Genomic DNA, 57671 nt, shown 5'->3' on the forward strand with positions numbered 1-57671 from the left:
CCCATTGGTAATGCAGGCCTGCTGAATTTCGAATTTGAGACAACTCAGCTGTTGTAGGAGCTCCTTGAGTTTGTAAAGCCGAAGGGAAGACCTCCAACGCTCCTAAATCTCTATCCATAAACCTGGTTTGCTTCACAGCATTACTGGATAACCCTTTAACGTAATTGACAAAGTTTGGAGCAGCAGGATCACCTGTATCAGTTGTATATAGGTAAGAACCTACTTCTGTATCGGTAATCCAGATATGCCAGCTCCAGTAAACAGGATTGTCTATACTGCCATTATGAAGCGTTACTACGGCATTACCACTTTGGCTTGGATTAATGAGAACCTTAATCCTGGAATTTGAAATAGCTGCCAATGATGTAGGAGAAGGGTTAAGCACTGAAATATTTTTAATCAGTTGTGTATTGGTACTCCAATGTACATTAGCTTTTAAGTTGTTATAACTTACAGGATTCAGAATTTCCAGATTGTTCATATATTGATTTTGCATAGCAATTGCCTTTGAAACAGGAATTTCTATGGTAAATTCAGCAGTACTTCTTACTTTTTGGTAGGAATTAGGCTGATTTAATCCTTCAATATAGTTCTTTGTCTCCGTAAAGAATTCTGTCGGGAAATCATATTCATTAGCTTTATATAAAGGGTCTTTTATGCAACGGCACCCAGCAGCATTTGTAGTATGCATCTCGAGCATAGGATTATATGAATATCTGCCAATAACATTAGGCAGGCCTGGGTCTGGCTTATCATTGGTTTCATTTTCAGGGAGAATAAATAAACCTCTAGCTGTATTAGCAGTACTATTGGAACTACCTCCACCAAGTACTGTTCTCGCCATAGTTGCAGTCCATATTCTTGTTTGGTGCATGTCTCCATAGGTATCTTCATTAGGAATTTTCCATAAAATTTTTCCGGTTCCTGGAAACAGTCCTAAATTATCTCCTCCAAAATTAGTCATATCAACCCCTATATTTGAATATACCTTAATATTTTTCAATTGACCAGGGTAGGTAGGGTATCTGCTGTAATCCGGTTTTATAAAACCATAAAAAGGACTGGGTCCGATTTGTAAAGTAGCATTATAATTACCAGGAGTGTTGCTGTTATAAAACTGGCTGGCGATTTCACCATATTTTGGACCGAAAGGAGATCTGTTTAAGGGAATATCATAGCTTGCAAAAGCTGAAAGCATAGAAGGGATTCTCCAGCCATTTGGACAAGGATCATACTTTTCTTTGTTTTTGTAAACATTTTTAACCGTCGATGTGGTTTCCGTTGAATTGTTTATATTTCCCTGTGCATTATCTGACCACAAATTTACCCTTGCATTGTTAGATGGATTTACACTTGTATTATCAATATATCCAAACCAATTATATGTGGAAGATGGAACCGCTGGATAATGAAGTCCGTCCGAATATATCAGACTTAATGGATTCTTTATAGAAAGCGGCAAGTTCTTTGTTATATTTGCATCAGCTTTAGGTACGGTTATCGCTATGTCGGTAAGAATTTTATAAACTGCACCGGTTAGATCCTTTGATGCTTTAAAGTCTCTCACTCTTCCTATTGAACCTGCAACTTCATAGTAAATATTCCCTCTGGTAATAAGTGGAGGAAAAGGGTCCTTTCTTCCCCATTGGTAGAGTAAACCTCCGTTTTTGTCATATTGATCTGTTCCGGTAATGGAAGTTCCTAAAGCCCCTAAGTTTCTATCCATCCAGCCCCAATCTGAATCAGGGATTCTTTCCTGGGTACCATTTCTGAGCAGTCTTGCCTCATTTCCATAACTTCTGTATTTTGAGCCATTTGTAGGGTCGTCAGTTACCCAAATGTGCCAGGACCAATGAACTTCTCCGTTTACCTTAAATGCAATTACGGCGTTCCCCTCCAACGATTTTTTAATAGGAACTTTAATTTTTGCATTTTCAGCTTCTCCTGTTATTTCAAGTGAATAATTTTCTCCTGATTTAATTAAACCGGGGGTGTCTTCCCACAATACATCGGCGGTTATTGTTCCTTGAGGTAATGATGTACTGTTGATGTAGATCACATTATCCTGCCACATCTTATATGCTTTTTTCACCGGAATATAAAGCCCGTCTGCCTCATTTCCATTATCATCTTTTCCTGTAAAGATGTAGGAATTAGGCGCTAGTTTCCAATCTTTAGCAGCCACAACCGTAATTGTTCCCTGCATATTTAAAGGGGCGCATCCTCCTGTAACTGTAACGGTATAATTGTAGATTCCCACCGTTGTAGCTGTTCCGCTGATAGTAACTGCTGTTCCGTTTACTGTACCTATAACACCGGCTGGAAGCCCCGTTACGGTAGCTCCTGTAGCTCCATTAAAGGTATATGTTATCGGAGCGATAGCATTATTTACCTCCACTGTCTGTGTACTATTACCTGATGTCAGTACCAGATTAGCAGGAGAAATCACGGTTACTGTCATCGTGTTTGTAGAAGCACACTGCCCGTCATTGGGTGTAAAGGTATAAGTAGTCGTCGCCTGGTTATTGATGGCAGGAGACCATGTTCCGGTAATGCCATTATCAGATGTCGCGGGCAGGGTAAATGAACCTCCTGAACATATTGATGATACCTGTGTAAAAGTTGGCGTAATAGTAGAAGTACAGCCTGCATTCCCCAGACAAACCTCCTGAACAGGCTGTAAATAAGCATGTACGGATGCGTTAGTTAAGCTGCCCGCTTCAATAATTACATCTGAATTAAGCTGAAAGGTCGTTACGATTTTATAGCATAAAACACCGTTATGAATCTCAGTACTTAAATTAGAAAAATTCTGAGTCGACGAAAGTATTCCGGCAGGAGTATAATATTTAATAGTGACATTACTTCCGTTCCATTGATTTTTTGGAATGAAAATCACGTAATTGTTATTGTTTCTGTTAAAACATATTCCATTGGCTTTATCAATGCATAGTTTTTGCTTCGTATAATCATTCCAGTCGCTTTGGGGAATTGGTGGCAGCGTATTGGATACGGCTGCATTTTTAGGGCTGCTCACTTCATAGGTCAAAGTCTGATTGCTAAAATCTTTTGTTGTTCCTACTTTTATGTAATAATATTCCTGACCATTTTTTGTAACCTTAGTCAAAGCATTCACATTGTAATTATATCCGTTCCAAAGTCCCCCACCGGCAAGATAAATTTTGAAGTTCACAGTGGTATCTCCATTCCATTGATTGACAGGAATTAAAGCTTCGGCCAGACTGTTATGGAGACGGTTGAAGCAGACATTGGCTTTATCAACACATTGTTTTTGCTTCGTATAATCATTCCAGTCGCTTTGCGGAACAGGTGCTATCGTATTTGATACGGCTGCATTTTTAGGACTGCTGACTTCATAGGTCAAAGTCTGATTGCTAAAATCCTGTGATGTGCCTGTTTTCACATAATAATATTCCTGACCGTTTTTTGTAATCTTAGCCAGATCATTAACATTGTAAGTATAGCCATTAAAAAGTCCTCCACCGGCAAGATAAATTTTGAAGTTCACAGTCGTATCTCCATTCCATTGATTGACAGGGATTAAAGCTTCGGCCAGACTGTTATGCAGACGGTTGAAGCAGACATTGGCTTTATCAACACATTGTTTTTGCTTCGTATAATCATTCCAGTCGCTTTGCGGAACAGGTGCTAACGTATTTGATACGGCTGCATTTTTAGGGCTGCTCACTTCATAGGTCAAAGTCTGACTGCTAAAATCCTGTGATGTGCCTACTTTTATGTAATAATATTCCTGGCCATTTTTTGTAACCTTAGTCAAATCATTAACATTGTAAGTATAGCCATTAAAAAGTCCGCCGGTTGCAAGATAAACTTTGACGTTCACAGTGGTATCTCCATTCCATTGATTGACAGGAATTAAAGCTTCGGCCAGACTGTTATGCAGGCGGTTGAAGCAGACATTGGCTTTATCAATACATTGTTTTTGCTTTGTGTAATCATTCCAGTCGCTTGGCGGAATTGCAGCTAAAGTACCGGAGACTGCCGTATCAGAAGGACCGCTTACCTCATAGATTAGAGTCTGGTTGCTAAAATCCTCTGATGTTCCTGCTTTTATGTAATAATACTCCTGCCCGTTTTTTGTAACCTTAGCCAGATCATTGACATTGTAGGTATAGCCATTAAAAAGTCCCCCGGTTGTAAAATAAATTTTAAAGGAAACTGTTGAACTATTCCATTGATTGACAGGAATCAGGGCTTCTGCAAAACTATTGTGCAGACGATTGAAACAGATACTGCTATTTTGGGCTAAAGATGTTAGCCAGAATAAAATTAAAAAAAAGAATGATAATTTTTTTTTCATGGTTAGTTTTTTTTAATATTTCCTACTCGTTGAAGGCTTTTCGGAAACCGCCTTTTTGATATTTAGATACTCTAAGTTACCTGGTAATACAAAATTTAAACAATGTGGAAAAAACTTATAGACTGCTATTGACGTATCGCTAAAAACGAATCCCTAAATGTTCTTTTATGCTTGAGAAAATACAGGGGAACTTTTGTATCAGCTTTTTAGCATTGTAAAAGAACGAGAGTAAATCTACCAATGATTGATAGCATAAATAAATTTTTTCCAGCATTCAATGTTTTAATTTGATAACAAATGTAAGGTAATAATGATTACGCATAAAAATTATTATTTTATGTTAATATATCTCTGGCGAATTATCAAACGAGATTAATTTTTAAGCTATTTATGTTTCTGATAAATAGGAATCTGTTCAAATATTGAATAGTAGTAAGAGTTGTAATTTTAGCTAAACTTTTGTTTTAAATCTCTGAAATGACTTAGCTAATTTCTGTAAATCATAAACCGGCCACAAAGCTGCAAGAATAAAGTTTCTATGCGTTTTCTGTATTTTTTGGAGAGGTAGAAAAGTACTTTAAAACAGGCCGAATAAGAAGGGGGTATAAAAAAATGACACCATTTGGCCTAAATTGTCCTAATGGTGTCATTAAGTGAGCGCGAAAGGATTCGAACCTTTGACCGTCTGCTTAGAAGGCAGATGCTCTATCCAGCTGAGCTACGCACCCTTGTTTTTGAAAATAAGTCGGGGCGGCAGGATTCGAACCTGCGACCTCCTGGTCCCAAACCAGGCGCGATGACCGGACTACGCTACGCCCCGATTGAAGGCCATCTTAAACAAATTTTACTTCGTTTTTGCGAGTGCAAAGATAGAAACTTTTTTTGGATAATAAAAACATTTTATGAAAAAATATTTTTAGCCACAGAATCCCCAAAAAACTATTTTGCTGTTTTTCTGAATGTTGAAAATAAAGCATTTTTTTAAATTGGATGAGATTTGAAAATTATTTCACTGAAATACAGCAGGGTATATGTGAATTGTTGTTTTTTTTCTGTTTTAAAGCAAATATAGGATGTTTTACCACTGAAAACACAGTAATTTTCATAACCTCCGCTAGAGTGGATGGCCTTTGTACAAACTTTATTTATCTTTTTCAATTGATTGGTGAATATCATTTTTTTTGTAATTTGTCTCTGTTAAAAAATGAATAAAATGAAATTCCTGTCAATCCTGCTGATCCCTCTTCTTCTGAGTAGTGTAAACTGTACATCACAGCAGAAAAAGCCGGATGTTGAAAAAACAGAGACGGCCCAGAAAAAAAGCACAGTCAAAAAAGTGGAAATTAGAGAGCGTACAAGAGGAACCAACAGAATCATTACTTTCATACCCGGTTCTAAAATAACCTCCTTAAACGGAAATGTAACAACCTCTGTACTGGCAGCTTCAGACTGGAAAAAAATAGTACAGCAGGCGGGAATGATAGATCTTTCTGCAATAGCTTCATTGCAGGCACCCACAAACGGGAGTGCTACGGACAGGGCGCTGGCTTCTGTCATAACGGTTACAACTGATGACGGCGTTTATAAATCGTCCAGCTTTGATTCCGGTATTCCTCCCAAAGAACTTGAAAATTTATACTGGTCTCTTGTAGACCGAAAACGATCCGGTAGAAATAATTAAGATGCTCATACTAAGACCTGTAATTTAGAATTTTATCTCTGAAACTGATGCGCTGCCTTTAACCGGATAAGCCATTAAAGATAAAGCTGTGGAAACTCCCTGAGGTATCAGACTTCGGGGAGTTTTTGATTGGGAAATTCTTAAAATCAGAAGAATCATATAGTGAGCGGTAAATTTAAAGTAAGTATAAGATAAGGCAATGACACAGGCATTATTCATAGATGTACTTTTAAGGAATATTGTTGCGATAGTGCTGAAATTGGTCAATTTCATTATCAAAATGCGTGTTTTTTAATTTATTTTCAAAAAAATAGTGTTTTTCCCCTTTTTTTTGGAACGGAAGATGAGTAATTTTGTTATAGAAAATTATAAACCACAAGAAATGAAAACTACTTTTTTATCTGGAAATTTAAGTGTGCTTTCCATGCTGCTTATATTGGGTCTTTGTATGACAAGCTGCTCCGGCTGCTCGGAACAACCTCCTGTAAACGACAGTTATAAAAAGAAACTGATCAGCTACGACGAAAGAATGGTGTTGTTTGATGAATACACCAAAACCAACCACATGATCCTTACCAAATACAGAAATGGAGAACCGGACTCAAGGTGGTACTGGTTTTCGCTGGAAGAAATGGAAGGTTACATCCGGTATGTAAAGGAAACGGCGAAAAAACAGGGCAGACAAAATTTAGGTATCAGGATTTACATGGGAAAATATCCGGTAAATCATCCTGAAAGCAAAATGGCAAAACCTGAATATGCAGGCTACCAGACGATATTTCTGGTTCCTACTTCCGGAATGCCTGAAAATGATACAAGGAAAGTAAGGTCGAGAACCACGGCAGATGAAAATACAGACATACAGGATATAGAAGCCATGAATATGACCAATCTGGCACCTCCTCCTAAAACCTCTTCTTTATCGATGCCATAAAACAAGAGTATGAGCTGGAACATAGAAATAGGAAAACAGGTAACTATGGCGGTTTCGGTAGCAGTGATGCTGCTGATGGCAGTAAAATACCGGAAAATAGAAAGAGTGAATTTATTTTTTGTTGCAGGGTATGTACTGTCCTCATGCATAGATATATTCTGCTATTTTTATTTCAGGCTGACGGAAAAACCCACAGACGTATTCTATACGGTCGGATTTTTAATCATTGTTTTTTTTCTGTACCTCTGCTATTATTACCGGCTGCTTTATCTGCCCTTGCTTAAGAAAATACAGATAGGCATCCTGGCTGCTTTTGTACTGAATATTCTGGTCATGTCTTTTGTGGAAGATAACCTGTTGGGATATTTTTCTTTTAATATGTTCTATATCAATATTCTTTTGCTGATGTTTTCCATTATTTTATTCCTGTATCAGACCTTTAATTCTGATAAAATACTGGAGATTAAAAATTATCTGCCATTCTGGATCTCGGTGGCTCTGCTGATCTTTTTTATCGGTTGTATTCCGATTTCTTTTTTCAGAACTACGGTTTCAGAGAATATTTACTTTTTTATCTTATTTATGCTGAATATGATCAGTAACGGAATATTTATACTGGGGCTGCTCTGGAATCAGCAGGACAAACCCAGATCAACATGAATTTGAAATATGGAAGAGAATAATTTAGTAATTTCCTTTACCATTACCCTTCTCATTGTTGTATTGACGATGATATTCATTTACGTGGTTTTCATCAAAAAGAAAACAACCCTTCTGATCAGGCAGAAAGAAAAAGATATGCGGTTTGAAAAAGAACTGGCCACATCACAGGTGGAAATAAAGGAACAGACACTGAATTATATAGGACAGGAGCTGCATGACGATGTGGGGCAGAAACTTTCTGTGGTCAGGTTACGCCAGAACCAGCTTATTGCCAAACTGAAAAACGGGGAAAAAGAAGAATTAAACGAATTAAGTGAGCTGCTTGGAGAATGCATACAGGATATCAGAAATTTATCTAAAACACTGATTACCGAACAGATCATTCATTTCGGACTGACAGAATCCATTGAAAGAGAAGTGGAAAGGATAAAAAAACTGAAATTACTGAAAATTGATTTCATTACCCAGAAACAGGACATTGATATTTCGCCGAAACATGCACTGATCCTTTTCCGGATTATTCAGGAAAGTATCAATAATATCCTGAAACACTCAAGGGCTAAAAATCTGACAATAGAGCTGGAGGATAACGATGAAATCCTGTGCATTAAAATTTCAGACAACGGGAAAGGATTTAATACCCGGAATATACAGGATGGCTCCGGACTGAAAAATATGGAGCTGAGAGCAAAGCTTATTCATGCGGAATTTTCCATATGTTCAGAACTGGATAAAGGAACTAAAACCTCAATAACTTATTACAAATCTTTACCATGAATACCATTCCGATAGCAATTGTTGATGACCATACCTTAATGTCTAAGGCATTGGAGAATATGATCGTGGAAAACCCGCAGTACAGCGTAATTATGAATCATCCCAACGGAGAAGACTTCATCGCTGCGCTGGAAAAGGCTTCCGAACTGCCAGCCGTTGTACTGATGGACATTAATATGCCCTATAAAAACGGAATCGAAACAACCGAATGGCTGAGTGAGCACCGTCCTGATATTAAAGTAATTGCACTTACTATGGAAGATGATGAAAAAGTACTGATCAAAATGCTGAAAGCCGGTGCAAAAGGCTATCTGCTAAAAGATATGCAGCCCTCCATACTCTTCCAGGCCATTGATACGGTATTTGATAAAGGGTGCTTCTATACCGATTTCGTAGCCCAGAAGCTGCTGAAAGTAAAAGCAGAGGATTCTAAAACAGTTTCGCTTCTTTCGGATCTTAAAGACAGGGAAAGAGAATTCATCAAATGGGCATGCAGCGAACTTACCTATAAAGAGATTGCAGACAAAATGTTTCTCAGCCCCAAAACAATTGACGGGTATAGGGATTCTGTTTTTCTGAAACTGGAAATAAAAAGCAGGGTAGGCCTTGTCCTCTTTGCCTTAAAACACGGACTGGAGTAAGCTTATTACCCGTCCGGCAGCTCATCATTCACTATGATTTTCAATCCTGCATAGGCGGGATACTCTTCTCATCCGGCCCGGTCGTCAGATCAGACCGGATTTTATTGTTTTGGAACTTTTTAAAACGTGGAATTAAGAGCAGAAGTTATGGATTGAGCAGAAATTTCAGTTAGCCTGAATATAAAATGTTTTGTCATTTTCATATGGTCATTGATCGGTTTTCTGTAAATTTGAGAAAATCCTGTTTTGGAACATAATACAGTATTTTTTTACCCAAACCCAGACATATGAGCAAATCAGACAACAGAAAACCGGCCAAAACCTGCTATGAGCATATTGGCGGAAAATTAGGACAGCTTCTCTTGGAACAGTTTGTTGAGAAAGGCTGGATTGCAAAGGATAATCCTATCGACCGGCATTATTACATTACCGAAAAGGGACAGAAAGAATTTACAAAATTAGGTGTTGACCTTTCACAAATACAACCGGAATAAAATACAGCTGTATAATTTTTTACATTATACTTGCGGCCGGCTTAAATTGATGAATCTGATTATCCTCAACCCGGAATCATGTTGATTAATAGTACAGCCGGAAAATGAAGGTGAATTATTGAATGACTATCTCCCCACATGTTTCTTTAAAAAGGCAAGACTCCCTTCGGCAAGTTCCTGTGCGTCATAGGGCGACTGCTGCCATAATGAAACTTTTTCCTGCATACCGGGAACTGAAGAACTGAAATTTTCAAGAACAAGATTCCCTTCAAACTTGATTTCTTCCAGCGCAGAGAAAAAAGCTTCCCAGTTAACGGTTCCTTCTCCCAACATACCGCGGTGAGATTCTGTAACATGAATATGCTTCAGCATTTTCCCGGAATTGATGATCGGCTCATAAAAATTGTTTTCCTCAATATTCATATGAAACGTATCAAGGTGAAGAAACAGATTGCTTTTTCCAGCTTTTTTAATAAGTTCCAGAACATTATCTGCCGTATTGCAGACGTAAGATTCATAACGGTTAACAGGTTCTATGGCAATATCTATGCTTCTGGTTTGGGCATAATCTGCCACATTGCACCATACTTCACAGATAATCTCTTTTTCCTTTTCTGTGATAGGTTTTCCGGTAAATACTCCTATTCCGCTATGTAATACCCCGGCCAGCAGTGGAGTTTCCAGTTCATCAGCTTTATCAATTGCTTTTTTAATGAGTTTTTCTGCGGTTTCAGGATAAAAAGCAATATGTGCTTCTTTGGGAAGGTTTAATGAGCATACGGCTTCCAGGCTGTTCTCTCTGAGCTGCTTTTTTACCGTAGCAGCATCAAAGTCCATTGAGTTTGGCAGCAGTATTTCGATAAGATCAAACCCGGCATGTGCGGTTTTTTTAATAGCATATTTTCCGGACTCTGCATTCCATAGCGGAGTGATCCAGGAGAGGAGGGAAGCTCCTAATTTTACATTCATTTTCATTTTTTTATTTTATTTTTAAAAAATCCACCATTCTGTTCGTATTCCGAAATAAGTTCCGAATCTTTTTGCTCCGGACTGCTGTAAAAACGGTGAATAAAGGCTGTTCATGGCCAGATCATTATATCTGGATACTTCTGCAATAAAACGGATGTGGGGTCTTGCCCATACACTTCGTTCTGCAGTAGGAACAATGGTGGGAGCCAGAACCAGTTTTACCATTGATGCAGCATCCTGTGTTCCGTTTTTTCTTGAAGCATAATGCAATTCAGAAAGAAGATGAAGCCAGTTGTTAAAATAATAGGTGGCCCTTATTCCTGTATTGAATTCTGTCTTTCTGTTGAAAATTTCACGGTGATAATAATCCTCAGCTTTATCATTACCCGGTGATCCGCCTTTACTTTTGGTGAAAACGGCGTAGGGATTAAGCGACCATCGGTTTGAAATATTCCAGAGGAAATGCTCAACCAATGTAAGAGAATAAGCCCCTTTGTATGTTTTTGTCAGTTCATCAGGTGCGCCATAGGTCCGCCAGGTCTGTGTGTTTCCATTGTCGCCGCCATTGGCAATTCCGGTTCCGTATCTTACAGAAAGCTGATTGAATGAACCTGAAATTTTTGTAGCCAGCGGAGTATTTAATTTAGCTCCGAAAACCCAGCCCCGGTCAGATGGATACTGTTCGATGGAATTTTCTCCTGATTTTTCTACATGATGGAACTCTGCGAGCAGTTTCAGAGAATGGCCTGAATTTTTAAATGGAAATACCTGTTCCATAACGAATACCTCTCTCTGCCGGTAGATCAGGTTTTTTGCTCCGCTGATGACATTGGTGTAAGAATATGGCGTAGAATTACTGGCTGCCGTGTCAATTGCCGCAGGAAAGAACATGGAAAACCGGGTGTTTTTGTGTCTTATTCCCCAGCCCGTTGCCGAATGGTCGTCAAAATAAAAATAATCCGCAATATGGATATCGTCGTATCTCAGCCATCTTGATCCCGCCCATACATCCCAGTCACTTCCCATAATATTTCTTGCCTCTACGAATGCTTCCGGTAAGGCTATAATCATCCCCTGATTAGATTTTGAATCTACATTTCCGAGAAAAGTTCCCCCGGAATAAAAGCTCAGCCTTGCCTGCATATCGATCTTTGTAGTTTTGCTACTGTCGCCGTTAATCACAGGGCTAAAGTGGAAAGCAGGTAAAAAGTCAACATAATCTCCCTGATCCATCCTTCCTCCCAAAGATCCCTGGTTATTCAGGTTCAGCTGCCTTCCTGTTTTTCCATCCGCATTCGGAGAATATCCTGCCCCGATTCTTCCGGTTGTACCCAGCGAAAACTTCCTGTTGGTGATGATTATCTGGGCATTCGTTTCCCTGCTGATGCATACAAGCAAAATGCACCAGATCCATAAAATCTTTGTTTTCATAGGAACTACTTAAAGGTTTTAGGCTTATAGAATTTTAAAGCAAACAATAAAATGACCCCATAACACAGAATAGGAAGGAGATAAGCATGAGCGATATCTTTCTCTGCAATTCTGCCCATGACCGGAGGGAAAACAGCACCCCCAAACATCGCCATAACCAGAAATGAGGAAGCCTGCTGAACCTTTGATCCCAATCTTTTAAGGCCGAGACTGAAAATAGTAGGATACATTACACTCAGGAACAGGTTGAGTAAAATAAGACTTATAAATGATATCCATCCGAAACTCTGGGAAATAACCAGGCAGAGAATAATATTACATGCTGTAAATAGGGCCAGCAATTTGTTGGGAGCAATGAATCTCATTAAAAAGGTTCCGATGAATCTTCCCACCATCATCATGGCCATACTCAAAGAAAAATAATAGGATGCCTGTATTTCAGGAAGGTGCATCTTTTCCACTCCATAATTGATAAAATAAGCCCATGTTCCGCCTTGAGCAGCAATATTAAAAAACTGGGCGATGACAGCAGATATAAAATGCCGCTGTTTATAGAGGGGCGCATCAGGGTCTGAAGCAGAAACATCTTCACCGTTTCCACTTTCAGAAACCTTATTATCCTCTGCATGGGGATCTTTGAGATCGGGAACTCTGATGAAGCTGAAGATAAGCGTAATCATCAGAATCACCATACCAATCCATGTATAAAGATTTTTTACAGAATCCAGGGATCCTGATCCGGAATCCGGGGTTCCGAAAATGAAATATCCGCCTAAAAGAGGACCGATAATGGCTCCCAGACCATTGAAAGACTGGGCGAAATTGACTCTCTGGTCACTCGTTCTTTCATCGCCCAGAGCCGCTACAAACGGGTGAGCTACGGTTTCAAGGGTTGCCATTCCCATGGCAAGAACAAAAAGAGCCAGTCTGAAAAAATCAAAAGAAGAGGTATCAGCTGCCGGGATAAATAGGAAAGAGCCGAGGGCAAAGAGGGACAGTCCTAAAATTACCCCCGGTTTATAACCAAATCTTTTCATGAACAGGCCCGCAGGAATTCCCATAAGTGCATAAGCACCAAAAATGGAAAGCTGTACCAGACCGGATTTGGATTTGGAGATGTGAAGGACATTCTGGAAATGCTTATTCAGAACATCACCCATTGTAAGCGCAATAGCCCAAAAAAAGAAGAGGGATGTAACGAAAGACAGAACAATATAATATTTCTTATCTGTGAATTTTGGAGTAGTCATAGGATCTGTTTTAAGAAGTTTTACAGCAGTTAATTTCTCGGAATGTTTTGAATTCTTCGTACGTATAATCAGGGCAGGCTCCGGATTTGGAAGTGATAAAAGCTCCTAATGAGGTCGCCTGTTTCATAATTTCTTCCGGCGATTTTCCCTGAATTCTTTCAGAAAGAAATCCTGCAAGAAATGAATCTCCGCTTCCTACCGTGTCTGCAATTTTAATATGAACTGCAGGGAAATTGTAAGAAGTGTCACCCACAAAATATCGCGCTCCTTTACTCCCTTTGGTAAGAACAATTTCGTTCAGGTCAAAATAATTCTGAAGATGCCTGATGCTGGTATCTTCATCAATATAATCCACACCGAGAAATTGCAGAATTGTTCTGAGTTCTGCCTTATTCATTTTAACAAGATCGGCTTTATGCAATAGCTTTTTAATGAAGTCAGAATCAATGAACGGAGGACGGAAATTCACATCGAATACCCTGAATTTTGAATGCTCTAAAAGTTCCAGTAATGTTTTTTGGGAAACTTCATTTCTGGCAATCAGACTTCCGAAAACAAATGCCCTGGAACCCTGAATCAGATCTGTATGGCTTGGAAGCACCTCAATATAATCCCATGCTGTCCCGTTTACAATTTCATATTGAGCCTCCCCATGTTCGTCAAAATCAGCAAGTACAGTTCCTGTGGGCCTTTCCTGATCCACCTGTATAAAATCTGTTGTGATTCCCCACTGATCAATCTTGCTGAGAAGCTGATAACCTAAATGATCATTTCCGATTCTGCTGAGCATTTTTGCGTCAGTTCCCATTTTAAAAAGATGGTAAGCTACATTGAATGGGGCACCGCCAGCTCTGGAACCGGAAGGGAAGATATCCCAAAGAACTTCTCCAAAGCATACCACGTAGTTATTATTTACTGTATTCATAGTTGGTTAAACGTTTAAGTTAATATATAAAAAAAATGATTGGCTGTAATTGGGTTATTTTAAAGAAGCATTTGAGATCAGCTTTGCCGACAGGGTTACTTTTTTCCCTGTTACTGTATAATTGCTGATCTGCCCATCCAGCAGCTTGATCGCCTCTTCCGCCATCTCTTCAATAGGCTGTTGGATATAAGTTATCTCAGTAGGAAAAAGATCATAGGCATCCGTTTCGTCAAATGCTACCACCGATACCTGTTCCGGAACCTTTATATTATTTTTGACGATATACGAAAGACCGGCTACTGCAAGCTTATTACTGGAAAAATAGAGTGCTGTGTTTTCCGGTGTCTTACCCAGCATCTTTCCAAGCTTTAAATGCACTTCCTGTGCTATATTCTCAAGCCCTACCAAAAGATAGTGTGCTTCCACCGGGTTTTCTGATGCTCTTACGGCCTTTTCAAAACCGTGCTGACGGTCCAGCAGATGCGAAAGCTCAGTTTCATAACCTACATAGATTATTTTATTAAAATTCTTACCGATCAGTAAGCCGGCGGTACTCTCTGCTATTTCCTGATTATCAATCGTGATCCCGGGAATGGCAACCCCTTTCAGATACCTGTCAATAGTTACAATGGGGTATTTGATATTGATAAGGTTTTCAAGAGTCTGTTCAGATCCCGCTACCGGGGCAACGATCATCCCGTCCACCTGCTGTTCCGAAAACAGTTCTGTAAGTTTTTTAAATTTTTCTGCATTTTCATCAGAACTGCCAATGATCAGGGTGTATCCAAGCTTTAAGGCTTTATCTTCCAGATTTCTTGCCATATGCGAGTAGAACTCATTGGAAATATCTGCAACAATAAGTCCCAGCAGTTTAGTTCTATTCGTTTTAAGGCTTTTTGCGATCTTGTTGGGAGTATAGTTAATCGTTTCAGCAATTTCAAAAATTTTTTTCCGCGTCTCCTCACCGATGCGCTGTCCTTCTTTTCTGTTGAGAACATAAGATACCGTGGCGACGGAAACGCCTGCCAGTGAAGCAATATCTTTTATAGAAGGTCTTTTCATATCATGATTTAATATGCAAAAGTATTTCATAAAATAGTAGAAAAACAATAGCTGTTTTTTTTTGGTGGTTTAATAAAATAATGTAATTTCGCGGAATTTTTATTTAATATATAAATCCCTGTATTTCAAATGTTTAATATGAAATGATTATTTTCATGTTACCATATTGTTACATTATTATATAATGGTTATTAAATTTAGTTAAACGTTTATCCAGTAAATTTTTAAAAGTTTTATATTTACAGGATTTTCTTATGTTAAATAGGATGATCCCGAACTGAAGTTATTAAAAACTTATATACAATTAATTTATAATCAACATGAAAACTTTTTTAAGTATTATTTTCATTATTGCGGCATCATGCTTGTCTGCTCAAACCGGTATTAACACTGATACTCCAAAGGCTACTCTGGACATAACGGCCAAAAAAGAAGCTCTGAAAGCGGATGGATTACTGCCGCCAAGATTAACACTGGCAGAACTTACCGCAAAAGGAAATAATTTGTACAGCGCTGAACACGACGGAACCATTATCTATATAACCACTGTTTCCGGCGGTGGAAATTCAGAAAGCCAGAGAGAATACATTCTCAGTAAAGGACTTTATTTATTTGACGCAGAGGCTGCTAATGGTGAAGGACGCTGGATGTGTCTGTACTGCTATGCTTCTGTTTAAATGATTACAACTGATTGAAGGTCAGGTTTTATTCTTATGACTTATTAAGTTTGGTATTAAAATAAGCCTCATTTATAAAAAAGCCGGATTATTAATATTCTATTTAATTATAGTTGTTAATAATTAAATCCATTCCAACCTGTCTTTCTGAAGGCAGGTTTTTTTGTGCTTCATTACTGCATTTCAGGGTATTTGCTTTCTTTTCACTTTGAGATTGTCTTATTATAAGTATTTAGAGAATTCTGAAAATCCAAAAATAAAATAAAATAAAAAGTATATTTATGATCTTTTATAGGTATATTTGTATTCTAATTTGTTCGATATGAATTTTGATCTTCTAAAAGCAGTTGTGGAACTTGTTCGGCAATTTATGGAACAAAACGAAGGTAGAGCGATATACAGTAACGATCTTAAAGGGTTTACAGAATGGATCAATGCTTCATCTGAAGATGATGATGAGGCAGAAAGAGAGGAATGCACAGCGGAAGAGCCGGGATTAAGCTCTGATAGTATCATCAGTACCCTATTGATAAGAATAGGCATATATGCTAAAACTTATGCCCGGTCGGCAATGGGTAATTCCGTTTTCTCAGGCCGGAATGACTTTATTTATCTGATAAGCCTTAAAACGATGGGAGCTATGACAAAAATGGAACTGATAAGATATAATGTACACGAGAAATCTTCAGGCATACTTATCATTAACCGTCTGATCCGTAATGGCTGGGCCAGACAGACCGTCTCTGAAAACGATAAAAGAAAAAAATATATCAGGATAACAGATAAGGGGCTCGCCATACTGGAAGAACACATACAGGAAATCCGAAAAGCTTCAAGGATTCTAGCAGGAAACCTGACTCATTCTGAACAGATGCTGCTCATAGCCATACTCTCTAAGCTGGATGAATTCCACGGTTATTTTTACCGTATGAATCTGGAAGCCAGGGATCTGCTGGATGCTGCATATAGGAAACTAAACTGATTCAGTATTAAAAATACCAGCTACAACTATTAAATAAATAAAATGAATACGGGAAACTTAAAGAAGAGAATTGCGGTAATTGGATCCGGATTTTCCGGTCTCTCTGCTGCTGCATACGCCGCGAAATCCGGAAATGAAGTACATGTATTTGAAAAGCACGACCAGCCGGGCGGAAGGGCAAGACAATTTAAGACAGATGAAGGATATGTTTTTGATATGGGGCCAAGCTGGTACTGGATGCCGGACATTATCGAAAGCTTTTTCGCTGATTTTGGCTGTAAAGTATCTGATTTTTTTAATCTGGTTTCTTTAGATCCCCAGTTTGAAATGGTTTTTTCAAAAGAAAAGGTTTCAGTTCCTGAAAAAAATGAAGAAATCCGTAAGCTGTTTGAAAAAATAGAGCCGGGAGCAGCCGGACAGTACGATAAATTTATGAAGTCTGCACAATTTAAGTATGAAATCGGAATGAAAGACTTTGTAACAAAACCTTGTTACAGCTGGCTTGAATTTGCTACTTTAAAAATAGCAGGAAATGCACTGAAACTTAATCTTGTAACTAATTTCAGAAAATATGTTTCCGGGTATTTTGCTGATCCGAAGCTCAGGTCCCTGATGGAATTTCCTGTTATATTTCTTGGAGCTTCACCTCAGCATATTCCCGCTCTTTACAGCCTTATGAACTACGGAGGATATGTTTTGGGAACAAAATATCCTATGGGAGGGTTTTATCAGCTTGTTCAGGCAATGAAAAAAGTGGCAGAAAAACAGGGGGTAATTTTTCATTTTAACCATGAGGTAAAAAGGATTAATATTATCAATGGAAAGGCTGCTTCATTAACCGTAGAGGATAAAGATTATGAATTCGATGCCGTCATTGCCTCATCAGATTATCATCATACAGAAACATTAATACCTAAATCACTCAGAAACTATAACAACACATATTGGAAAAACAGAACCTTTGCCCCTTCATGTCTTATTTATTACCTGGGGATCAGGGGAAAAATTTCTCGTCTGAAGCATCATACCCTCTTCTTTGAAAATGAACTTGACAATCATATAGACTGTATCTATAAAAATAAGAAATGGCCTGCTAAACCGCTTTTCTATTCTTGCTGCCCCTCAAAAACAGATCCGGACGTTGCTCCCGGGGATTGTGAAAATCTTTTTTTACTGTTACCTCTGGCACCCGGAATACACAATGAAGAATCTGTAAGAGAAAAATATCTGGCGGAAATGCTCGGAAGAATTGAAAAACATACCGGGGAACGTGATCTTATTTCCAGAATTGAATATAAAAGGAGCTATTGTGTAAATGATTTTATTTCGGATTATAATGCTTATCAGGGAAATGCCTACGGATTATCCAATACTTTGTCACAGACAGCGGTTTTAAAACCCAAAATAAGAAACAGGAAAGTCAGGAACCTTTTTTATACAGGGCAGCTGACAGTTCCGGGACCGGGAGTTCCCCCGTCAGTAATTTCAGGGAAAATTGTAGCATCCGAAGTCAGTAAACTTAAAATAAAATAATATGAAAAAATTGTTTGATGAATTGTCTTACGAAGTCAGTAAGTATGCTACTCAAAAATACAGTACCAGCTTTTCATTGGGAATACTGGCATTGAAGCCTTCCATCAGACCTGCTGTGTATGCTGTTTATGGATATGTGCGTCTTGCGGATGAAATTGTAGATAGTTTTCATGGCTATGATAAAGAAAAGCTTTTAAAGCGCTTAAAGCACGAAACCTTTGATGCCCTGGAAGATGGAATATCACTTAATCCCATTTTGAATTCATTTCAGGAAACAGTCCGGCGGTATGATATTGATGCAGAGCTGATCAACCGGTTTTTGTACAGCATGGAAATGGATCTTCATGCAATTGATTATAATTCTGAGTTGTACAAAGAATATATATATGGATCTGCGGAAGTGGTAGGACTGATGTGTCTGCAGATATTTACAGAGGGAAATAAAGAGCAGTATGAAAAGCTTAAACCGTTTGCTATGAAGCTGGGATCTGCCTTTCAGAAGGTTAATTTTTTAAGGGATCTGAAAGATGATTATCAGATTTTGGGACGCACCTATTTCCCTTCCCTGAATATGTCTGTTTTCGATAATACAGTAAAAGAAAGCATAGAAAAAGAAATTGAAGAGGAATTTAAAGAAGCATTACAGGGAATAAAAAAACTGCCGGGCTCTTCCGTTTTTGGAGTTTATCTGGCTTATAGATACTACCTGTCTCTGTTTGAAAAAATAAAGAAAACAAGTTCCCGGAATATATTGCAGCAGAGAATCAGAATTGCAAACTCACAAAAGTTGTTGTTGGCGTTTAAAAGCTATATACGGTATAAATCTGCTTATTTCTGATCGCAGAATTCTGTTTTAAAAGTAATTTTTGGAAGGCTTAAAGATCAATAATAAAATAAATGATGTACAGATTATACAGAGAACAACAGCTGAATTGCAGCATTGAAACAGCATGGGCGTTTTTTTCATCTCCTCATAATTTATCGGAAATAACCCCTGAAAGCATGAATTTTGTGGTTCTTTCACCATTTCAGGACGAACCCATTTTTAAAGGAATGGAAATAGATTACAAAGTTTCTCCCCTGTTGGGAATTCCCATGAAGTGGAAGACCATCATCAGCCAGGTAGAAGATTATAAAAGTTTTACAGACTTTCAGAAAAAAGGACCATATAAATACTGGAATCATTTTCATGAATTTATTCCTAATGATCATGGAGTGTTGATGAAAGATACTGTGGATTACGAACTCCCGTTTGGGATTTTAGGAAGAATAACCCATTCGTTATTCATAAAAGAAAAACTCAAAAGTATTTTCGATTTCAGATACAGGGTTTTAGATGATCTTTTTAATCATAAACATAAGTAAAATGAATTTTCTGATCGTTCTGGCGGTGTTTATTTCTATGGAAGGAGCTACCTGGATGATCCACCGGTACATTATGCACGGCTTTTTGTGGAATCTGCACCGGGATCATCATGATCATAGCCATAACGGGAAACTTGAAAGAAATGATCTTTTCTTTTTCATTTTTGCAAGCCCCGCTATTGCTCTGTTATACCTGGGAGTAAAACAGGATTTCAGTTATTGGTTTTTTATCGGCCTGGGAATAAGCCTTTACGGAATGGCTTACTTCTTTGTACATGATATTTTTATCCACCAGAGAGCAAAAGTTTTTACCCGGACAAAAAATCCGTATTTCCTTGCAATCCGGCGGGCTCATAAACAGCACCATAAACATCTGGGAAAAGAAAATGGGGAGTGCTTCGGCTTTCTGTGGGTTCCTGTTAAATATTTTAATATGTATTTTAATAAAAAATGATGCCTTATACTTATATCCTGATTAACTTTTTCACGGTCATTATATGTTTTTTAGCCTCTTTTGACAGACGGATACAGTTTGATAAACTCTTCGGAAAGTTTCTGTTGTCATCCACCATTGTGGCGATCCCCTTTATTATCTGGGATATATGGTTCACCGCAAGAGGGGTTTGGTGGTTTAACCTTAATTATACCTTAGGATTTAAAATTGCGGGGCTTCCCATTGAAGAATGGCTGTTCTTTTACTGTATTCCTTTTGCCTGTGTTTTCACTTACTATTGTGTCGAAAAGTTTTATACTACGGACCGGGCTGATGTTTTAAATAACCTTATTGTATTTACAGCCTTCATTGTTCTCGGTGTTGCAGGGCTTCTTTACCATGAGAGAATATATACTTTATTAACCGTAATCGTAACCATATGCACACTTGGTTATCTGCATTTTATTGCTAAAAAGGAATGGATAGGAAGGGCAAGTTTTGTTTATCTGATTTTGATGCCTGGCTTTTTTGCAGTCAACGGAATTCTCACGGGGTCTTTAATTCCTTCGCCGGTTGTTAACTATAATCCTGATGACTTTTTGGGTATTAGAATGGGAACGATCCCGATTGAAGATGCTGTTTACGGTTACAGCCAGTTTTTGCTGAATATTTATTTCTTTAAAAAAATATCCGGAAAATGAAGAATACATACAAAATCATTTGAGATAATTATTTTTAAGATTTTTTTAACATAATAATTGCTTTTTAGGCATGGTGATTGTTTATTTATATACCAATTACTAAAATATTATATTATGAATAATTCAGATTACAACAAAGCGGAAAATGCGGTAGACCAAACAAAAAATTCTTTGAAAAATGCGGCTGATGAAGCAAAATGGAAAATCGGTGAGCTGGCAGACAGAGCGAAAGATTATATCAGTGAAAAAAGAGATAATGATCAGGAAGCTACTCAGGAAGACTGGCTCGAAAGAGTAAAATCAAATTTTTCCGATGCTTGGGAAGATATTAAGGATAAAGCAGATGAAGCCTGGGAGAAAACCAAAGATGCCGCTGAAGATGTAAAAGCAGAATGGCGCAAAAAAACAAATTAACACAGATTAATCAACGGCCGGAGCCTTTAAAGATTCCGGCCGTTGATTTTTTATATATATAATATAGTTTACTTGTGATCTTTTTTTGTTTTTAGAATCAAAAATTCAGTTTTATTGTATCCGGGATCCGGTAAATTGGAGAATCAGTACAGAATGGTGCGGCCTTCAAGTTTGATCATTTCCTTATTCACCATTTTTTTTACTGTTCTGATCACGGTTTCAACCCTCAATCCTGTAAGATCAGCAATCTGCTGGCGGGTAAGTTCTATGGGAAAACAGTGTTGGCAGTCCCCGTCATAATAACTTTTAAGATAATCCAATAATCCTTTAAGGCGCTGGATAGGATCAGAGGATGCCATATTGCTGACCATTAAACTGTTATAATATAATCTTTGTGACAGGCACATATTCATCTCCAGTGAAAGATCAGGATGGTGCTTAAGCATTTCTATAAAATTATTTTTAGGCATTCTTACGACTTCGGTGGCCTGTAAGCATACAGCATTGGTAGGATAAAGCTTTTCAATAAATAAAAGCGGATCGCCAAAACTTTGATTTTTGCCCAGAATGTTATGGATAAATTCTTTTCCGTTTTCCGTGAATGTGTTCAGCTTTACTTTTCCACTGATAATCTGAAAATAATATTGCGAATGCTCACCTTCCCTGAAAATGAACTCTTTAGGCTTGTAGCTCATACTCTCACCTCCGAATGAATAAAGAATTTTCACATCGATATTCATGCAGCTTACTGTTTTTCTCATAGTTTTGTTTTTTTATGAAAATTAAAAAGTATTTTCTGGAATATTTAAAACAATTTCAATCCTTATGCCATTCATATTTTTAAAATAAAATGTGGTATCGAATCCTTACAGGTAATACGGTAAAAATTACTGTTTTTTCAAATATTGTGAGTATTTTTGAAACTAAAGTATCTGTAACTAATTATTGATTTTAATTTCTATGATTTTAATTGTTGATGACAACCAAAGTAATCTTTATTCACTTCAAAAATTACTTGAATCCAAAGATTTCCAGGTTGAAACCGCCGGCTCCGGTGAAGAAGCTCTTGGCAAAGCACTGAAAAATGACTATGCTTTAATTATTTTAGATGTTCAGATGCCTGATATGGACGGCTTTGAAGTTGCAGAAACACTGGCAGATTACAGTAAAACGAAAGACGTACCCATTATATTCCTATCCGCTGTTAATACAGATAAAAAATTCATAACCCGGGGGTATGCTTCCGGAGCTAAAGATTATGTGACCAAACCTGTTGATCCTGAGATTCTTTTGCTTAAAGTGAAAACTTTCTATAACCTCCAGGAGCAGAATATTGCGATGAAAAAAACACAGCAGAATCTGGAGCTGGAAGTAAAAGGAAGACGGGAATCCCAGGTGACGATGAAATCCCAGATCGATCACTTCCATCTTATGCTGGAGTCTCTTCCCCAGATTGCATTTACTCTCAATGAAGAAGGAACAGTAGATTTTGTTAATGGTAAATGGTATCAGTATTCCGATACAGAACAGAATTTTCCCGAAACACATCCCGATGATTACAATATCAGAGAAGAATGGGAGAGATGCAGGAAAAAAGGAAAGGCACTTGAACTGGAGATCAGAATTAAAAATATTATTTCGGGAAACTACCGTTATCATTTGCTGAGAATAACACCTGTATATGAGGAAGACCGTATAAAAAACTGGGTGGGAACATTTACTGATATTGACGATCAGAAAAAAGTAGAGAAAGAAAAAGACGAATTTTTAAGCATTGCAAGTCATGAATTAAAAACCCCTTTAACCAGTATTAAAGCATATGTTCAGCTTTTGGAAAGAAAACTGAAATTAGATAGCGACAGCCCCGAAGCGGGATTTGTTACAAAAGTTCAGGGACAGATTGAAAAGCTGAACAGCCTCATTACAGATCTCCTGGACGTATCTAAAATTGAAAACGGAAAACTGAAAATAAATAAAAAACCGGTTAACCTGGAAAAGGTGATCAGTAATGCTGTTGAAACAATACTGCAGACACATGATGAACAGCAGGTAAAGATTGAACGGCACGGAACAAAACCTGATATTTTAATTCCTTTAGATGAGATCCGTATAGAACAGGTACTGATTAATTTCCTTACGAATGCCATTAAATATTCTCCGGACAATAACCAGGTGATTGTGACCACCTTTGTAGATGATGAAGCCCAGGAAGTGAGAGTGAATGTCACGGATTTCGGAATAGGAATTCCCGATTTTAAGCAGGATGCCGTATTCAAAAAATTCTATCGTGTTGAAGAATCTTCATTACAGTTCCAGGGAATGGGAATCGGGCTGTTCATATGCGCTGAAATCATCAAACAGCACCACGGAAGCGTTGGCGTTTCAAGTATTGTAGACGAAGGCTCTACATTTTATTTTACCCTACCATTAAACTAATTTTCATGCCGAGAAAAATTATACGAAACCTTCAGTTTGGAATAGGCCTTTCACTTCTGATTTTAATAACCAGTTCAGTGGCCTCATACTGGAGCATCCAAAATCAGATGAACCACCGTGAGAGCCTGTCCAAAAGCAGACGTTCTGTAACGGCTGTTAAAGATATCCTGGTCGCTCTTCTGGATGCAGAAACAGGAAACAGAGGTTATCAGCTTACCGGGCGCGAAGATTTTCTGGAACCTTACAAACGCGGAATGAGAGAATATTCCGAAGCTTTGGTGCAGGCAGAGTCATTGGGTGTACAGGATAACAACCAGAAGGCAAGACTTGACGGATTAAAAACAGCAGTCGGCCAGGTGATGGATAATCTGAAAAATCTGGTGGAAAACAGGCGAAGAGGTGTTGTAATGACCCAACAGGAGATTGTTACCGGTAAAGCTTATATGGACGAATGCCGTAAAATTGTAAAAGACTTTGTACGGTATGAAGAGAGTCAGGTTGAGATCAAAAATAAAGATTTAATACGTTCATCAGAAACAACGGTTATCTTTATTGTTTTTTCTGCACTGGCCGCAATCGTGGTAACTGCATTTTTCTATTTTAAAATGCGTGCAGATCTTATCAGAAGAGACGAACTGGAGAAAATGCTGAGAGATAAAGATCAGGAAATGACACGCCGGGTAAGTGCCATTCAAAAAATTGCAAACAGGGTAGCCAATGGTGATTACAGTGAAAAAGCAGAGGATAACGCTGAGGATGATCTCGGAGATCTCGTAGGATCCCTGAATCACATGACCGAATCGCTGAAAACGTCTTTTGATAAAATTAATAAAAGCGACTGGCGGCAGAAAGGACTCGCTTTGCTGAACGAATCCCTTGTAGGAAATAAATCCGTACAGGAAGTCTCCGGTAAGGCCTTACGTCAGCTGATTGAATACGGAAACTGCATCAACGGCTCATTATATCTTTTTGATGATGGTATGCTGAAGCTAAATAAAGCATTTGGGCTGGAGGCCAATATGAAAAGAACTTTTGAGCCGGGTGAAGGAATGGTAGGACAGGCCTTTACGAATGCAAAAACACAGGTGTACAATAATCTTCATGAAGATGATTTTGTAGTAACCTTTGCCAGCAGCACCATCAAGATCTACGGGATCATTCTGATACCGGTTTTTGCAGACGGACAGGTGATAGGAATTATAGAGCTTGGTTCCACTTCCAATTTTGATGAAGACAGAATCAGCTATTTTGAAGAATGCTGTGTGAATATAGGAATAGCCCTGAATGCTGCCAAAGGAAGAGAAAAAGAGCAGCAGCTGCTGGAAGAAACACAGGCACAGTCTGAAGAATTACAGGTACAGCACTCTGAGCTTGAAAACCTTAATACCGAACTGGAAGCACAGACACAGAAACTTCAGGCTTCAGAAGAAGAGTTAAAAGTACAGCAGGAAGAACTCATGCAGGCCAATGCAGAGCTGGAAGAACGTTCACGATTGCTGGAAGAAAAAAATCATTTAATTGCCGAACGTAACAATGAGATTCAGAAAAAAGTAGAGGAGCTGGCACTCAGCACCAAATACAAATCTGAATTTTTAGCCAATATGTCTCATGAATTGCGTACACCGCTTAATTCCATCCTTCTTTTATCCAGGTTAATGGCCGAAAATCCCGATGAAAACCTGAATGAAGACCAGGTAGAATCTGCAAGAGTTATTCAAAGTTCAGGAACAAGCCTTTTAACACTCATAGATGAGATTCTTGATCTGGCCAAAATAGAATCCGGAAAAATGACCCTGGAATATCAGGAGGTTGCTGTTGAAAATATTATAAAAGATCTGAAAAGTCTTTTCAGTCCTGTATTTCAGGAAAAAGCCCTTCCGCTAAACATCAGAATTGATCCTGATGTACAGAAAATTATTGAAAGTGACCGGCTGCGGATTGATCAGGTATTAAGAAACCTGTTATCCAATGCTTTAAAGTTTACCACAAAAGGAAGCATTGATTTACATCTCAGTAAGCATTCTGAAAAACCGGACTTTATCATATTTTCAGTAAAAGATACCGGTATAGGCATCGCAGAAGACAAGCAGAAAATCATCTTTGAAGCTTTCCAGCAGGCTGACGGATCTACAAAAAGAAAATTTGGAGGTACCGGCCTGGGTCTTTCTATAAGCCGTGAAATCGCAAGGCTTCTGGGAGGAGAGCTTACGCTGAAAAGTGAAGTGAATAAAGGAAGCGAATTCAGCTTCATTATTCCTGTACACCCGGTAACGGAAATTGTTCATTCCGAAACCGATGAGGATCTGGTAGAAACCATCCGTGAAGATGTTGAAGAAATTCAGAATATTCTTGATGTAGCGGATGCCGTTCAGATCAACACTTTGGAAATACCTGAAGATGTGGAGGATGACAGAGACAGTATTCAGGAAGGGGATAAGATCATTCTGATTATAGAAGATGATACAAATTTCGCAAAAGCTTTATTGAAATATGCCCATTTAAACGGCTATAAAGGTATTGTGGTCGTAAGAGGAGATTACGGCCTTTCAGCGGCTCTGCAATATCACCCGCATGCCATTTTACTGGATGTTCAGCTTCCTGTAAAAGACGGATGGGAAGTAATGGACGAACTGAAATCGGATCCTTATGTAAAACATATTCCGGTACATATGATGTCTGCCCTGCATGTAAAAAAAGAAAGTCTTATGAAAGGGGCTGTTGACTTTATCAATAAACCCGTGGCCCTGGATCAAATGACTGATGTATTCAGGAAAATTGAAGAAGCACTGCAAAAAGGACCTCAGAAAGTTCTGATTGTTGAAGAAAATGCCAAACATGCCAACGCACTGTCCTATTTTCTGAGTAATTTCAATATTTCCTTATCAGTGGAACATACTATTGAAGATAGTGTAAAAGCACTGACTTCCGACCTTGTAGACTGTGTTATCCTGGATGTGGGAAGCGCAAGAGGAAATGATTACCATGTCATAGAATCAATCAAAAGCCATGAGGGGCTGGAGAATCTCCCGATCATTATTTTTACTGAACACCATTTATCCAAAGAAGAAGAGCTTAAAATAAAGCAGTATGCAGATTCTATTGTTGTAAAAACAGCACATTCCTATCAGAGGGTTTTAGATGAAGTAGGTTTATTTCTGCATTTGGTGGAAGAAAAGAATGACTCACCCGAAAACAACAGGGGGAGAATGCTGGGGTCTTTAACGGAAGTCCTGAGTGGAAAGAAGATACTCATTACTGATGATGATGTACGCAATATTTTTTCATTAACCAAAGCACTCGAAAAATATAAAGTTGAAGTCATTGTTGCGATGGATGGAAAACATGCCCTTGAACAGATAGATCAGAATCCTGATATAGATGTGGTTCTGATGGATATGATGATGCCGGAAATGGATGGGTATACAACAATTAGAGAAATAAGAAAAATGCCGGCGTTCAAAAGGCTGCCTATTATTGCAATTACAGCAAAATCCATGATCGGAGAACGTGAAAAATGTATTACGGCAGGAGCTTCGGATTATATCTCAAAACCCGTGGATATTGATCAGTTATTATCACTCCTCCGTGTTTGGTTGTATGAAAGTTAAACAGATAAAATTCTGATGGATAAGAAAATCTTAATTGTGGATGATGACCCACGCAATATTTTTGCATTGAAATTAACCCTTAAAGCGCGTGGATATGCAGTAGAGTCCTGCACAATGGCCCAGGAAGCTCTGGAAATACTCAGGTCCGATACCCTGCCTTATATTGTTCTGATGGACATGATGATGCCGGGAATAGACGGCTATGAAGCGGTGAGAATGATAAGGAATACCTCCGAAATCAAGCATGTCCCTGTGATTGCTGTTACTGCACAGGCAATGCCCGAAGACCGCCAGAAATGTCTGGAAGCAGGGGCTGATGATTATGTTTCAAAACCCATTGATGTGGATTTTTTAATAACGGCCATAGAAAAACTTTCATAGATGCTGGAACCAAGTATCATAAAAGATGAAGAAATAGAATATCTCATCAGGGATGTCTATGATCTGTATGGCTATGACTTTTCCGGTTATAGCAGGGCTTCATTCAAAAGAAGAGTAAACCGTATATGTCTTTTAGACAGGTTTACCAGTTTTGCAGAACTGAGATACACCATTATCAATGATGCCGAATACTTCAAGCGTTTTGTTGAAGAAGTTACCGTGAATGTTACAGAAATGTTCAGAGATCCTTCCTTTTTCAAAATGCTGAGAGAGAAAATATTACCTCAGTTGGGAACTTATCCTTTGATCAGAATCTGGATTGCAGGCTGCTCAACCGGGGAAGAAGCTTACTCCATTGCCATTCTGCTGAAAGAAGCGGGCCTTTATCATAAGTCTCTGATTTATGGCACCGATTTGAATCCCACAGTTCTTGAAACCGCCAGAGCCGGTATTTTTCCTTTACAGCAGATGAAGTTGTATTCTGAAAATTATATACTTTCCGGCGGGGTAAAGGATTTTTCCGATTATTATACAGCCAATTATGACAGTGTACGGTTTGATAAAAGCCTGCAGGAAAAACTTATTTTGTCAACACATAACCTTGTGTCAGACAGTTCTTTTAACAGCTTCCAGCTGATTATATGCAGAAATGTACTGATTTATTTTGACCGGGATCTTCAGGAAAGAGTATTCAGGCTTTTTGACAATAGCCTGGAGAATCTGGGGTATCTGGCGCTGGGAGCAAAGGAAACACTTCGTTTTTCCGGTATTGACAGGAACTATCATCAGGTTGAAGATCAGAAAATCTGGAAAAAAATTGATCATCATTAATAATTGCGCAATGAAGTCACCAGGCCCTATAAAGTTAATTGTTATCGGAGGATCTGCAGGAAGTCTGCAGGTCATTATTGAAATGATTAAAAATCTGGATGATGAAATTCATATTCCAATCGTACTGGTGATTCATCGTAAGGCTCAGTCCGGAGATATTCTGAAGACTTTGCTGCAGCAGTTTACCAAAATACCGGTAATAGAGGTCGAGGATAAAACAGAACTCGAAGACCATGCACTGTATATTGTTCCTGCCGATTATCATTTATTGTTTGAGAATAATAAAAATATGTCACTGGACAGCTCCGAGAAAATGAATTATTCCCGCCCGTCAATAGATGTTACCTTCAGGTCTGCTGCAGAGATTTACGGTGAAGGCGTGGTCGGCATCCTTTTATCAGGTGCCAATGCCGATGGAGTGGAAGGTTTGCACTATATAAAAAAATATAAAGGAAAAGTCTGGATTCAGGATCCGGAAACGGCAGAAGTAGAATATATGCCCAAAAAAGCTATGGAAGAAACTGATTTTGATTTGATCATCACTCCTGATCGCTTAGCGGACTGTATCAAACAATTATAATATTTCAGAATAAAATAATACTAAATAATATGAATAAAAAGAGAATTTTAATTTTTGATGATGACACCGCTATTTTAGAAGTGATCACCATCATATTTGAAGAAAACGGATACGACGTCAGAATCTCAGAAACGTCACATGATATCCTTGAAAAAGTGACAGATTATCAGCCGGATGTTATTTTGATGGATAACTGGATTCCAAGAATCGGAGGTGTGGAAGCCACAAAACTTCTCAAAAGCACTGCGGAATTCAGACATATTCCGGTCATCTACGTTACGGCTAATAATGATATTGTAGCTTTAGCGTCAGAAGCACAGGCGGATGATTATGTCTCAAAACCTTTTAACCTGGATGATCTGGAGGCAATGGTCGCCAAACATATAGAAGGAAGGGCATAGAAAATGTCCGGGATATCAGTCAGCATTAAAAAACCCTCAGAAATTGAGGGTTTTTTATTTATTTTCTAATACGGTAATGATCCGGCTTTTGCTTAATGAATGGGTATTGACATCCTGAATCAGAGATGACAATAAAAAATAAAGCTCAGGATTTTCTAAAGTAATATCCGAAAATGTCCTGGCAATAATTAATTTTTTTGAAACAATGTTATGTACAATAACATATTCATTGCTGACATCAACATCCAGATTTAAATCCCTTTTTATAACCAGTCTGAAATATTCATCAATAAGTTTTTGATCTCTCAGCAAATGTAATCGTTCGGCTTCTGTATGGTCCATCACAATTATTTTATCCTGTTTTAATTGAACAAAATTTATGCCGTATTAAACGTTTGGTATATTAATGTTCTTTTTAAATTATTTATTAGTATATTTGTATATCGTAAAGCGGTCTTATTATATTTTTTAACAGATGATGAATAAAGTGAATGTTTTTTGGTTCAGACGAGATCTCAGGCTGGAGGACAATACAGCGCTCCATCATGCGCTTAATGCAGGTTTAAAGGTTATTCCCGTTTTTATTTTTGATACTGATATACTGAACCGGCTTCAGGATAAAAATGACAGAAGGGTAGATTATATTCATCAGGCTTTACAGCAGATTCATCAAGAGCTGAAAAATCATAACAGCGGACTTTATATTTATCATGGTACCCCACTGAAAATCTTTGAAAAAATAATTCAGGATTTTAATGTTGATACGGTCTTCTGCAACAGGGACTATGAGCCGCAGGCCATACAAAGGGACCGGGATATAGCAGATCTGCTCTCCAGGCACCATATTCAGCTGAAAGACTTTAAAGATCAGGTCATATTTGAAAAAAATGATATTCTGAAAAATAATCTTACTCCCTATACTGTTTTTACTCCCTATTCTAAGAAATGGAAAGAAAATCTGAAAAATATAGAAACGGTTACAGTAAATCCGGCTCATTTGGGAGATTATAAAGGGGCTTCTGACATCATTTCATTAAAAGAAATCGGTTTTGAGAAAACAGATCTTGAGTTCATAAAACCGGAACTGAATAAAGAGATCATAGATTCTTACGGAAAATACAGAGACTTCCCGGCAATGGATCATACCAGCCATCTCGGAACTGCACTCCGTTTCGGAACCATTTCGATCAGGAAATGCGTGCAATATGCAGTTAAGCATAATGAAGTCTGGCTTAATGAACTTATCTGGAGAGAATTTTTCATGCAGATCCTCAGTCATTTTCCGGATGTTGTTCATCATTGTTTTAAAAAGAAATATGAAAATGTGATCTGGAGAAACAATGAACAGGAATTTAAGGCCTGGTGTGAAGGGAGAACAGGATATCCCATTGTAGATGCCGGAATGAGGCAGCTGAATGAAACCGGATTGATGCACAACAGGGTAAGAATGATCACGGCAGGCTTTCTTACCAAACATTTACTCATTGACTGGCGGTGGGGAGAAGCTTATTTTGCTGAAAAACTATTAGATTATGATCTGGCAGCCAATAACGGAAACTGGCAGTGGGCAGCAGGCTGTGGGTGTGATGCGGCACCTTATTTCAGGATCTTCAATCCTTATGAGCAGACAAAAAAATTCGATAAAGATACCCGGTATATCAGGAAATGGCTTCCTGAAGATTATAGTGAATCGCCCATCATAGAACATACAAAAGCGAGAGAAAGGGCATTGAAGGCTTACAGAGAAGCATTGGCAGAATAGCCGGCTATAAATCATAATTATTCATTAATAAAAAATAAATAACATTGGCTGAAAAAGGAATCTTATTGATCAATCTTGGTTCTCCGAGATCCACGGCGGTAGAAGATGTAAAAGAATATCTGGATGAATTCCTGATGGATGAAAAGGTAATTGATTACCGGTGGATTTTTCGGGCACTGCTGGTGCGTGGAATTATTTTAAAGACCCGCCCGGCAAAATCCGCAGAAGCTTATAAAACGGTATGGACCGACGAGGGATCACCTCTTATTGTGATAACAAAAAAGATACAGAAAAAGCTGCAGAAGATTGTGGATATACCGGTTGAGATTGGTATGCGGTATGCTGAACCCGGTATTGAGACAGGCATCAGGAATCTTGTTGAGAAAGGCATCACGGAAATTGTGCTGTTTCCCCTTTATCCGCAATATGCAATGAGTACCACCGAAACGGTGATTGAAAAAGCAGAAGAGATCAGAAAGAAAAAATTTCCCGGTGTAAGAATCAACTATGTGCAGCCTTTTTATAACCGGGATCTGTATACGGACTGCCTGGCCGAAAGTATCCGGGAGAAACTTCCTGAAAATTTTGATGCTTTATTATTTTCTTATCATGGGGTTCCCGAAAGGCATATTTACAAGACAGATCCTACAAAGACGTGTAATATGAACGACTGCTGTTTTAAAGACAGTCACCCCGGTCATCCATTTTGTTACCGGCACCAGTGTTATAATACTACGGAGCGGGTTATCAGAAAACTGGGATTACCAAAAGATAAGGTCATCGTATCCTTTCAGTCCAGATTAGGAAAAGACAAATGGATAGAGCCTTATACAGATCATACTTTGGAAACAATTCCCCAAAAAGGAATTAAAAATCTGGCGATTGTCTGTCCTGCATTTGTTTCAGACTGTCTTGAAACCCTGGAGGAAATTTCCGTTGAAGGAAAAGAGCAGTTTCTGGAAGCAGGCGGCCGGAATTTCACCTATATACCCTGTCTGAATGACGAAGACCGCTGGATTGAAGTCATCCGGACCCTGTGTGAAGAACAGCTCAATCAATTCTATTTAGTATAGTTTTGGTGATATATTGCATGATTTTTTCAGGAATTAGGTATTTTTGTAAACTATTTAACGGATATGAACTATACACTTATTAAAGATTTTATAGACCTTCTGCAGGAGTTTGAAACCGAAGTCCGGGCTTGCCCTGATTTATATCCGGGAACTGTTCAGGGGTTTAAAGAATGGATTTCCGATAAGGAGCAGACTGAACAGGAAAAGGGTTCTGAAGAAGAACCTTACTGGGAGGGTAAAGAAAACGGAAGAACACCGGAAAGTGCCATAAGTACATTGCTTGTTCATCTTAACCGATATGCGAAAACGTACTCAAAGTCTGCCATTTCAGATTCAGAATTCTCTACTCAGGAAGACTTTATTTATCTGATTAATCTGAAGGCTTTTGGTGAAATGACCAAGATGGCTCTTATCAAAAAGAATATTCACGATAAACCTGTGGGTATGCTGATTATTGCCAGGCTTCTGCGCCATGGACTTATTGAACAGACAGACTCTGATCTGGATAAACGCAGCAAACTGATCCGCATTACTGACAGAGGATTGCAGATCCTGGAAAACCAGATGGAAAAGATCCGCCAGGCGACCCATATCGTAGCCGGAAATCTTAATCGCCGCGAAAAGATGGAGCTTATCCGTATCCTGAACAAACTGGACCGTTTTCATTATCCCATTTTTTCGCGAAATATCAATTCTGATCAGCTTATCAGTACAGTATATGATGAATATACGTTTTAAGGATTACCGGAACACTAAATCCGGAGTAGTTTATATTCATCTCAATTTCCTTTTAATATGGTAATATCTTACTGATAACCTGTCATACCACAATGCAGTTAAAAGTAAACATGCGGGAATAACAAGAGTTTTCAACTGGAAATGCTGATAGGTGAGTGCCCCAATGATTCCTCCCATGAAAAAGCAGAAGATGATCATTAATTTTAAAAAAATACTTTTGTTGACTTGCATTCGTTTTGCTTTCTGATGATGAAAAAATAACAGGGATAACTCAATTCCCAGATCTGTAAACAGTCCTGTGAGGTGAGTGGTTCGTACCACAGACTGTGAAGCACGTGTGACGAGGGCATTTTGTAATCCCATAGCAAAAAGTAATGCTGAAGAGATCATCATTGGAGAATGAAGAGGTAATAAGTCAGGTGAAAAGCCAACAAAAATAATAATGACGATTTCAATGGATAAAGGAATTATATAGGAACCGTGAGGTTTATATTTTGCCGTCCATTCAGTAGTTAAGCCTGAAATAAAGGCACCTGACAAGAAAAAGAAAATGTACAGCAAATAAATCAATGCCATTTTGTAATTCTTTAGGAATAGCTGTTCTGAAAAAAAAGCAAAATGCCCCGTTACATTGGTGGTTAAGCTTTTCACAGACAGTACTCCTGTGATATTGACTAATCCGGCAACCCCGGATAACATAGAAGCCAGTTTTAAATTATGGGAAAATTTTCGTCCCTTCCCTTGATGTCTAAACATGAATAGTTGCTTTATGCCAGATTTAAAGTTGAATGTATGGTGGAAAATCATTTCTCATAGAGCTTTGGGAAACCCAACAAAAAGATTTTAGAAGCAGGTAGGCTATCTGTAAATATTGGCTATATGGGTCAGTTTTTCCAAATCCATTAAATGTATTTTTCTTCCTTCCATTACAATAAGCTGTTCTTCCCGGAAATCGTGAAGGATCCGGGCTAATGTTTCACCGGCGGTTCCCACCATACTGGCAAGATCTGTACGGGAAAGGGTGATGTAAACTTTATTTTCCAAAGCATCTGCCTTATATTTTTTATGTAAGATCAGTAAACTGAGCGCAACACGTTCCCTGACTGTTCGTTGAGATAAAACCGTCATCAGATTAGCCATTACACTGAATTCATGACTGAGACTTTTGAGAAGTAGTTTGGAAAATACCTCTGACTTATCAAGAATATTCAGAAAGCTCTCTTTTGAGATGAAAGCAATAACAGAGCCTTCTATGGCTTGCGTTGTATCGCCATAGCAATCATTACTCAATACCGCTGAATACCCAAAAAATTCCCCTGCGTTATAGATATAGATAATCTGTTCTCTGCCGTCATTATCAACTTTATATTTCTTTACCTTGCCCTCTTTCAAAAAAAAAATTCCGTTTGGAATAGTTCCTTCAGTGAAAACAGCCTCTTTTTTACGATAATTTTTAATCTGCATCACCTTCTGAAGCATCTCTTTATCAAAGGGAGGAAGCTCTTCAAAAAGGTATTGATTATTAAAAATAAACTTTGAAATCATGGATTACTAAATTAAGGAATTTTATCTCAATATAAATTTGACTTAAATCAAGTTTATAGACGATATGCGTCATTTCTTCTTTATGGTAAAGCTCCTACTTTTGTGAACATAACCAGCCGGCATCAGCCTATGAAATATTTACAATTTCAACGTTCTCCAAAAGATAAATATTGTGTGAGGGATGCCTGCGCCTGGGCAAAGTATGAATATATACTGAGGATAAAAACGATCACTGAAACCCCGGATAAATTTATTGGCTGACAAATTCTATGCTTGTTCCTAAAAACCTTTACTATACCAGAAACCATTTGTGGTTAAGAAAAATAGGGCTGTATGACTTCTGTACGGGCATTACGGATTTTGCCCAGAAAGAGATCGGTGAAATACATCTGATTGAATTCGGTAAAGAAGAAATTTTTATAACAAAAGAAAGTTCCTGCGGAGCCGTATATGGCGTCAATAAAACTTTTCCGCTTATCATTCCCTGTGATGGCAAAGTTGCGGAAATCAATAAAAATATAGCTTTAAGGCTTTCTCATATCAATACGGATCCTTATAACTGCTGGTTCTTTATTCTTTCAACCTCTGTCTCAACGGATGAATTTTTATCATATGAAGAGTATATGAAAATAGTAAGATGATTCCTATATGGCTTTCATATTGAAAAATTTTACAGATTAAATTACATGGTCTGAATATTATGTATTTTTTTTGGGTATTACTGCATTTGTGGTAATACCTTTTTTATAAGTATAACAGAAACACATGAAACTAATATAAACAAAAAACCTCACAATAAAAATTGTGAGGTTTTTTGTGAGCGCGAAAGGATTCGAACCTTTGACCGTCCCGATTTAAAATCGGGATGCTCTATCTGATAGACTCTTTAATAAGTTTCTTGATTTTGGACTTACTTTTCCATGCTTTTATTTCCCGTTCTCTTTTATATGCCTCCACTTTGGAATTGAAAATTTCAAAATAAACAATAATCCAGTCTTTCGTTTTTGCAGTAAAACCTTTGTGATGTGCAAGATGTTTTCTTAGTCTTTCCTGTAAATCTTCACAGGAATGTCCAACATAATATTTGTCTGATGATTCAGAATAAAGAATATAACAGAAACACATGAAACTAATATAAACAAAAAACCTCACAATAAAAATTGTGAGGTTTTTTGTGAGCGCGAAAGGATTCGAACCTTTGACCGTCCCGATTTAAAATCGGGATGCTCTATCTGATAGACTCTTTAATAAGCTTCTTGATTTTGGACTTACTTTTCCATGCTTTTATTTCCCGTTCTCTTTTATATGCCTCCACTTTGGAATTGAAAATTTCAAAATAAACAACAATCCAGTCTTTCGTTTTTGCAGTAAAACCTTTGTGATGTGCAAGATGTTTTCTTAGTCTTTCCTGTAAATCTTCACAGGAATGTCCAACATAATATTTATCTGATGATTCAGAATAAAGAATATAACAGAAACACATGAAACTAATATAAACAAAAAACCTCACAATAAAAATTGTGAGGTTTTTTGTGAGCGCGAAAGGATTCGAACCTTTGACCGTCTGCTTAGAAGGCAGATGCTCTATCCAGCTGAGCTACGCACCCTAAAAGAGTTGTTTCCGCTTAATAAACAAGCTTTAAAAGTCGGGGCGGCAGGATTCGAACCTGCGACCTCCTGGTCCCAAACCAGGCGCGATGACCGGACTACGCTACGCCCCGAAATATATTTTAAGCGGAGGGTAAGGGATTCGAACCCTTGCGACACTTTCGCGTCGACAGTTTAGCAAACTGCTCCGTTAACCACTCCGGCAACCCTCCTTTTTATTTGTTTTTTAATGACCGCTGTTCCGTTATTGCGAGTGCAAATATAGAACAGATTTCTTTATTTACCAAATAAATTTCAAGAAAAATTTGTGTATTTTTGAGGTAATAAATCATTAAAAAACTAAACTGATGCGTAAAACATTATATATCATCGGATTAAGCACTTTTGTTTTTTCATGTACTTCTCAGCAAAATGTGAAAAAAAGTTCTTACCAGCCGAAAACACCCGTAGTACAGGCAAAACCGCCCGTTAAAACTCCGGCTCCCGAAGCTCCCAAACCTAAAATTATAAACGAACACGGAGTAGAGTTTTTTACAACCAATTTAGCAGACCCGGCAAAAAACGATAATACGGCCAGCTATGGCTCCATCGTTACTGCTAAACCTGCAGGATATAAAGTGGTAAAAACCTATTTCCCCGCCATAGCACAGAATTTCAGACAGCGTTATCTGATCCTTCATTATACAGCCCTTCCGGATGATAAGTCAGTTACAGTATTGACTCAGCAGGGAGTAAGCTCCCATTACCTGGTAAATAATACCGGAGACAATCAGATCTATCAGCTGGTAGACGAAAATAAACGTTCCTATCATGCCGGAGTAAGTGCGTGGAGAAACGATAAAAACCTTAATGATACTTCAATAGGTATTGAGATCGTCAATACAGGTTTTACAACCGATGGAACAGGAAAAAGAGTATTTGCTCCTTTCAGTGATGAACAGGTGAAAAAAGTAGCCGCTTTGGCCAAAGACATTGTGACAAGGTATCAGATCCCGGCAACCAACGTTCTCGCTCATGCAGACATTGCTCCTACAAGAAAACAGGATCCGGGACCTATGTTCCCCTGGAAGAAACTCTATGACGAATACCAGATAGGAATGTGGTATGATGAAGCGGCCAAACAGAACTTCCTTACCCTGGCCCAGACCGACCTGGCGGCTAAATATAACGATGCTTCATTTATCTTTGGAATTCAGACAGCACTTCAGAAGTTTGGATATGCGCTGGAATTCAGCGGTAAATGGGATGATGCCACCAAAAAAACAATAGAAGCTTTCCAGTACCATTTCCGCCCGCAGAATTATGACGGGATCATGGATGCCGAAACATGGGCAATACTTCAGGCTTTAATTCAAAAATACCCAACAAAATAATTTATTAAAGCGCATCGGTTAGATGCGTTTTTGCTATATTTAAACACTAAAAAAGTTAAAACATCTGTAATGGAAAATTTCAGAAAAGAGAGTGACCTGCTGGGAGAACTGAACGTGCCGGCAGACGCTTATTATGGAGTTCAGACCCAAAGAGCAATTGACAATTTTAAAATCTCAGGACAACTTCTGTCTTCATATCCGGATTTTATCAAAGGATTGGCTTTCGTGAAAAAAGCAGCCGCAAAAACCAATTATGAACTGGGACTGCTGGATGAGAATCTGTATTTCAAAATAGCAGAAGCCTGTGATGAAATAGCAGCCGGAAAATACCACGAACAGTTTCCCGTAGACATGATTCAGGGTGGGGCAGGTACTTCAGTAAATATGAATGCCAATGAAGTAATCGCCAATATCGTACTGGAAAAATTAGGAAAAAATAAAGGAGAATATGAATTCTGTTCCCCTAACGACCATATCAACCTTTCCCAGTCTACCAATGATGCCTATCCCACAGGGATCAAAATGGGACTGCTTCAGATGAATGCAGGTCTGGTGGACAGACTTGAGAAAATTGTAGAGGCTTTCCGTGCCAAAGGAAAAGAATTTCAGGATGTCATCAAAATGGGGCGTACCCAGCTTCAGGATGCCGTTCCGATGACTTTGGGGCAGGAATTTGAAGCTTTCGCAGCAACTCTGGAAGAAGATATTTCCAAACTGAATAACAATGCCGGACTTTTTGTAGAAGTAAACATGGGAGCAACCGCCATCGGAACCGGACTGAATGCCCCGGTAGGCTACGCTACTCTCTGTGCCAAAAACCTTGCACAGATCACCGGGTTCCCGGTTATTTCCGCACCGGATCTTGTTGAAGCGACACCCGATACGGGTTCCTATGTAATCTATTCTTCAGCAATGAAACGTCTGGCCGTTAAACTGTCCAAAATATGCAACGATTTAAGACTGCTTTCTTCAGGACCGAGAGCCGGATTATTTGAGATCAACCTTCCGCCGATGCAGCCGGGATCATCAATTATGCCAGGAAAAGTAAATCCCGTTATTCCGGAAGTGGTCAATCAGGTATGCTTTAAAGTGATCGGAAATGATCTTACCGTAACCTTTGCCGCAGAAGCAGGCCAGTTACAGCTGAATGTAATGGAACCGGTACTTTCCCATGCCATTATGGAAAATATCCACTTCCTTTGCAATGCCCTGGATACCCTCCGCGAAAAATGTGTGGTAGGAATTACAGCCAATAAAGAAGTCTGCCTGAATATGGTAAAACACAGCATCGGTATCGTAACAGCCCTTAATCCGTACATCGGGTACAAGCAGTCTACGGCTATTGCCAAAGAAGCCCTGGAAACAGGAAAAAGTGTTTACAACCTTGTTCTTGAAAAAGGGATTCTCTCTCAGGAAAAACTGGATGAGATCCTTGATCCTAAAAATATGCTGAAACCGCATAACAAATAGAAAAATAATCAATAAGTGATAAGCGGAGACCGCCGGTATGCCGTTTATCACTTATTACTCCTTATCCCTAAAATTTTGAGGTTTTTAATTATAATTCCTGCCCATAACGAAGAGGAAAATCTTCCCTTCACCCTGGATGCTCTGCAGCAGCAAAGCTTTAAAGATTTTAAAGTGATAGTCGTTAATGACGGCTCCGCAGACCGTACCCCTGAGATCATCAGAAAATATACGGGCAGCGATTCCCGCTTTGAAACAGTTGATCTTCAGAAATCAGCCCATCAGCCCGGATCAAAAGTCGTGAATGCTTTTAAAAACGGATTACAGACAGAGAATACACAAGATTTTGAGATTATCTGTAAATTTGATGCAGATATTATCCTTCCTGAAAACTATCTGGAATCGGTAGAAAAAGCTTTTAAAAATAACCCGGAATATGGGCTTGTCGGAGGCTTGTTATACGTAGAAAAAGAAGGAAACTGGGTGTATGAGGGAAACTCAAACAGACATCATGTAAGGGGTCCCGTGAAAGCTTACCGGAAAGAATGTTTTCTTCAGATAGGAGGTTTAAGGGAGACCTTAGGCTGGGACAATATCGATTCTATTCTGTTGGAAAAACTGGGCTGGAAAGAAGTGGTTCTCCCCGAACTTCATGTAAAGCTGATCAAAGTAAAAGGTGCAGATTACACCATCAGGCCCGCAGACTATTACGGACGGTATTTCTATTTTCTGGGACTGAACAGGTTTCTCGCCTATATTGCCGCCGCCAAAGAAGCTGCAAAAAGCAGGTCGGTTACCTTTTTCTTCAGGATTACCGGAGCATATGAAAACTGCAGATCCGCAAAGCTGGAACTGAAACTTTCCAAAGAAGAACAAAAAGCCGTCAATGATCAGCGTTGGAAAATGCTGAAGAAAAAATGGCTTAAAATGTAGAATATAACGCGTGAAATTTACAGTCAACACATAACAGTATTCCATAAAACAGGCTTTGGCCCGTTTAAAACAAAATTCCAAAACCTGTCGTCAATCTAATCTTACCGTTTATAAGTGAAAAAAATAGCCTACATCGAAATAGATACCCACGCCGAAATAGCTCAGGCTTTCATGGATATCATGGCAGATTCATCAGATTTTGCAGTAGATTATTATTTCTCAAAAAGAATCAGCGACCGGATCAGCGGAAAGCGTGAACATGTATTTCTGTCAGACAGCTCGATGCTTCTGGAACAGTTGAAAGGAAAAGAATATGATCTCATCATTATAGGAACCGTTCACCGCTATTTCAATACTTTCCTGGCAGTAACCCGTAAATATAACACGGCAGTTATTGTTCATAATATAAACTTTTCACAGTCTTCAAAATGGGCTTTGCTGAAGAGCGTCTTCAGATCGGATATTATTTACAGATTGAAACTTTGGTGGAAAGAAGGTCTGTTTTATTCCTCAAAGGTCTATCAGAAAGCAAAAAGGCTGTTGGTGCTGGATGAAGAACTGTCTTCAGGCCGGCACATATTCCTGCCGCTTTTTTATACCGCAATTTTTGAAAAAACAGATAATGATTATCCGGTAATCGTAATTCCGGGGGGAGTGTCTCAGAAAAGAAGGGATTACAGCCATGTTTTTAATGTTCTTCAAAATTTGAAAACTCAGGAAAAATACGAATTTGTCTTTCTTGGAAAAGCTCAGCATGAAGAATTGGAGCAGCTTGAAAGCCTGTCTGTAAAACTTCCTGCAAATATTATCATCCGGTATTTTCCGGACAGGGTTTCCCATGAGGATTTTGAAAAATGGATGCAGAGAGCAGATCTTTTATGGTGCCCGATCCGGCAGAAAACCGAGTTTTTCAGCCTTGAGGAAACGTATGGGTCAACAAAAATGACCGGGAATCTTGGCGATGCGGTCAGGTATGGAAAAATAGCTGTCTTTCCGGAAAATTACCCTTCCGGGCCTGAATTTATTATCCCCGAAAAAGAAGATATAATCAGTCAGCTCTCAGAAATAAAACACATACAGTTTGACTTTCAGAAAAAGTACAGCAAAAACTCCGTTCTGGAAAGCCTGGAAAATACCCTGAAAAACCTTCTTTAATATCAGTTTCAGGTAGACGCTGGTCTTTATAATTTCAAAAACTTCCCTCCTCCGGCTTCTTTTCTCTCCCTATTTAAACTTAAAAATACTTTTAATAAATTTCATATTCAGGTAGTCCTCGATCGGGAAAATCTTGGTGAAATAATTTCCGATATAGATCAGGATCAGGACAACGGCCGGTTTATAGACCAGGTTGATGAAATTGCTGTTGAAATTCGGAAGAACGATGGCTACGGTAATAGCCAGGGTGCAGATAATCGAAACAAAAATCATCTCAATAGTAAGGGGTGATACCTTAAAGACAATATAATTGAAAATGATCTTAACAACATTGTAAGTCGTAAGTGAAATCGCCGTAGACAGAGCTATTCCGATCAGTTTCAGTTCCGTGTTTTTTATAAAATAATAATTCAGTCCAATAGTTAAGCCTGCCAGCAAAAGCATCACCAGGATATTGAAACGGTAATATTTCGAAAGAGAAATAATGTTTCCGTTGAATCCGGTGGCAAGATCCAGTAAAACCGCAGAACCCCATATCCAGACTACCGGTTCATATTCCCGGAGCATGGTTCCGTTCTTAGGCATAAATTGCGTCAGATAGGGAAATCCTACCATAATACAGGAGAACAGCACGGCACCTAAAAAGTACAGCGTAAGAGAGGTTTTTTTATGGAACTTATCCAGAGCTTCCATGTCACCGTCAGCAAGGTTTTTACTGATAATAGGAGCGGAAATATTGAACAGCCCCAGCTGCGGGATAGAGATCAGTGAGATCAGGGCATATAAAACAGAATAAATTCCGTTTTCCTCCATTCCCATAAATTCTCCGATCATAAAGCTGTTGATGGCCAGATAATTCCCAAAGGTTCCCAGAAAACCGAAAAAACAGTAATTGAGAAATTCTTTCCAGAAATTATCCTTTTTAAAATAGCCCGTATCAAGATCAAAATGTATTTTTTCAAGCTTATTCGTATAATAAACATATCCTAAAAGCATCAGAGCAAACATCCCGAAAAAAAAGATAAAGGCAATACGCTGTGAAATAACCTGTCCGTACTGTAAATACGTAAAGTAGGAAAACAGCAGAAAAGCTCCCAGATTGGCTATTTTCGGAAAAAGGTTATCAAAAATATTGGAAACCACGATCCTTTTATAATTGGATACGTATTTATTGAAAATCGCACAGAGCGATAAAATCAAAATCAGGGGAAGGATGATTTCTTTGATCTTCCAGGCTTCCGAATGAAAAAACTTCGGATAAAAATAAGGAATAACAAAAAATACAACAGAAAATAACAAAAAATTAATGAGTATCGTAACGAGGGATAAAGACAGCATATTCTGATTTTTACCGTCTTTCTGTAAAGAATTGAAATATTTTACATTCGCATAGGAAATTCCGAAAACAACAAAAGGGACAAGCATTTCTGCGGTCTGCATACTGTATCGCAGTTTTCCGTAAAATTCAAAATCGCTCGGAAAAATGAAAATGGCAGATACCGTACCCAGCAAAAAACCAATATAACCTATGATGGAATATTTGAAGCCTTGTCTCGCTACTACACTCATAATGTCTTTTTAGTGGTTTTTAGGGATGAAAATGATATTGTTGATATAGTTGGTTTTGTTTTTTTCATCATGGGTGTTGTGCAGCAGGATCTGTTCTGTAAGAACTTCCAGCATAAAGTTGCTTCTGTTGAGGTACCGGGCTTCGTAACCCCAGCTTTTCACTTCAGAAATATCATTCCATATCGGGCTTTCATGGTGTCTCTGTTCCATTTCTACCATCAGGGTAGGGTAGAACTGCTGGATGGTTTCCTTAGCTCCTGAAAGGGTCTTCATCTCGTTTCCTTCCACATCTATCTTGATGAAGTCCAGTCTGCTGAAGTGTTCTATGGCAGCCCATTCGTCCAGCTTGATGACTTTTACCTTTTCAGTATAGCTTTTTTCTTCCCCTTTTTCTTTATATGAAGTATTTAAGGTTCCCCGGGAAGCAATCATTTTGCCGTTAATCACAGGAACTTTAAATTCTGCCATAGTGTTTTCGTCAGAAAGAGCTAAAGGCAGTACCCGCATGGTAGGGAATAACCTTTTTAAGCGGCGGCAGAGCTTTTTGTTGGGTTCAAAAGCATAAATGTTTTCAGGATTCAGCTTGTCTTCCAGTTGATAAAGGAAAGTTCCGACATTGGCGCCAATGTCCAGTATCACGGCGTTTTTAGGAAGGTATTCCTTAATCCATACCAATTCCGGTTCTACATTCCGCTCGGAAAAATTATCTTTATTAAGATTATTTAAGGTCTTGAAATACCTTTTCTTATAAAAATCCGGGCTTATATATTGTAGTTTTTCTGCAATTCTCTGGTATAAAGACATCCTTAATTGTTTGACGAAAAGCAAAGATAAGCAAAAATGTTAAACTAATGTTAAAAAATAATAAATATAACCGATTGATTATCAATTTGTAAATTGAACGTCGTTTTTTATAAAAAATTGAATTTTAAGAGATTGTCTTTTTAGGCTATAACCACCCGGTTAAGCGTACTTTTTCTGAAACTGATGACAGCTTTTATTCAAAATTATTTAACCGGATTTTAAAATTCTGCATAGGTCTATAACAAAATATAATCATTAACCTGAATCATCCCTGTTGATAAAATGGATATGATGGGATACGCTAATAAAAAAATCGTGAATTCACGGTATTTAAAGATATGCAGAATAAACATCTTCACTCCTGGAAAATGTTAAATTTTAACCATTGTCATAAAATTTTTTAAAATTTTGGTGTTTTGATAAAATTATGGCAGATATTTTGATATTGACTCATTGCTTATCGATAAGGCTAACAGATTTAATAATCAATTAATTGATTGTACTAACAGTTTAAATATTTAATAGTGATGAAACAGATACATCAAAATCAGGAATTTCGTTTCAACGAAGTTCTGTTTGAGCATCGTAACAAAGAATACGGAGCTTACGTTTTAAGAAATGAATCAGACCGGATATTAACCAAAGCCCTTTTTATCGGAATAAGCTTACTGGCCGCAGTTTCAGTAACTCCCTTCGTTATCTCGGCATTTAAACCGGATGCGCCGTCAGAAGGACAAGATGGAGTAATACTTGAACTCGTAGATCCGGTTATTCCGGATGTTCCTGTAACTCCTCCTCCTGCACAGACATTACCCCCAAAGGTAACGCAGCCGCCAAGTGTGAAACAGTTCGACAGCACGGTTCCAACCCCTTCATCAACGGCCCCGGATGACAATACCAAAAAAGAACCGGTTCCGGATGATGCAGTTGCAGGTTTTAAAAACGACTTTACAGCTGAACCTATAAAAAGAGGAGCAGAACCCATCAATCTTGAAGGAACCGGAAAAGGCCCTGTTGTACCTTATGTTCCGCCGGGACCACCGGCTCCTAAAGTTTCGGACGATCATATTGCAACGGGTAATGAATTAGATTCTGAAGCAGCGTTTGAAGGAGGGATTAATGCCTTCAGAAATAAAGTAACCAACAGCTTTGATGGTTCAGGATTCGATGGAAGCGGAGAAACCATGAGAACGGTTGTTACCTTTATTGTTGAAACAAACGGAACGATCTCCGGAATTAAAGCAGAGGGAGGAAATGCGGACTTCAACAGAGAAGCCGTAAGAACCATAAAAAATATCAAAGGAAAATGGAAGCCTGGACTGAATAAAAACAGAGAGGCTGTAAGAAGTTATTTCAAGTTCCCGATCTCAATGAAATTTGAGTAAAAGGACAGAATAAACAGATATTAAAAAGTTATCCACAAAGAATTTTTTTTGTGGATAATTTTTTTTATTGTTAAATTGCTTATTAACAATATTTTAACTCAATTTTGGATTTCACCGTTTATCGGGAGCAAAGAAAAAAGTGTATTTTTGAAACCTAAAGTTCGAATAATGGCAAAAATCATAGGTATCGCTAATCAAAAAGGAGGAGTTGGAAAAACAACAACAGCTGTAAATTTAGCCGCAGCATTAGGGGTATTGGAAAAGAAAATATTAATCATTGATGCAGATCCGCAGGCCAATGCCACATCAGGTCTTGGGGTGGAAGATGTTCAGTATTCTACATATAATCTGTTGGAACACAGTGCAGACACCAGAGCCTGCATCAAAAGAACAGCAACTCCGAATCTGGATATTATCCCTTCTCATATCGACCTGGTAGCAGCCGAAATTGAGCTGGTTGACAAGGAAGACCGTGAATATATGCTGAAAAAAGCTCTGGCAGAAGTAAGAGCAGATTACGACTATATTATCATCGACTGTGCGCCGAGTTTAGGACTGATTACCGTGAATGCGCTTACCGCCGCCGATTCAGTGATCATCCCGATCCAGTGTGAGTATTTTGCCCTGGAGGGACTGGGGAAACTTCTGAATACCGTGAAAAACGTACAGAAAATCCATAATAAAGATCTTGGTATCGAAGGACTTCTCTTAACGATGTATGACAGCCGTCTGAGACTATCCAATCAGGTGGTGGAAGAAGTAAACGCCCACTTCCCGGAAATGGTATTTGAAACCATTATCAGCAGAAACGTAAGACTGAGCGAAGCACCAAGCTTTGGAGAAAGTATCCTGAACTATGATGCCGAAAGCAAAGGAGCCGTACAATATATCCAGCTTGCCGAAGAAGTATTGCTGAAGAACGAAAATTTAGTAAAAAATTAAATTAATACATAAATGAACTCCGGGTGGCCTTTACCGTCACCTATCAATCATCATTGATCAATACTATCTATGAAGGACAAAAAAAGAGCTATGGGACGCGGGCTGGGCGCTATTTTAAGTGCCGAATCCAAAGCGACGATCAATTCTGCTACCGATGAAGGAGCAGATAAGTTTGTAGGAAATATTGTAGAGGTAGCCCTTGAAGATATTTACCCGAATCCGACCCAGCCAAGAACTTATTTTGACGAAAAAGCATTAAACGAACTTGCCCAGTCTATTAAAAACTTAGGCGTAATCCAGCCGGTTACCTTAAGAAAAGACGGTGAGAAATTCGAGATCATATCCGGGGAAAGACGTTACCGCGCAAGTAAAATTGCAGGGCTTCCGACTATTCCGGCTTATATCCGCCTGGTAAATGATCAGGAACTTCTGGAAATGGCCCTTGTGGAAAATATCCAGAGAGAAGATCTTGATGCCATAGAAATCGCTTTAACCTATCAGAGACTTTTGGACGAGATCGGGCTTACCCAGGAAAATCTCAGCCAGAGAGTAGGGAAGGACAGAAGTACCATCACCAATTCTATCAGGCTTCTGAGACTGAATCCTGATATTCAGAACGCTATCAGAAGCGGTGAGATCTCAGCAGGACACGGAAGAGCAATCATCAGTCTTGAGAGCGAAGAACATCAGCAGGCTTTATTTGACCTGATTATCAAGGAAAAGCTGAATGTGCGTCAGGCTGAACAGGCCGCAACGGCACTGAAGAACCCTAAATCACCCGCAGCGAAAAAGGCAAGCGTTGAGCTTTCCAATAGCTATAAAAGAGCACAAAAGACCATCGCTGATATTTTAGATGTAAAAGTGGAGATCAAGACCACAGGAAACGGTAAAAAAGGTAAAATTGTTCTGGACTTCAAAAATGAAGAAGAACTGGAATATATTTTATCCCATATTAAATAATGAAGAAAATATTTTTCACATTTTTTCTGTGCATTACGGCACTGGTTTGTGCACAGGTAACTCCCATAGATACTGTCAGGATGAACGAACGTCCGAAAGACAGTATTGTATCGGTGAAACCTGTGAAACCGTCTAAAACCGAAGCTAAAATAATAGCAGATCTGGAACAGGCCAATGGACCTACCAGAAAAACAATAAAACTTAATCCTACAAGAGCAGGACTTTATTCCGCTGTGCTTCCCGGATTAGGACAATATTACAACAAAAAATACTGGAAAATACCTGTTGTATGGGGAGCAGTAGGAGCCGGAGTAGGAATTGCGATCTGGAACGACAACCAGTATAAAAAATACAGGGAATATTATATCGCAAAACTGAACGGAACCCCCAATGAATTTGTAGACAGCAATCCGGGACTGGATAAAAGAGCATTGGCCAATGCACAGGACAGATCCAAAAGACAGAGGGACTATGCTATTGCAATCACTGGCCTGATCTATATTTTGAATATTATGGACGCAGTAGTGGATGCGCACCTTTACGAAAGCCGTCATGATCCCGACCTTACGTTCAATCCTGCGGTGATTCAGGATCAGTACGGATTCTCACCGCCAAAAACAGGCTTGACTTTAAGTTACAGATTTTAAAAAAAAGATGATAATACAGCCTGATGAACTGAAAAGTTTTCAAAGGCATACAAATAAAGAATTTCACATGAGAATAGCATTAGTTGGATACGGTAAAATGGGGAAGATCATCGATGAGATCGCTCAGAAAAGAGGTCATGAAGTGGTAGCCCGGCTGAAAGAAACGCCAACAGCAGAAAATCTTAATAATCCCGATGTGGTTATCGAATTCTCACTGCCGGAAGCAGCATATGATAATATCAGAGCCTGCCTTGAAAACAAAATTCCGGTGATCTGCGGAACAACAGGATGGCTGGAGAAAAAAGCCGGCATTGAAAAACTTGCGATAGATAATGGTACGGCGTTCCTATACGGATCAAACTTCAGTTTAGGCGTAAATTTGTTCTTTGCTTTAAATGAAAAATTAGCCGGTCTGATGAAGAATGTAGATGAATACTCATGCCAGCTGGAAGAAATTCATCATATCCACAAAAAAGATGCACCCAGCGGAACAGCGATTTCCATTGCTGAGGGCATCATCAGAAATAATCCGAAATTTGATGCTTGGAAACTTGAAGAGACCCAGGGGAAGGAATTGGGAATCTTTGCCGTTCGTGAGGATGAGGTTCCGGGTACCCACAGCGTGTTTTACAGAAGTGAAGTAGACGAAATTGAAATCAAACATACCGCTTTCAACAGAAACGGTTTTGCACTGGGAGCCATAGTCGCCGCAGAGTGGATCCGGGATAAAAAAGGAAACTTTACCATGAAAGACGTTTTGGGGCTTTAGTTTGTAACAAATTCTTTAAATTGCATACCAATAACAGAAATGATGAATAATGAATTGTCAATAGCTCAAAGCGGTTATCATTTATTATTCATCATTAATCATATTTATTCAGAATAGGCACAAAAAATTATGAATTATTTTTTAACTTATACAGTTTATGTCCTCATTTTATCTTTACTGATGGGGATTTCTACATGGAAGCTGTTCAGGAAAATGGGGTATAGTCCTTTATTGGCTTTTATACCTTTCTGTAACTATTTAGTTATTCTAAAAGAAACGGATCATCCGAAATGGTGGGCAGTTTTATCGTACCTGCCAATTGTAGGTCCTATTATGATGACAGTATTCCATTTATATTTAATGAATAAATTTGGAAAAAATCTTATCCAGAATAAGCTTCTTACCGTCCTTCTTCCCTTTGTTTATATGGCAATAGTAAATTATTCTAAAGATACTGAAATAGAAGATGAGCTATACTTGACAGAAGAGCAGAAGAACCGTAAAGAAAAACATGATAAAATACTGAATGTAAGTGCACAGATTTTTGATTTATTTGTAACAAATGTTTCTTCAAAAGTTCCCGGTTTTTCTTCGGAAGAAGAAGGGAAAAAGAAAGATACATTCCTCGGATCTATCACTTTTGCCGTAGTTTTTGCAACTATTATCCACGTTTTTGTAACCCAGCCGTTCGGGATTCCTACCGGATCCATGGAAAGAACCCTTTTGGTGGGAGACTTCCTTTTCGTAAATAAATGGAGCTACGGATACAGAATGCCGATGCGTCCGGTTGCCATTCCTTTCCTTCAGGGAACTATTATGGATACAGGACAGAAGAATAACCCGAAAGATGATCCGAAATCTTATGTAGATGCCATAAAGCTGCCTTATACGAGAATTTTACAGTTCGGGAAACCCCAGAAAAATGATGTGGTAGTATTCAATTACCCACAGGATTCCGTACATACAGCCATCGACAGAAAAGACCCTTACGTTAAAAGATGTGTAGCTACCGCAGGGGATACCTTTGAAATGAGAGCCGGAAGACTTTTTGTCAACGGAAAGCCGGAAACAGTTCTTGGAGATCAGGAAGTACAGCACGGTTACCTCGTAACTACGGGAAGCCAGCTCGATATTCCTGCTCTGTATAACATCTACGGATTTCTTCCCGTACAGGAACAGCAGACGCAAACAGGCTTTGTATATGGTTTCCAGGGACTGACGGATAAGATCGCCAAAGAAATCAAAGAGCTTCCTCAGGTGATCGATATGAAGGAAAATGTAATGCCAAAAGGAGAAGCTGCTATTGCATACAAAAACGAAGCAAGAACAAAAATAGATACAACACAATCTATCTTCCCGGTAAATAAACCGTGGAACCAGGACTGGTACGGACCGGTAAGAATTCCTAAAAAAGGAGATGTGGTAACGATCAATAAAGAAACCCTTCCGATGTACCGATGGATTATTTCCGAATACGAGCACAACAGTGTATCTGTAAACGGAGATCAGATTCTGATCAACGGTAAGCCGGAATCCAGCTACACCATTAAGCAGGATTATTATATGATGGTAGGAGATAACAGAGATGCTTCATTAGATGCCAGATTCTTTGGTTTCGTTCCGGAAGAGAATATCGTAGGAAAGCCCATGTTTACATGGATGAGCCTTCAGGGTGCTTTCAAAGACAGCAGTTCTTCTTATCAGGCTCCGTTCAAGATCCGCTGGGAAAGAATGTTTAAAGCAACCAATACAGGAGAAGCCAACAAAACGTCCTACTGGTGGATTGCTGCCATGATCCTGATCTTATTCTTCGGATGGGAGTATTTTATGAAACTGTTCAGAAAGAAAAAAACAGAAGACGAATTATAATTAAATTAACCCCAAAATAGAATGAAGTATTTGAAAAAATACTTCATTTTTGTATTATGAATATGACGAATGCATTACTGCCGGTATTTTATATGCCTCCGATCTCATGGTTTTCAGTATTTCTGAACCCTGAAAACGAAATTATATTTGAACAGTTTGAAAACTTTCCTAAACAGACTTACAGGAACAGAGCCAATATCTACGGAGCCAACGGGAAACTTTCATTGATTATTCCGATTAATCACAACGGAAACAGAGCGTTTAAAGATATGGAGATCTCTTACAGGGAAGACTGGAGAAATCTTCACTGGAAATCCATAAAAACTGCTTACCAGAGCTCACCTTATTTTGAATATTATGAAGATAAATTCAGAAAAATATTTGATATGAAAGAAAAATTTCTTCTGGATTTTAACCTTAAAGGCCTGGAAGTAATCCAACAGATATTAAAAACAGAAAAGGCACACTCTTTGAATAAAGAATATATCAAAAATCCGGAGGAGGTAAATTTCAGAGACAGGTTTTCTGCAAAACTTCCTTCAGAATTCGGAATGGATGAATATTATCAGACCTTTTCCGGGAAATACGGATTTTTAGAAGATCTTTCGGTTCTGGATCTCGTGTGCAACAAAGGTCCTGAATCGTTGATGTATATTAAAAATATCAAATAATTCACCGGCTGCCGTAAGAGAGAAAGCGGCTGTCTGTGACCTCAATAAAATAAATCAATATATGAAAAAGGTATTATTAGCGGCTGTTTTTTTAGCAGGATTAAGTTATTCTTATGCCCAGGAAGCCAAATCGGCAAAAATCGATCCGAATGAAGATAAAGATCTGATGACCTGGTATCATAAAGATTGGTCTTCTACAAAAGTATACGGTGTAAATACTGAAAATGCATACAAATATTTAGAATCGAAAGGGCTGAAGCCTAAAACGGTTATTGTAGGCGTTCTGGACAGCGGAGTTCAGGTAGATCATCCGGGATTGGTGAAAAATATCTGGACAAACCCCAATGAAGTTCCGGGAAACGGTAAAGATGACGACGGAAACGGCTATATCGACGATGTTCACGGATGGAATTTTATCGGTGGTAAAAACGGCGATATCGGAATCGATAATATGGAAGTAACAAGAGTTGTTGCCAAGTATAAGCCCGTTTTCGAAGGAAACGATTCCACAAAAAATAAAGCCAATCAGGCAAAAATGCCGGAAGAATTTGCGCTGTACATGAAATCTAAAGAATTGTTCAGTAAAAACAGTATCGAGGCAAGACAGAGCTTTCAGACATATACCATGATCAACGATCTTATACCCGATATGGTGAGATTATTAGACGGTAAATCTGTAACGGCAGGAACGATCAGCGCTATTAAGCCGAAAGATCAGAAAGATGCTATTGCTCTTCAGGTTTTAAGTCAGGTATCTCAGAGTCCTGATTTCAACGGTAAAACTTCAGCTGAATTTGAAAAGCTGATGAAAGAGCAGATGAAAGAAGCGCTTGATGAATATACCCCGAAGGCCCAGCAGTATGACCTGAGCTATGACCCGAGAAAAGAGATCGTAGGCGATAATTATGATGATTATTCAGAGAAAAATTACGGGAACAATCATTATGAAGGAGCAGATGCAGAGCATGGGACACACGTTGCCGGAATTATTGCCGGTCTTCCACAGGGAAAAGTGGTTCAGTACGGAGTGGCTTCAAAAGTAGCGAAAATCATGACTGTAAGAACCGTTCCAAACGGTGACGAAAGAGATAAAGACGTAGCCAACGCAATACGCTATGCCGTGGATAACGGCGCTAAAATTTTGAATATGAGCTTCGGGAAACCTGTTTCTCCGGGGAAAAATGTTGTTTGGGACGCTTTCAAATATGCAGAAGATAAAGGAGTTCTTTTGGTAAAAGCAGCAGGAAACGAAAATGAAGATGTGGCAGAACACCTGGCATACCCTACCAATTTTAAAAATGTAACAGATGAAAAACCGTTTGTAAACAATGTAATGGTAGTAGGAGCAAGTACCAATAAAAATGATGCCTTGAGAGCAAGCTTCTCCAATTACAATAAAAAGATGGTGAATGTTTTTGCTCCGGGTGAAGAAATATATTCTACCGTTCCTAAAAATGAATATAAATATCTGCAGGGTACCTCTATGGCATCTCCCGTAGCAGCGGGTGCAGCAGCGGTATTATTGGCTTATATGCCAGATCTCAAGCCTTATCAGATCATAGAGGCGCTGGTGAAAAGCAGCAATCATAAAACAGGCCAGTTTTCTGAGTATTCCCAGTCCGGTGGAGTGATTGATGTAAAGAAAGCCGCAGAATATGCATATACCAACTTCTATAACGGAAAAATATCAACCGGTGCCAAGCCTGCGAAATCCGTAAAAAAGGGTGTTAAAAAATAATTTATCTGCCTGTATATAAGGTTAAAGCATAGAAAGTCCGAAATTTTCGGACTTTTTTATTTTTATTTTTCAATTTTGGCACGGTTTTTTGTAACTTTATAATAACAAAATAATAAACAACAAAATGAAAAAGTTACTACTTGCAGGGATGTTGGGAACATCACTTTTTGCAGTGTCTTGTTCCTCCGTGAAAAAAGCAGAAACATCACAAAACCAAAGAGCAGATTACCTTAAACTAAAAGGTGACTGGCAGATCGTAAGCGTGGATTATGAAAAAGGATACAAGATCAAGCCTTTTGATGAAGGAGCGGATGCCCAGTGTTTTGTAGGCAGTCATTGGAGACTGATCCCGAATAATTACAGCGGCGCTTATACTTTAAACGGAGGAGGTGCATGCCCGGCAGTGACACAACCTATCAAATTTGAAGTTAAAAACGGCGATACTTTCATGTTCAAAAAAATCGTTGCAGGAACAAAAGCCAAGCAGAATACTGCAGGATATTCTTTAACAATCACTAATCAGTCCACAGATCAGTTCTCCCTGGTACAGGATGTTCCTTTTGACGGAAATACTGTAAAAGTTGTTTACAACTTCCAGAGAACAGGTATGAAATAATTTATCAACATAAAAGATCAAAAAAATGAAATTTACTAAAACATATATTGGAGCGCTATTCTTATCATCAGCATTGTTACTGACAAGCTGTGAAGCCGTTCAGAATTCTAATCACCAGCAGAGAGGTACTGCCGTAGGAGCTGCATCAGGAGCTGTAATCGGGGGAATCCTGGGAAATAATGTAGGAAAAGGTAAAAACGGTGCTTTAGGAGCAGTATTAGGCGGTATTATCGGTGGAGTTGCAGGTAACGTGATCGGTAACAAAATGGATAAGCAGGCTAAAGATATTAAAGAAACCTTACCGGGAGCTGAAGTAGAAAGAGTAGGAGACGGAATTAAAGTAACCATGAACGAAAGTATCGTCAACTTTGCTTTCGATTCTTCAAATCTTACTTCTGTTGCCCAGAGCAACCTTGATAAATTAGCTAAAGTTCTTGCAGATAACCCGGATACCAACATCAATATCTACGGGCATACAGACAGCAAAGGATCTGATTCTTACAACCTGGCACTTTCCCAGAGAAGAGCAGATGCTGTAAAAGCCTATTTATCAGGAAAAGGAATTGCATCAGCCAGAATGTTTACAAAAGGTGAAGGTGAAGCAATGCCGGTAGCAACCAACGATACAGATGAAGGAAGAGCTAAAAACAGAAGAGTGGAATTTGCTATCACTGCTAATGAAAAAATGATTAATGATGCCAAACAGGGGCAGTAATTAATTTAATATATAAATATTTTCGTAAGAAACCGCTTCGGCGGTTTTTTTTGTATTTTTATGCTATGAATTTTGAATTTATTACTTTTGCATCTGAAATAGCATAAATGAAGAAATACCTTAAACTGCTCCGGGTGGAGCAATGGGTGAAAAACCTGTTTGTTTTTGTCCCTCTGTTCTTTTCAGGAAACATTACCAATGTAGATCTGCTCACCAAAAGCGTTTTTGCATTCATTATTTTTTCACTGGCGGCAAGCGTGGTGTATATTCTGAATGACTACAATGATATTGAAGCAGACAGAAAGCACCCCGAAAAAAGAAGAAGACCGCTTGCAAGCGGTGCAGTTTCAAAATCAAAAGCATTAGCAATTCTTACTGTACTTATTATCACAGATATTATCCTGGTAGGTGTTGCGCAGCTTTATTTTCATGAACCTTTATGGAAGTTCAGTGCGATCATCGTATCTTACTTTGTGATGAACCTCGCATATACTTTCAAACTGAAGCATATTCCTATCATCGATATTTTTATTATAGCCCTGGGTTTTGTATTCAGAGTTCTGGCAGGCGGCTATATTACAGGAATTAATATTTCTCAGTGGGCCATTCTGCTTACTTTTGTACTGGCGCTGGTACTGGCTATCGGAAAAAGAAGGGGAGAACTTATTAATGCCCAGGTTTCAGGAAAAACAAGACGGGCGCTGGACGGCTACAATGTACAGTTTGCAGATATTGCGCTTTCCATTTCCGTAACACTGGCCATTGTATGCTATCTGATGTTTACCCTTTCACCTGAAGTTCAGGGAAGATTTCATCAGAGGGTTTTCTATACCGTAATATTTGTGGTTTTTGCATTTTTGAGGTATCTTCAGCAGACCCTGGTATACAACAGAACGGAGTCTCCTACAAAAATTGTGTACAGAGACCGCTATATACAGGTTACTTTAGTACTTTGGGTAGCCGCATTTCTAATTCAAATCTACTTTAAAAAATGAAGCCGAATTTCACACAGAAAGTTACCAACTGGGGCAATTTCCCGGTAGTAGAAAAAGAAATGAGATCTGAAGACAGTTTCAGGAAAATCAAAGATTTTGTACTCGGTCATAATGAAGTGATCGCAAGAGGAAACGGGAGATGTTATGGGGATGCTTCATTGGGAGAGAGCATATTTTCGACCAAAAAACTCAATAAATTCATCAGTTTCGACCGCCTCAACGGGGTGATAGAATGTGAATCCGGTATTCTTCTTTCCGATGTGCTTGAAATTGCAGTTCCACAGGGATACTTTTTATATGTAACTCCGGGAACGAAATTTGTATCGGTGGGCGGGGCAATTGCTTCCGATGTCCACGGTAAAAACCATCATGCGGAAGGCTGTTTCTCCGAATATGTTGTTGAGTTTAAACTTATGACGGAAAACGGAGAGATCATTACCTGTTCCAGAGAAGAGAACCCCGATAAATTCTGGGCTACAATTGGAGGAATGGGACTTACGGGGATCATTCTTACTGCAAAATTCAAACTTAAAAATATAGAATCTGCCTATATCCGCCAGGAAAGCATTAAGGCAGAAAATCTGGACGAGATCTTCAGGCTTTTTGAAGAAAGTGAAAACTGGACGTATACCGTAGCCTGGATAGACTGTCTGCAGAAAGGCAAAAACCTGGGAAGAAGCATCCTGATGAGAGGAGAGCACGCTTTTCATCACGAACTTCCCCAGAACCTGGCAAAACAACCGTTAAGGCTGAAAGGAAAATTACAGCCTTCCGTTCCGTTTTATTTTCCCGGATTTGTTCTGAATGCGCTTACTGTGAAGATTTTCAATCTGCTGTATTATAAAAAACAGACTAAAAAAGAAGTTAAAAACTTTATAGATTACGAAACATTTTTTTATCCGCTGGATGCCATCAGCGACTGGAATAAGATCTATGGGAAATCCGGTTTTATTCAGTACCAGATGGTGATCCCGAAAGAAACAGGTAAGGAGGGAATGAAAAAGATCCTTGAAACCATAGCCGCGAGCGGAAACGGTTCTTTTCTGGCTGTTTTAAAACTGTTCGGAAAAAATAATCCGCAGGCATATAACTCGTTTCCTTTTGAGGGATATACTCTGGCTCTTGATTTTAAGGTCAATTCAAAGCTGAAAAAACTGGTGGAAAGCCTGGATGATATTGTTCAGCAGTTTGGAGGAAGAATCTATCTCACCAAAGACAGCATGAGCCGCTCGTCACTGACGAATTATCTTAAAAATATTCAAAATCCTAAATTTGTGTCTTTACAGCACAAAAGAATCATAAACAACAACTCATAAATGATAGTTCTGGGAAGTACGTCTGAAGTAGCACAGGCGTTTGTGGAAAAAGCCCTCCAGGAAGGAGAAAAATTTGAAAAGATTTATCTTTTCACTTCAAGTAAAGAAACAACGGAAAGATTTGCAAGACATATCGACGTGAAATTTCTTCAGCAGTCTGAAGTAGTGGAACTGGATCTGATGAAAGAGACCGATTACAATAAATTTGATTATATCAATTCAAATGTATTATTTTGCGCAGTAGGATATCTGGGTGAAGGAACAGAAGAAGGTCTTTATGACAACAGGAATACGGAACGGATTATCGACATCAATTATGCAAAGCTGGTTCCGGTGATGAACTATTTTGCCCATAAATTCGAGAGCAGGAGATCCGGAACGATTATCGGGCTTTCATCCGTAGCCGGAGACCGCGGAAGGCAGAGCAACTTTATCTATGGAAGTGCAAAGGCAGCTTTTACAGCTTATTTAAGCGGCCTCAGAAACTATCTTTTTGATAAAAAAGTTCATGTACTTACGATAAAACCCGGGTTTATGGCAACCAAAATGACAGAAGGACTGCCATTGAATCCTAAACTGACCGCTACTCCCAAACAGGCTGCTGCGTGCATTTATAAAGCATTCAAAAAGCAGAAGAATGTGGCATATGTTTTGCCGGTTTGGAGTATTATCATGATGATTATCAGGAGTATTCCTGAATTTATATTCAAAAAATTAAAGCTTTAGAGACATGAGAAAATTGTATTGTTTTGATTTTGACGGAACCCTGACGTATAAGGATACCATGTTTATGTATCTTAAATTCTACGATTCCACCAAATTCCGCATACAGTTTCTAAGACATGTTCCGCTCTTCATCCTGCTGAAACTGAAGCTGGCAGAAACTGAGAAAGTGAAAAAAAGCTTTATCGGTTCTATTCTTAAAGGTCAGACCCGGGAAAAGATTGAAATGAAGTCTAAACAGTTTTTTGAACAGCATTATCCTAAAATTGTAAGGGAAAATGCCCTTGACTTTATTAAAAATATCGATAGGAATAATACACAGAGTTTATTGGTAACGGCTTCCCTGGACATCTGGGTGAAACCTTTCGCCGAAGAACTCAACATGCAGCTCGTTTCTACCCGTGCAGAGTTTAAAAACGGGGTTTTTACAGGAAATTTCATCGGCAAAAACTGCAACGGAAAAGAAAAACTGGTGAGGATAAAAGCAGAAATAAACAATTCTAAATACGATAAAATAATCGCTTTCGGCGATACTTCCGGAGACCGTCAGATGCTTAAATGGGCAAATGAGGGTCATTACCAATTTTTTCATTAATTTTGGAAGGTAAAAATGTAAAAATGAAAAGACTGCTTGTTGTATGGACTGCAATCCTGATGAGCTGTGCAGGAGCGCCGTCTCAAAAGTCTTCAGATATGCAGAAAAATGCAGAATTACTGGTTTCAGAAGCTCAGGGTGGTGCAGACCGGCCTGGATTTTCAGTGATTAAAAGTGAGGAGGAATACCGGA

The 57671-nt window shown here is 38.7% G+C and carries 58 protein-coding genes, 5 tRNA genes and 1 pseudogene (2 of these 64 cut by a window edge); 43 read left to right on the forward strand and 21 right to left on the reverse strand.

Features of this window, described 5'->3' with window-relative positions; genetic code table 11:
- The 4 genes and pseudogenes from AC106S_RS09470 to AC106S_RS09485 form a co-directional block, all read right to left on the reverse strand.
- On the reverse strand, positions 1-4342 hold the 5' portion of the coding sequence (locus tag AC106S_RS09470; RefSeq protein ID WP_482438829.1) for a T9SS type A sorting domain-containing protein. Its footprint begins 1160 nt before the window's first position; 4342 of the gene's 5502 nt are visible here — the first part of the coding sequence; it begins with the start codon at positions 4340-4342; its stop codon lies off the left edge, out of view.
- Between the two features lie 362 nt (positions 4343-4704).
- Positions 4705-4924 (reverse strand): annotated as a pseudogene (locus AC106S_RS09475) (IS982 family transposase); the annotation flags it as partial.
- Between the two features lie 72 nt (positions 4925-4996).
- A tRNA-Arg gene (locus tag AC106S_RS09480) sits at positions 4997-5070 on the reverse strand.
- 17 nt (positions 5071-5087) lie between these two features.
- Positions 5088-5162, reverse strand: a tRNA-Pro gene (locus tag AC106S_RS09485).
- Between the two features lie 393 nt (positions 5163-5555).
- Between AC106S_RS09485 and AC106S_RS09490 the strand changes: the two genes are divergently transcribed.
- Positions 5556-6023 (forward strand): hypothetical protein, encoded by a 468-nt coding sequence (locus AC106S_RS09490; RefSeq protein ID WP_482438830.1) that lies wholly within the window; start codon positions 5556-5558, stop codon positions 6021-6023.
- Between the two features lie 24 nt (positions 6024-6047).
- Here the strand turns inward: AC106S_RS09490 and AC106S_RS09495 are convergent, their stop codons facing one another.
- Positions 6048-6296 carry a hypothetical protein gene (locus AC106S_RS09495; RefSeq protein ID WP_482438831.1) on the reverse strand — a complete coding sequence of 83 codons (249 nt, stop codon included), beginning with the start codon at positions 6294-6296 and terminating at the stop codon, positions 6048-6050.
- A gap of 109 nt (positions 6297-6405) precedes the next feature.
- Here AC106S_RS09495 and AC106S_RS09500 point away from each other — a divergent pair, with 109 nt between their 5' ends.
- The 5 genes from AC106S_RS09500 to AC106S_RS09520 all read left to right on the forward strand — a co-directional run bounded on the left by AC106S_RS09500 (position 6406) and on the right by AC106S_RS09520 (position 9532).
- On the forward strand, positions 6406-6957 hold the full coding sequence (locus AC106S_RS09500; protein WP_482438832.1) for a hypothetical protein: 552 nt from the start codon (positions 6406-6408) through the stop codon (positions 6955-6957).
- A gap of 9 nt (positions 6958-6966) precedes the next feature.
- Positions 6967-7617, forward strand: coding sequence for a hypothetical protein (locus AC106S_RS09505; protein WP_482438833.1), 651 nt, complete (start codon positions 6967-6969; stop codon positions 7615-7617).
- A gap of 9 nt (positions 7618-7626) precedes the next feature.
- On the forward strand, positions 7627-8397 hold the full coding sequence (locus AC106S_RS09510; RefSeq protein ID WP_482438834.1) for a sensor histidine kinase: 771 nt from the start codon (positions 7627-7629) through the stop codon (positions 8395-8397).
- Positions 8394-9038 (forward strand): response regulator, encoded by a 645-nt coding sequence (locus AC106S_RS09515; protein ID WP_482438835.1) that lies wholly within the window; start codon positions 8394-8396, stop codon positions 9036-9038. Before AC106S_RS09510 ends, AC106S_RS09515 begins: the two co-directional genes overlap by 4 nt.
- Before the next feature lie 287 nt (positions 9039-9325).
- Positions 9326-9532: an ArsR family transcriptional regulator gene (locus AC106S_RS09520; protein ID WP_482438836.1), complete on the forward strand. Its 207-nt coding sequence runs from the start codon at positions 9326-9328 to the stop codon at positions 9530-9532.
- Between the two features lie 126 nt (positions 9533-9658).
- On the opposite strand, the gene AC106S_RS09525 is transcribed toward AC106S_RS09520, so the two are convergent.
- From AC106S_RS09525 to AC106S_RS09545, 5 genes are read right to left on the reverse strand one after another with little or no spacing between them, the layout of a single operon-like run.
- Positions 9659-10501, reverse strand: coding sequence for a sugar phosphate isomerase/epimerase family protein (locus AC106S_RS09525; protein WP_482438837.1), 843 nt, complete (start codon positions 10499-10501; stop codon positions 9659-9661).
- Between the two features lie 21 nt (positions 10502-10522).
- Entirely contained in the window at positions 10523-11932 is a 1410-nt protein-coding gene (locus tag AC106S_RS09530) for a carbohydrate porin (protein ID WP_482438838.1), read from the reverse strand.
- A gap of 5 nt (positions 11933-11937) precedes the next feature.
- On the reverse strand, positions 11938-13182 hold the full coding sequence (locus AC106S_RS09535; protein ID WP_482438839.1) for a sugar MFS transporter: 1245 nt from the start codon (positions 13180-13182) through the stop codon (positions 11938-11940).
- 10 nt (positions 13183-13192) lie between these two features.
- On the reverse strand, positions 13193-14107 hold the full coding sequence (locus AC106S_RS09540) for a carbohydrate kinase family protein (RefSeq protein ID WP_482438840.1): 915 nt from the start codon (positions 14105-14107) through the stop codon (positions 13193-13195).
- A 54-nt stretch (positions 14108-14161) separates the two neighbouring features.
- Complete coding sequence (locus AC106S_RS09545) at positions 14162-15169, reverse strand: LacI family DNA-binding transcriptional regulator (protein ID WP_482438841.1); 1008 nt, start codon at positions 15167-15169, stop codon at positions 14162-14164.
- 320 nt (positions 15170-15489) lie between these two features.
- On the opposite strand from AC106S_RS09545, the gene AC106S_RS09550 reads away from it, so the two are divergent.
- The 8 genes from AC106S_RS09550 (at position 15490) to AC106S_RS09585 (ending at position 21274) form a co-directional block, all read left to right on the forward strand.
- Positions 15490-15846 carry a hypothetical protein gene (locus tag AC106S_RS09550; protein WP_482438842.1) on the forward strand — a complete coding sequence of 119 codons (357 nt, stop codon included), beginning with the start codon at positions 15490-15492 and terminating at the stop codon, positions 15844-15846.
- A gap of 370 nt (positions 15847-16216) precedes the next feature.
- The gene (locus tag AC106S_RS09555) at positions 16217-16828 is read left to right on the forward strand and encodes a MarR family winged helix-turn-helix transcriptional regulator (RefSeq protein WP_482438843.1); all 612 of its coding nucleotides are present in this window, start codon (positions 16217-16219) and stop codon (positions 16826-16828) included.
- 42 nt (positions 16829-16870) lie between these two features.
- Positions 16871-18361 (forward strand): phytoene desaturase family protein, encoded by a 1491-nt coding sequence (locus AC106S_RS09560; protein WP_482438844.1) that lies wholly within the window; start codon positions 16871-16873, stop codon positions 18359-18361.
- A 1-nt stretch (position 18362) separates the two neighbouring features.
- Complete coding sequence (locus AC106S_RS09565) at positions 18363-19199, forward strand: phytoene/squalene synthase family protein (protein WP_482438845.1); 837 nt, start codon at positions 18363-18365, stop codon at positions 19197-19199.
- A 59-nt stretch (positions 19200-19258) separates the two neighbouring features.
- On the forward strand, positions 19259-19726 hold the full coding sequence (locus AC106S_RS09570) for an SRPBCC family protein (protein WP_482438846.1): 468 nt from the start codon (positions 19259-19261) through the stop codon (positions 19724-19726).
- 1 nt (position 19727) lies between these two features.
- A complete protein-coding gene (locus AC106S_RS09575; RefSeq protein ID WP_482438847.1) occupies positions 19728-20180 on the forward strand; it encodes a sterol desaturase family protein in 453 nt (150 codons plus the stop codon).
- Positions 20177-20860 carry a lycopene cyclase domain-containing protein gene (locus AC106S_RS09580; RefSeq protein ID WP_482438848.1) on the forward strand — a complete coding sequence of 228 codons (684 nt, stop codon included), beginning with the start codon at positions 20177-20179 and terminating at the stop codon, positions 20858-20860. Before AC106S_RS09575 ends, AC106S_RS09580 begins: the two co-directional genes overlap by 4 nt.
- A gap of 114 nt (positions 20861-20974) precedes the next feature.
- Positions 20975-21274 carry a hypothetical protein gene (locus AC106S_RS09585; protein WP_482438849.1) on the forward strand — a complete coding sequence of 100 codons (300 nt, stop codon included), beginning with the start codon at positions 20975-20977 and terminating at the stop codon, positions 21272-21274.
- Between the two features lie 143 nt (positions 21275-21417).
- Here the strand turns inward: AC106S_RS09585 and AC106S_RS09590 are convergent, their stop codons facing one another.
- Positions 21418-22035 carry a Crp/Fnr family transcriptional regulator gene (locus AC106S_RS09590; protein ID WP_482438850.1) on the reverse strand — a complete coding sequence of 206 codons (618 nt, stop codon included), beginning with the start codon at positions 22033-22035 and terminating at the stop codon, positions 21418-21420.
- Between the two features lie 199 nt (positions 22036-22234).
- Here AC106S_RS09590 and AC106S_RS09595 point away from each other — a divergent pair, with 199 nt between their 5' ends.
- From AC106S_RS09595 to AC106S_RS09620, 6 genes are read left to right on the forward strand one after another with little or no spacing between them, the layout of a single operon-like run.
- On the forward strand, positions 22235-23710 hold the full coding sequence (locus AC106S_RS09595) for a hybrid sensor histidine kinase/response regulator (RefSeq protein WP_482438851.1): 1476 nt from the start codon (positions 22235-22237) through the stop codon (positions 23708-23710).
- Between the two features lie 5 nt (positions 23711-23715).
- Positions 23716-27318: a response regulator gene (locus tag AC106S_RS09600; protein WP_482438852.1), complete on the forward strand. Its 3603-nt coding sequence runs from the start codon at positions 23716-23718 to the stop codon at positions 27316-27318.
- 15 nt (positions 27319-27333) lie between these two features.
- Entirely contained in the window at positions 27334-27699 is a 366-nt protein-coding gene (locus tag AC106S_RS09605; RefSeq protein ID WP_482438853.1) for a response regulator, read from the forward strand.
- Positions 27700-28530 (forward strand): CheR family methyltransferase, encoded by an 831-nt coding sequence (locus AC106S_RS09610; protein WP_482438854.1) that lies wholly within the window; start codon positions 27700-27702, stop codon positions 28528-28530.
- Between the two features lie 10 nt (positions 28531-28540).
- Positions 28541-29110 (forward strand): chemotaxis protein CheB, encoded by a 570-nt coding sequence (locus tag AC106S_RS09615; protein WP_482438855.1) that lies wholly within the window; start codon positions 28541-28543, stop codon positions 29108-29110.
- Positions 29111-29139: 29 nt separating this feature from the next.
- On the forward strand, positions 29140-29511 hold the full coding sequence (locus AC106S_RS09620; protein WP_482438856.1) for a response regulator: 372 nt from the start codon (positions 29140-29142) through the stop codon (positions 29509-29511).
- A gap of 54 nt (positions 29512-29565) precedes the next feature.
- Here AC106S_RS09620 and AC106S_RS09625 read toward each other — a convergent pair whose 3' ends face one another.
- Positions 29566-29853: a hypothetical protein gene (locus AC106S_RS09625; protein WP_482438857.1), complete on the reverse strand. Its 288-nt coding sequence runs from the start codon at positions 29851-29853 to the stop codon at positions 29566-29568.
- A 133-nt stretch (positions 29854-29986) separates the two neighbouring features.
- Here AC106S_RS09625 and AC106S_RS09630 point away from each other — a divergent pair, with 133 nt between their 5' ends.
- From AC106S_RS09630 to AC106S_RS09640, 3 genes are all read left to right on the forward strand, one after another.
- The gene (locus AC106S_RS09630; protein WP_482438858.1) at positions 29987-31273 is read left to right on the forward strand and encodes a cryptochrome/photolyase family protein; all 1287 of its coding nucleotides are present in this window, start codon (positions 29987-29989) and stop codon (positions 31271-31273) included.
- A gap of 44 nt (positions 31274-31317) precedes the next feature.
- On the forward strand, positions 31318-32346 hold the full coding sequence (hemH, locus tag AC106S_RS09635; RefSeq protein WP_482438859.1) for a ferrochelatase: 1029 nt from the start codon (positions 31318-31320) through the stop codon (positions 32344-32346).
- A 63-nt stretch (positions 32347-32409) separates the two neighbouring features.
- A complete protein-coding gene (locus AC106S_RS09640) occupies positions 32410-33084 on the forward strand; it encodes a MarR family winged helix-turn-helix transcriptional regulator (RefSeq protein ID WP_482438860.1) in 675 nt (224 codons plus the stop codon).
- A gap of 36 nt (positions 33085-33120) precedes the next feature.
- On the opposite strand, the gene AC106S_RS09645 is transcribed toward AC106S_RS09640, so the two are convergent.
- Together AC106S_RS09645 and AC106S_RS09650 are read right to left on the reverse strand one after the other, a co-directional pair.
- Complete coding sequence (locus AC106S_RS09645) at positions 33121-33840, reverse strand: YoaK family protein (RefSeq protein WP_482438861.1); 720 nt, start codon at positions 33838-33840, stop codon at positions 33121-33123.
- Positions 33841-33942: 102 nt separating this feature from the next.
- Positions 33943-34629 (reverse strand): Crp/Fnr family transcriptional regulator, encoded by a 687-nt coding sequence (locus AC106S_RS09650; protein WP_482438862.1) that lies wholly within the window; start codon positions 34627-34629, stop codon positions 33943-33945.
- Between the two features lie 269 nt (positions 34630-34898).
- On the opposite strand from AC106S_RS09650, the gene AC106S_RS09655 reads away from it, so the two are divergent.
- Positions 34899-35270, forward strand: a complete 372-nt coding sequence (locus tag AC106S_RS09655) for a glycine cleavage system protein H (protein ID WP_482438863.1) — start codon at positions 34899-34901, stop codon at positions 35268-35270.
- Positions 35271-35499: 229 nt separating this feature from the next.
- Here AC106S_RS09655 and AC106S_RS09660 read toward each other — a convergent pair whose 3' ends face one another.
- The 5 genes from AC106S_RS09660 to AC106S_RS09680 all read right to left on the reverse strand — a co-directional run bounded on the left by AC106S_RS09660 (position 35500) and on the right by AC106S_RS09680 (position 36449).
- Complete coding sequence (locus AC106S_RS09660) at positions 35500-35754, reverse strand: GIY-YIG nuclease family protein (protein ID WP_482438864.1); 255 nt, start codon at positions 35752-35754, stop codon at positions 35500-35502.
- Positions 35755-35857: 103 nt separating this feature from the next.
- Positions 35858-36112 carry a GIY-YIG nuclease family protein gene (locus tag AC106S_RS09665; protein WP_482438865.1) on the reverse strand — a complete coding sequence of 85 codons (255 nt, stop codon included), beginning with the start codon at positions 36110-36112 and terminating at the stop codon, positions 35858-35860.
- 50 nt (positions 36113-36162) lie between these two features.
- A tRNA-Arg gene (locus AC106S_RS09670) sits at positions 36163-36236 on the reverse strand.
- Between the two features lie 39 nt (positions 36237-36275).
- A tRNA-Pro gene (locus tag AC106S_RS09675) sits at positions 36276-36350 on the reverse strand.
- Positions 36351-36364: 14 nt separating this feature from the next.
- Positions 36365-36449: transfer RNA gene (locus AC106S_RS09680), tRNA-Ser, on the reverse strand.
- 135 nt (positions 36450-36584) lie between these two features.
- On the opposite strand from AC106S_RS09680, the gene AC106S_RS09685 reads away from it, so the two are divergent.
- The 4 genes from AC106S_RS09685 (at position 36585) to AC106S_RS09700 (ending at position 41165) form a co-directional block, all read left to right on the forward strand.
- Positions 36585-37610 (forward strand): N-acetylmuramoyl-L-alanine amidase, encoded by a 1026-nt coding sequence (locus AC106S_RS09685; protein WP_482438866.1) that lies wholly within the window; start codon positions 36585-36587, stop codon positions 37608-37610.
- 69 nt (positions 37611-37679) lie between these two features.
- On the forward strand, positions 37680-39080 hold the full coding sequence (gene aspA, locus AC106S_RS09690; protein ID WP_482438867.1) for an aspartate ammonia-lyase: 1401 nt from the start codon (positions 37680-37682) through the stop codon (positions 39078-39080).
- Positions 39081-39155: 75 nt separating this feature from the next.
- Entirely contained in the window at positions 39156-40010 is an 855-nt protein-coding gene (locus AC106S_RS09695; protein WP_482438868.1) for a glycosyltransferase family 2 protein, read from the forward strand.
- A 114-nt stretch (positions 40011-40124) separates the two neighbouring features.
- The gene (locus AC106S_RS09700) at positions 40125-41165 is read left to right on the forward strand and encodes a hypothetical protein (RefSeq protein ID WP_482438869.1); all 1041 of its coding nucleotides are present in this window, start codon (positions 40125-40127) and stop codon (positions 41163-41165) included.
- Positions 41166-41234: 69 nt separating this feature from the next.
- On the opposite strand, the gene AC106S_RS09705 is transcribed toward AC106S_RS09700, so the two are convergent.
- Positions 41235-42734: a lipopolysaccharide biosynthesis protein gene (locus tag AC106S_RS09705; protein ID WP_482438870.1), complete on the reverse strand. Its 1500-nt coding sequence runs from the start codon at positions 42732-42734 to the stop codon at positions 41235-41237.
- Between the two features lie 9 nt (positions 42735-42743).
- Positions 42744-43538 (reverse strand): FkbM family methyltransferase, encoded by a 795-nt coding sequence (locus AC106S_RS09710; protein WP_482438871.1) that lies wholly within the window; start codon positions 43536-43538, stop codon positions 42744-42746.
- A gap of 527 nt (positions 43539-44065) precedes the next feature.
- On the opposite strand from AC106S_RS09710, the gene AC106S_RS09715 reads away from it, so the two are divergent.
- From AC106S_RS09715 to AC106S_RS09785, 15 genes are all read left to right on the forward strand, one after another.
- Positions 44066-44923: an energy transducer TonB gene (locus tag AC106S_RS09715; RefSeq protein WP_482438872.1), complete on the forward strand. Its 858-nt coding sequence runs from the start codon at positions 44066-44068 to the stop codon at positions 44921-44923.
- A 168-nt stretch (positions 44924-45091) separates the two neighbouring features.
- Complete coding sequence (locus AC106S_RS09720; protein WP_482438873.1) at positions 45092-45865, forward strand: ParA family protein; 774 nt, start codon at positions 45092-45094, stop codon at positions 45863-45865.
- Positions 45866-45934: 69 nt separating this feature from the next.
- Positions 45935-46825, forward strand: coding sequence for a ParB/RepB/Spo0J family partition protein (locus tag AC106S_RS09725; RefSeq protein WP_482438874.1), 891 nt, complete (start codon positions 45935-45937; stop codon positions 46823-46825).
- Positions 46825-47472, forward strand: coding sequence for a DUF5683 domain-containing protein (locus tag AC106S_RS09730; RefSeq protein ID WP_482438875.1), 648 nt, complete (start codon positions 46825-46827; stop codon positions 47470-47472). The genes AC106S_RS09725 and AC106S_RS09730 overlap by 1 nt, the downstream gene beginning before the upstream one ends.
- A 67-nt stretch (positions 47473-47539) precedes the next feature.
- Positions 47540-48241, forward strand: a complete 702-nt coding sequence (gene dapB / locus AC106S_RS09735) for a 4-hydroxy-tetrahydrodipicolinate reductase (protein WP_482438876.1) — start codon at positions 47540-47542, stop codon at positions 48239-48241.
- 129 nt (positions 48242-48370) lie between these two features.
- Positions 48371-50110 carry a signal peptidase I gene (lepB, locus tag AC106S_RS09740; protein WP_482438877.1) on the forward strand — a complete coding sequence of 580 codons (1740 nt, stop codon included), beginning with the start codon at positions 48371-48373 and terminating at the stop codon, positions 50108-50110.
- A gap of 56 nt (positions 50111-50166) precedes the next feature.
- The gene (locus AC106S_RS09745; RefSeq protein ID WP_482438878.1) at positions 50167-50781 is read left to right on the forward strand and encodes a WbqC family protein; all 615 of its coding nucleotides are present in this window, start codon (positions 50167-50169) and stop codon (positions 50779-50781) included.
- 61 nt (positions 50782-50842) lie between these two features.
- Positions 50843-52519, forward strand: coding sequence for a S8 family serine peptidase (locus AC106S_RS09750; RefSeq protein ID WP_482438879.1), 1677 nt, complete (start codon positions 50843-50845; stop codon positions 52517-52519).
- Between the two features lie 124 nt (positions 52520-52643).
- The gene (locus AC106S_RS09755; RefSeq protein ID WP_482438880.1) at positions 52644-53135 is read left to right on the forward strand and encodes a hypothetical protein; all 492 of its coding nucleotides are present in this window, start codon (positions 52644-52646) and stop codon (positions 53133-53135) included.
- A 25-nt stretch (positions 53136-53160) separates the two neighbouring features.
- Entirely contained in the window at positions 53161-53850 is a 690-nt protein-coding gene (locus AC106S_RS09760; protein ID WP_482438881.1) for a YiaD family glycine zipper/OmpA-like lipoprotein, read from the forward strand.
- A gap of 107 nt (positions 53851-53957) precedes the next feature.
- Positions 53958-54845 carry a decaprenyl-phosphate phosphoribosyltransferase gene (locus AC106S_RS09765; RefSeq protein WP_482438882.1) on the forward strand — a complete coding sequence of 296 codons (888 nt, stop codon included), beginning with the start codon at positions 53958-53960 and terminating at the stop codon, positions 54843-54845.
- Positions 54842-56161, forward strand: coding sequence for an FAD-binding oxidoreductase (locus AC106S_RS09770; RefSeq protein WP_482438883.1), 1320 nt, complete (start codon positions 54842-54844; stop codon positions 56159-56161). Before AC106S_RS09765 ends, AC106S_RS09770 begins: the two co-directional genes overlap by 4 nt.
- The gene (locus AC106S_RS09775) at positions 56162-56887 is read left to right on the forward strand and encodes an SDR family NAD(P)-dependent oxidoreductase (RefSeq protein WP_482438884.1); all 726 of its coding nucleotides are present in this window, start codon (positions 56162-56164) and stop codon (positions 56885-56887) included.
- 4 nt (positions 56888-56891) lie between these two features.
- Positions 56892-57479 (forward strand): HAD family hydrolase, encoded by a 588-nt coding sequence (locus AC106S_RS09780; protein ID WP_482438885.1) that lies wholly within the window; start codon positions 56892-56894, stop codon positions 57477-57479.
- 23 nt (positions 57480-57502) lie between these two features.
- A protein-coding gene (locus tag AC106S_RS09785) for a hypothetical protein (protein WP_482438886.1) crosses the window boundary here: on the forward strand, positions 57503-57671 show its 5' portion. 302 nt of this gene lie beyond the right edge of the window; the window shows 169 of its 471 coding nt (coding positions 1-169); its start codon is at positions 57503-57505; its stop codon lies off the right edge, out of view.

The sequence above is a fragment of the Chryseobacterium sp. FR054 genome (assembly GCF_056844565.1).

Coding starts and splice junctions, on each gene's coding strand:
- AC106S_RS09490 (WP_482438830.1), top strand. CDS start 5,556: ATGAAATTCCTGTCAATCCTGCTGATCCCTCTTCTTCTGAGTAGTGTA.
- AC106S_RS09495 (WP_482438831.1), bottom strand. CDS start 6,296: ATGAAATTGACCAATTTCAGCACTATCGCAACAATATTCCTTAAAAGT.
- AC106S_RS09500 (WP_482438832.1), top strand. CDS start 6,406: ATGAAAACTACTTTTTTATCTGGAAATTTAAGTGTGCTTTCCATGCTG.
- AC106S_RS09505 (WP_482438833.1), top strand. CDS start 6,967: ATGAGCTGGAACATAGAAATAGGAAAACAGGTAACTATGGCGGTTTCG.
- AC106S_RS09510 (WP_482438834.1), top strand. CDS start 7,627: ATGGAAGAGAATAATTTAGTAATTTCCTTTACCATTACCCTTCTCATT.
- AC106S_RS09515 (WP_482438835.1), top strand. CDS start 8,394: ATGAATACCATTCCGATAGCAATTGTTGATGACCATACCTTAATGTCT.
- AC106S_RS09520 (WP_482438836.1), top strand. CDS start 9,326: ATGAGCAAATCAGACAACAGAAAACCGGCCAAAACCTGCTATGAGCAT.
- AC106S_RS09525 (WP_482438837.1), bottom strand. CDS start 10,501: ATGAATGTAAAATTAGGAGCTTCCCTCCTCTCCTGGATCACTCCGCTA.
- AC106S_RS09530 (WP_482438838.1), bottom strand. CDS start 11,932: ATGAAAACAAAGATTTTATGGATCTGGTGCATTTTGCTTGTATGCATC.
- AC106S_RS09535 (WP_482438839.1), bottom strand. CDS start 13,182: ATGACTACTCCAAAATTCACAGATAAGAAATATTATATTGTTCTGTCT.
- AC106S_RS09540 (WP_482438840.1), bottom strand. CDS start 14,107: ATGAATACAGTAAATAATAACTACGTGGTATGCTTTGGAGAAGTTCTT.
- AC106S_RS09545 (WP_482438841.1), bottom strand. CDS start 15,169: ATGAAAAGACCTTCTATAAAAGATATTGCTTCACTGGCAGGCGTTTCC.
- AC106S_RS09550 (WP_482438842.1), top strand. CDS start 15,490: ATGAAAACTTTTTTAAGTATTATTTTCATTATTGCGGCATCATGCTTG.
- AC106S_RS09555 (WP_482438843.1), top strand. CDS start 16,217: ATGGAACAAAACGAAGGTAGAGCGATATACAGTAACGATCTTAAAGGG.
- AC106S_RS09560 (WP_482438844.1), top strand. CDS start 16,871: ATGAATACGGGAAACTTAAAGAAGAGAATTGCGGTAATTGGATCCGGA.
- AC106S_RS09565 (WP_482438845.1), top strand. CDS start 18,363: ATGAAAAAATTGTTTGATGAATTGTCTTACGAAGTCAGTAAGTATGCT.
- AC106S_RS09570 (WP_482438846.1), top strand. CDS start 19,259: ATGATGTACAGATTATACAGAGAACAACAGCTGAATTGCAGCATTGAA.
- AC106S_RS09575 (WP_482438847.1), top strand. CDS start 19,728: ATGAATTTTCTGATCGTTCTGGCGGTGTTTATTTCTATGGAAGGAGCT.
- AC106S_RS09580 (WP_482438848.1), top strand. CDS start 20,177: ATGATGCCTTATACTTATATCCTGATTAACTTTTTCACGGTCATTATA.
- AC106S_RS09585 (WP_482438849.1), top strand. CDS start 20,975: ATGAATAATTCAGATTACAACAAAGCGGAAAATGCGGTAGACCAAACA.
- AC106S_RS09590 (WP_482438850.1), bottom strand. CDS start 22,035: ATGAGAAAAACAGTAAGCTGCATGAATATCGATGTGAAAATTCTTTAT.
- AC106S_RS09595 (WP_482438851.1), top strand. CDS start 22,235: ATGATTTTAATTGTTGATGACAACCAAAGTAATCTTTATTCACTTCAA.
- AC106S_RS09600 (WP_482438852.1), top strand. CDS start 23,716: ATGCCGAGAAAAATTATACGAAACCTTCAGTTTGGAATAGGCCTTTCA.
- AC106S_RS09605 (WP_482438853.1), top strand. CDS start 27,334: ATGGATAAGAAAATCTTAATTGTGGATGATGACCCACGCAATATTTTT.
- AC106S_RS09610 (WP_482438854.1), top strand. CDS start 27,700: ATGCTGGAACCAAGTATCATAAAAGATGAAGAAATAGAATATCTCATC.
- AC106S_RS09615 (WP_482438855.1), top strand. CDS start 28,541: ATGAAGTCACCAGGCCCTATAAAGTTAATTGTTATCGGAGGATCTGCA.
- AC106S_RS09620 (WP_482438856.1), top strand. CDS start 29,140: ATGAATAAAAAGAGAATTTTAATTTTTGATGATGACACCGCTATTTTA.
- AC106S_RS09625 (WP_482438857.1), bottom strand. CDS start 29,853: ATGGACCATACAGAAGCCGAACGATTACATTTGCTGAGAGATCAAAAA.
- AC106S_RS09630 (WP_482438858.1), top strand. CDS start 29,987: ATGATGAATAAAGTGAATGTTTTTTGGTTCAGACGAGATCTCAGGCTG.
- AC106S_RS09640 (WP_482438860.1), top strand. CDS start 32,410: ATGAACTATACACTTATTAAAGATTTTATAGACCTTCTGCAGGAGTTT.
- AC106S_RS09645 (WP_482438861.1), bottom strand. CDS start 33,840: ATGTTTAGACATCAAGGGAAGGGACGAAAATTTTCCCATAATTTAAAA.
- AC106S_RS09650 (WP_482438862.1), bottom strand. CDS start 34,629: ATGATTTCAAAGTTTATTTTTAATAATCAATACCTTTTTGAAGAGCTT.
- AC106S_RS09655 (WP_482438863.1), top strand. CDS start 34,899: ATGCTTGTTCCTAAAAACCTTTACTATACCAGAAACCATTTGTGGTTA.
- AC106S_RS09660 (WP_482438864.1), bottom strand. CDS start 35,754: ATGTGTTTCTGTTATATTCTTTATTCTGAATCATCAGACAAATATTAT.
- AC106S_RS09665 (WP_482438865.1), bottom strand. CDS start 36,112: ATGTGTTTCTGTTATATTCTTTATTCTGAATCATCAGATAAATATTAT.
- AC106S_RS09685 (WP_482438866.1), top strand. CDS start 36,585: ATGCGTAAAACATTATATATCATCGGATTAAGCACTTTTGTTTTTTCA.
- aspA (WP_482438867.1), top strand. CDS start 37,680: ATGGAAAATTTCAGAAAAGAGAGTGACCTGCTGGGAGAACTGAACGTG.
- AC106S_RS09705 (WP_482438870.1), bottom strand. CDS start 42,734: ATGAGTGTAGTAGCGAGACAAGGCTTCAAATATTCCATCATAGGTTAT.
- AC106S_RS09710 (WP_482438871.1), bottom strand. CDS start 43,538: ATGTCTTTATACCAGAGAATTGCAGAAAAACTACAATATATAAGCCCG.
- AC106S_RS09715 (WP_482438872.1), top strand. CDS start 44,066: ATGAAACAGATACATCAAAATCAGGAATTTCGTTTCAACGAAGTTCTG.
- AC106S_RS09720 (WP_482438873.1), top strand. CDS start 45,092: ATGGCAAAAATCATAGGTATCGCTAATCAAAAAGGAGGAGTTGGAAAA.
- AC106S_RS09725 (WP_482438874.1), top strand. CDS start 45,935: ATGAAGGACAAAAAAAGAGCTATGGGACGCGGGCTGGGCGCTATTTTA.
- AC106S_RS09730 (WP_482438875.1), top strand. CDS start 46,825: ATGAAGAAAATATTTTTCACATTTTTTCTGTGCATTACGGCACTGGTT.
- dapB (WP_482438876.1), top strand. CDS start 47,540: ATGAGAATAGCATTAGTTGGATACGGTAAAATGGGGAAGATCATCGAT.
- lepB (WP_482438877.1), top strand. CDS start 48,371: ATGAATTATTTTTTAACTTATACAGTTTATGTCCTCATTTTATCTTTA.
- AC106S_RS09745 (WP_482438878.1), top strand. CDS start 50,167: ATGAATATGACGAATGCATTACTGCCGGTATTTTATATGCCTCCGATC.
- AC106S_RS09750 (WP_482438879.1), top strand. CDS start 50,843: ATGAAAAAGGTATTATTAGCGGCTGTTTTTTTAGCAGGATTAAGTTAT.
- AC106S_RS09755 (WP_482438880.1), top strand. CDS start 52,644: ATGAAAAAGTTACTACTTGCAGGGATGTTGGGAACATCACTTTTTGCA.
- AC106S_RS09760 (WP_482438881.1), top strand. CDS start 53,161: ATGAAATTTACTAAAACATATATTGGAGCGCTATTCTTATCATCAGCA.
- AC106S_RS09765 (WP_482438882.1), top strand. CDS start 53,958: ATGAAGAAATACCTTAAACTGCTCCGGGTGGAGCAATGGGTGAAAAAC.
- AC106S_RS09770 (WP_482438883.1), top strand. CDS start 54,842: ATGAAGCCGAATTTCACACAGAAAGTTACCAACTGGGGCAATTTCCCG.
- AC106S_RS09775 (WP_482438884.1), top strand. CDS start 56,162: ATGATAGTTCTGGGAAGTACGTCTGAAGTAGCACAGGCGTTTGTGGAA.
- AC106S_RS09780 (WP_482438885.1), top strand. CDS start 56,892: ATGAGAAAATTGTATTGTTTTGATTTTGACGGAACCCTGACGTATAAG.